The organism is Streptomyces phaeoluteigriseus (assembly GCF_001896135.2).
Taxonomy (GTDB): domain Bacteria; phylum Actinomycetota; class Actinomycetes; order Streptomycetales; family Streptomycetaceae; genus Streptomyces; species Streptomyces phaeoluteigriseus.
The window spans coordinates 63,425-119,180 of sequence record NZ_MPOH02000016.1 but is presented as its reverse complement, the minus strand read 5'-3'; the positions used below and the strand labels follow the sequence as shown (position 1 = coordinate 119,180).

The 55,756-nt window shown below is 73.2% G+C and carries 49 protein-coding genes and 8 pseudogenes (1 of these 57 only partly in view); 38 read left to right on the top strand and 19 right to left on the bottom strand.

The window, feature by feature from the left end:
- On the bottom strand, positions 1-1,661 hold the 5' portion of the coding sequence (locus BM536_RS25270) for a 3-hydroxyacyl-CoA dehydrogenase family protein (RefSeq protein WP_094103549.1). Its footprint begins 145 nt before the window's first position; only the first 1,661 of its 1,806 coding nucleotides appear in the window; it begins with the start codon at positions 1,659-1,661; its stop codon lies off the left edge, out of view.
- A gap of 399 nt (positions 1,662-2,060) precedes the next feature.
- On the opposite strand from BM536_RS25270, the gene BM536_RS25265 reads away from it, so the two are divergent.
- Positions 2,061-2,636 carry an adenylosuccinate lyase gene (locus tag BM536_RS25265; RefSeq protein WP_094103548.1) on the top strand — a complete coding sequence of 192 codons (576 nt, stop codon included), beginning with the start codon at positions 2,061-2,063 and terminating at the stop codon, positions 2,634-2,636.
- Between the two features lie 26 nt (positions 2,637-2,662).
- Here BM536_RS25265 and BM536_RS25260 read toward each other — a convergent pair whose 3' ends face one another.
- From BM536_RS25260 to BM536_RS25245, 4 genes are all read right to left on the bottom strand, one after another.
- A complete protein-coding gene (locus BM536_RS25260; RefSeq protein ID WP_094103637.1) occupies positions 2,663-3,163 on the bottom strand; it encodes a GNAT family N-acetyltransferase in 501 nt (166 codons plus the stop codon).
- 20 nt (positions 3,164-3,183) lie between these two features.
- Positions 3,184-3,582: a RidA family protein gene (locus BM536_RS25255; RefSeq protein ID WP_073496192.1), complete on the bottom strand. Its 399-nt coding sequence runs from the start codon at positions 3,580-3,582 to the stop codon at positions 3,184-3,186.
- 143 nt (positions 3,583-3,725) lie between these two features.
- Positions 3,726-5,303, bottom strand: coding sequence for an alpha/beta hydrolase (locus BM536_RS25250; RefSeq protein WP_073496190.1), 1,578 nt, complete (start codon positions 5,301-5,303; stop codon positions 3,726-3,728).
- 135 nt (positions 5,304-5,438) lie between these two features.
- Positions 5,439-6,494, bottom strand: a complete 1,056-nt coding sequence (locus BM536_RS25245) for an Rv2578c family radical SAM protein (protein WP_073496188.1) — start codon at positions 6,492-6,494, stop codon at positions 5,439-5,441.
- A gap of 179 nt (positions 6,495-6,673) precedes the next feature.
- Between BM536_RS25245 and BM536_RS25240 the strand changes: the two genes are divergently transcribed.
- The 5 genes and pseudogenes from BM536_RS25240 (at position 6,674) to BM536_RS25220 (ending at position 11,915) form a co-directional block, all read left to right on the top strand.
- The gene (locus tag BM536_RS25240; RefSeq protein WP_073496186.1) at positions 6,674-7,117 is read left to right on the top strand and encodes an SRPBCC family protein; all 444 of its coding nucleotides are present in this window, start codon (positions 6,674-6,676) and stop codon (positions 7,115-7,117) included.
- 394 nt (positions 7,118-7,511) lie between these two features.
- Positions 7,512-7,955: pseudogene (locus BM536_RS25235) on the top strand (MSCRAMM family protein); the annotation flags it as partial.
- A 141-nt stretch (positions 7,956-8,096) separates the two neighbouring features.
- Positions 8,097-10,587 (top strand): annotated as a pseudogene (locus tag BM536_RS25230) (ATP-binding SpoIIE family protein phosphatase).
- A 158-nt stretch (positions 10,588-10,745) separates the two neighbouring features.
- The gene (locus BM536_RS25225) at positions 10,746-11,471 is read left to right on the top strand and encodes a class I SAM-dependent methyltransferase (RefSeq protein ID WP_094103547.1); all 726 of its coding nucleotides are present in this window, start codon (positions 10,746-10,748) and stop codon (positions 11,469-11,471) included.
- A 102-nt stretch (positions 11,472-11,573) separates the two neighbouring features.
- Positions 11,574-11,915 (top strand): DoxX family protein, encoded by a 342-nt coding sequence (locus BM536_RS25220; RefSeq protein ID WP_073496184.1) that lies wholly within the window; start codon positions 11,574-11,576, stop codon positions 11,913-11,915.
- A gap of 69 nt (positions 11,916-11,984) precedes the next feature.
- Here the strand turns inward: BM536_RS25220 and BM536_RS25215 are convergent, their stop codons facing one another.
- Complete coding sequence (locus BM536_RS25215) at positions 11,985-12,869, bottom strand: sigma-70 family RNA polymerase sigma factor (protein ID WP_073496182.1); 885 nt, start codon at positions 12,867-12,869, stop codon at positions 11,985-11,987.
- Between the two features lie 362 nt (positions 12,870-13,231).
- Between BM536_RS25215 and BM536_RS25210 the strand changes: the two genes are divergently transcribed.
- From BM536_RS25210 to BM536_RS25180, 7 genes are all read left to right on the top strand, one after another.
- On the top strand, positions 13,232-14,065 hold the full coding sequence (locus tag BM536_RS25210) for a M55 family metallopeptidase (protein ID WP_073495168.1): 834 nt from the start codon (positions 13,232-13,234) through the stop codon (positions 14,063-14,065).
- A complete protein-coding gene (locus tag BM536_RS25205) occupies positions 14,058-15,362 on the top strand; it encodes a M20/M25/M40 family metallo-hydrolase (RefSeq protein WP_073495171.1) in 1,305 nt (434 codons plus the stop codon). Before BM536_RS25210 ends, BM536_RS25205 begins: the two co-directional genes overlap by 8 nt.
- A 15-nt stretch (positions 15,363-15,377) precedes the next feature.
- Positions 15,378-17,330, top strand: a complete 1,953-nt coding sequence (locus BM536_RS25200; protein WP_094103546.1) for a S9 family peptidase — start codon at positions 15,378-15,380, stop codon at positions 17,328-17,330.
- Positions 17,327-18,250 carry a S66 peptidase family protein gene (locus tag BM536_RS25195; RefSeq protein WP_094103545.1) on the top strand — a complete coding sequence of 308 codons (924 nt, stop codon included), beginning with the start codon at positions 17,327-17,329 and terminating at the stop codon, positions 18,248-18,250. The genes BM536_RS25200 and BM536_RS25195 overlap by 4 nt, the downstream gene beginning before the upstream one ends.
- Positions 18,251-18,362: 112 nt before the next feature.
- On the top strand, positions 18,363-18,611 hold the full coding sequence (locus BM536_RS25190; RefSeq protein WP_073495174.1) for a LapA family protein: 249 nt from the start codon (positions 18,363-18,365) through the stop codon (positions 18,609-18,611).
- A gap of 20 nt (positions 18,612-18,631) precedes the next feature.
- On the top strand, positions 18,632-19,213 hold the full coding sequence (locus BM536_RS25185) for a GNAT family N-acetyltransferase (protein ID WP_073495176.1): 582 nt from the start codon (positions 18,632-18,634) through the stop codon (positions 19,211-19,213).
- A gap of 64 nt (positions 19,214-19,277) precedes the next feature.
- Positions 19,278-20,177, top strand: a complete 900-nt coding sequence (locus BM536_RS25180) for an arginase family protein (RefSeq protein ID WP_094103636.1) — start codon at positions 19,278-19,280, stop codon at positions 20,175-20,177.
- Between the two features lie 22 nt (positions 20,178-20,199).
- Here the strand turns inward: BM536_RS25180 and BM536_RS25175 are convergent.
- Positions 20,200-20,541 (bottom strand): annotated as a pseudogene (locus tag BM536_RS25175) (VOC family protein); the annotation flags it as partial.
- Between the two features lie 105 nt (positions 20,542-20,646).
- Between BM536_RS25175 and BM536_RS25170 the strand changes: the two are divergent.
- Entirely contained in the window at positions 20,647-21,135 is a 489-nt protein-coding gene (locus tag BM536_RS25170; RefSeq protein ID WP_094103544.1) for a phage holin family protein, read from the top strand.
- A 529-nt stretch (positions 21,136-21,664) separates the two neighbouring features.
- Here the strand turns inward: BM536_RS25170 and BM536_RS25165 are convergent.
- Entirely contained in the window at positions 21,665-22,618 is a 954-nt protein-coding gene (locus tag BM536_RS25165) for an LLM class F420-dependent oxidoreductase (protein WP_073495180.1), read from the bottom strand.
- Positions 22,619-22,838: 220 nt separating this feature from the next.
- Here BM536_RS25165 and BM536_RS25160 point away from each other — a divergent pair, with 220 nt between their 5' ends.
- The 13 genes and pseudogenes from BM536_RS25160 (at position 22,839) to BM536_RS25100 (ending at position 32,919) form a co-directional block, all read left to right on the top strand.
- Positions 22,839-24,467, top strand: a complete 1,629-nt coding sequence (locus BM536_RS25160) for an NAD(P)/FAD-dependent oxidoreductase (RefSeq protein WP_094103543.1) — start codon at positions 22,839-22,841, stop codon at positions 24,465-24,467.
- Between the two features lie 4 nt (positions 24,468-24,471).
- Positions 24,472-26,328, top strand: a complete 1,857-nt coding sequence (locus tag BM536_RS25155) for a transketolase (RefSeq protein ID WP_073495182.1) — start codon at positions 24,472-24,474, stop codon at positions 26,326-26,328.
- A 101-nt stretch (positions 26,329-26,429) separates the two neighbouring features.
- Positions 26,430-27,334: pseudogene (gene ligD, locus BM536_RS25150) on the top strand (non-homologous end-joining DNA ligase).
- A gap of 140 nt (positions 27,335-27,474) precedes the next feature.
- A pseudogene (locus tag BM536_RS25145) lies at positions 27,475-27,831 on the top strand (gas vesicle protein GvpO); the annotation flags it as partial.
- A 64-nt stretch (positions 27,832-27,895) separates the two neighbouring features.
- Complete coding sequence (locus BM536_RS25140) at positions 27,896-28,324, top strand: gas vesicle structural protein GvpA (protein ID WP_073495187.1); 429 nt, start codon at positions 27,896-27,898, stop codon at positions 28,322-28,324.
- Positions 28,321-29,073: a GvpL/GvpF family gas vesicle protein gene (locus tag BM536_RS25135; protein ID WP_073495189.1), complete on the top strand. Its 753-nt coding sequence runs from the start codon at positions 28,321-28,323 to the stop codon at positions 29,071-29,073. The genes BM536_RS25140 and BM536_RS25135 overlap by 4 nt, the downstream gene beginning before the upstream one ends.
- Positions 29,074-29,101: 28 nt before the next feature.
- Positions 29,102-29,365: a gas vesicle protein GvpG gene (locus BM536_RS25130; protein ID WP_073495191.1), complete on the top strand. Its 264-nt coding sequence runs from the start codon at positions 29,102-29,104 to the stop codon at positions 29,363-29,365.
- Complete coding sequence (locus tag BM536_RS25125) at positions 29,362-30,021, top strand: DNA primase (RefSeq protein WP_073495193.1); 660 nt, start codon at positions 29,362-29,364, stop codon at positions 30,019-30,021. Before BM536_RS25130 ends, BM536_RS25125 begins: the two co-directional genes overlap by 4 nt.
- Positions 30,021-31,262 (top strand): SRPBCC family protein, encoded by a 1,242-nt coding sequence (locus BM536_RS25120; protein WP_094103542.1) that lies wholly within the window; start codon positions 30,021-30,023, stop codon positions 31,260-31,262. The genes BM536_RS25125 and BM536_RS25120 overlap by 1 nt, the downstream gene beginning before the upstream one ends.
- The gene (locus BM536_RS25115) at positions 31,259-31,624 is read left to right on the top strand and encodes a gas vesicle protein (protein ID WP_073495195.1); all 366 of its coding nucleotides are present in this window, start codon (positions 31,259-31,261) and stop codon (positions 31,622-31,624) included. The genes BM536_RS25120 and BM536_RS25115 overlap by 4 nt, the downstream gene beginning before the upstream one ends.
- Positions 31,621-32,451, top strand: a complete 831-nt coding sequence (locus BM536_RS25110; protein WP_073495197.1) for a GvpL/GvpF family gas vesicle protein — start codon at positions 31,621-31,623, stop codon at positions 32,449-32,451. Before BM536_RS25115 ends, BM536_RS25110 begins: the two co-directional genes overlap by 4 nt.
- On the top strand, positions 32,448-32,636 hold the full coding sequence (locus tag BM536_RS25105; protein ID WP_073495199.1) for a gas vesicle protein: 189 nt from the start codon (positions 32,448-32,450) through the stop codon (positions 32,634-32,636). The genes BM536_RS25110 and BM536_RS25105 overlap by 4 nt, the downstream gene beginning before the upstream one ends.
- Positions 32,633-32,919: pseudogene (locus tag BM536_RS25100) on the top strand (gas vesicle protein K). The gene BM536_RS25105 and the pseudogene BM536_RS25100 overlap by 4 nt, the downstream one beginning before the upstream one ends.
- Positions 32,920-32,946: 27 nt before the next feature.
- Here BM536_RS25100 and BM536_RS25095 read toward each other — a convergent pair.
- Together BM536_RS25095 and BM536_RS25090 are read right to left on the bottom strand one after the other, a co-directional pair.
- Entirely contained in the window at positions 32,947-33,117 is a 171-nt protein-coding gene (locus BM536_RS25095; protein ID WP_073495203.1) for a hydrophobic protein, read from the bottom strand.
- A gap of 43 nt (positions 33,118-33,160) precedes the next feature.
- Positions 33,161-33,982 (bottom strand): methyltransferase domain-containing protein, encoded by an 822-nt coding sequence (locus tag BM536_RS25090; protein WP_073495205.1) that lies wholly within the window; start codon positions 33,980-33,982, stop codon positions 33,161-33,163.
- A gap of 423 nt (positions 33,983-34,405) precedes the next feature.
- Between BM536_RS25090 and BM536_RS25085 the strand changes: the two are divergent.
- Positions 34,406-34,909: pseudogene (locus BM536_RS25085) on the top strand (histidine phosphatase family protein); the annotation flags it as partial.
- Here BM536_RS25085 and BM536_RS44955 read toward each other — a convergent pair.
- Complete coding sequence (locus BM536_RS44955; protein WP_425444676.1) at positions 34,792-35,103, bottom strand: hypothetical protein; 312 nt, start codon at positions 35,101-35,103, stop codon at positions 34,792-34,794. The pseudogene BM536_RS25085 and the gene BM536_RS44955 overlap by 118 nt on opposite strands.
- A gap of 29 nt (positions 35,104-35,132) precedes the next feature.
- Here BM536_RS44955 and BM536_RS25080 point away from each other — a divergent pair, with 29 nt between their 5' ends.
- Positions 35,133-36,752, top strand: coding sequence for an ABC-F family ATP-binding cassette domain-containing protein (locus tag BM536_RS25080; protein ID WP_094103541.1), 1,620 nt, complete (start codon positions 35,133-35,135; stop codon positions 36,750-36,752).
- Between the two features lie 217 nt (positions 36,753-36,969).
- Positions 36,970-37,302, top strand: coding sequence for a DUF6158 family protein (locus tag BM536_RS25075; protein WP_245873762.1), 333 nt, complete (start codon positions 36,970-36,972; stop codon positions 37,300-37,302).
- A gap of 98 nt (positions 37,303-37,400) precedes the next feature.
- Here the strand turns inward: BM536_RS25075 and BM536_RS25070 are convergent, their stop codons facing one another.
- From BM536_RS25070 to BM536_RS25060, 3 genes are all read right to left on the bottom strand, one after another.
- Entirely contained in the window at positions 37,401-37,943 is a 543-nt protein-coding gene (locus tag BM536_RS25070) for a type 1 glutamine amidotransferase domain-containing protein (protein ID WP_073495208.1), read from the bottom strand.
- A gap of 96 nt (positions 37,944-38,039) precedes the next feature.
- Complete coding sequence (locus BM536_RS25065) at positions 38,040-38,420, bottom strand: DUF2795 domain-containing protein (protein WP_073495211.1); 381 nt, start codon at positions 38,418-38,420, stop codon at positions 38,040-38,042.
- A gap of 91 nt (positions 38,421-38,511) precedes the next feature.
- Positions 38,512-40,311 (bottom strand): thiamine pyrophosphate-requiring protein, encoded by a 1,800-nt coding sequence (locus BM536_RS25060; RefSeq protein WP_073495214.1) that lies wholly within the window; start codon positions 40,309-40,311, stop codon positions 38,512-38,514.
- A 1,156-nt stretch (positions 40,312-41,467) separates the two neighbouring features.
- On the opposite strand from BM536_RS25060, the pseudogene BM536_RS25055 reads away from it, so the two are divergent.
- Positions 41,468-42,482 (top strand): annotated as a pseudogene (locus BM536_RS25055) (aminotransferase class I/II-fold pyridoxal phosphate-dependent enzyme); the annotation flags it as partial.
- A complete protein-coding gene (locus BM536_RS25050; RefSeq protein WP_073498224.1) occupies positions 42,479-43,531 on the top strand; it encodes an MBL fold metallo-hydrolase in 1,053 nt (350 codons plus the stop codon). The pseudogene BM536_RS25055 and the gene BM536_RS25050, both read left to right, overlap by 4 nt.
- Before the next feature lie 176 nt (positions 43,532-43,707).
- On the opposite strand, the gene BM536_RS25045 is transcribed toward BM536_RS25050, so the two are convergent.
- Entirely contained in the window at positions 43,708-44,334 is a 627-nt protein-coding gene (locus tag BM536_RS25045; RefSeq protein ID WP_073498222.1) for a DedA family protein, read from the bottom strand.
- Positions 44,331-45,104: an MBL fold metallo-hydrolase gene (locus BM536_RS25040; RefSeq protein WP_073498221.1), complete on the bottom strand. Its 774-nt coding sequence runs from the start codon at positions 45,102-45,104 to the stop codon at positions 44,331-44,333. Before BM536_RS25040 ends, BM536_RS25045 begins: the two co-directional genes overlap by 4 nt.
- Before the next feature lie 84 nt (positions 45,105-45,188).
- Here BM536_RS25040 and BM536_RS25035 point away from each other — a divergent pair, with 84 nt between their 5' ends.
- The 6 genes from BM536_RS25035 to BM536_RS25010 all read left to right on the top strand — a co-directional run bounded on the left by BM536_RS25035 (position 45,189) and on the right by BM536_RS25010 (position 52,121).
- Positions 45,189-45,590, top strand: a complete 402-nt coding sequence (locus BM536_RS25035) for a hypothetical protein (RefSeq protein ID WP_073498219.1) — start codon at positions 45,189-45,191, stop codon at positions 45,588-45,590.
- Positions 45,591-45,722: 132 nt separating this feature from the next.
- Positions 45,723-47,807 carry a phage holin family protein gene (locus BM536_RS25030; protein WP_094103540.1) on the top strand — a complete coding sequence of 695 codons (2,085 nt, stop codon included), beginning with the start codon at positions 45,723-45,725 and terminating at the stop codon, positions 47,805-47,807.
- An 87-nt stretch (positions 47,808-47,894) separates the two neighbouring features.
- Positions 47,895-48,956 (top strand): ATP-binding protein, encoded by a 1,062-nt coding sequence (locus BM536_RS25025; protein WP_073498217.1) that lies wholly within the window; start codon positions 47,895-47,897, stop codon positions 48,954-48,956.
- The gene (locus tag BM536_RS25020) at positions 48,953-50,746 is read left to right on the top strand and encodes a vWA domain-containing protein (protein ID WP_094103539.1); all 1,794 of its coding nucleotides are present in this window, start codon (positions 48,953-48,955) and stop codon (positions 50,744-50,746) included. Before BM536_RS25025 ends, BM536_RS25020 begins: the two co-directional genes overlap by 4 nt.
- Positions 50,747-50,811: 65 nt before the next feature.
- Positions 50,812-51,240 (top strand): OsmC family protein, encoded by a 429-nt coding sequence (locus tag BM536_RS25015; RefSeq protein ID WP_073498215.1) that lies wholly within the window; start codon positions 50,812-50,814, stop codon positions 51,238-51,240.
- Between the two features lie 125 nt (positions 51,241-51,365).
- Positions 51,366-52,121 carry a glycerophosphodiester phosphodiesterase family protein gene (locus tag BM536_RS25010; protein WP_094103538.1) on the top strand — a complete coding sequence of 252 codons (756 nt, stop codon included), beginning with the start codon at positions 51,366-51,368 and terminating at the stop codon, positions 52,119-52,121.
- 37 nt (positions 52,122-52,158) lie between these two features.
- Here BM536_RS25010 and BM536_RS25005 read toward each other — a convergent pair whose 3' ends face one another.
- The 3 genes from BM536_RS25005 to BM536_RS24995 all read right to left on the bottom strand — a co-directional run bounded on the left by BM536_RS25005 (position 52,159) and on the right by BM536_RS24995 (position 55,008).
- The gene (locus BM536_RS25005) at positions 52,159-52,638 is read right to left on the bottom strand and encodes a hypothetical protein (RefSeq protein ID WP_245873760.1); all 480 of its coding nucleotides are present in this window, start codon (positions 52,636-52,638) and stop codon (positions 52,159-52,161) included.
- Positions 52,635-54,413 carry a right-handed parallel beta-helix repeat-containing protein gene (locus BM536_RS25000; protein WP_342748839.1) on the bottom strand — a complete coding sequence of 593 codons (1,779 nt, stop codon included), beginning with the start codon at positions 54,411-54,413 and terminating at the stop codon, positions 52,635-52,637. Before BM536_RS25000 ends, BM536_RS25005 begins: the two co-directional genes overlap by 4 nt.
- A 106-nt stretch (positions 54,414-54,519) precedes the next feature.
- Positions 54,520-55,008: a nitrate reductase molybdenum cofactor assembly chaperone gene (locus tag BM536_RS24995; protein ID WP_073498212.1), complete on the bottom strand. Its 489-nt coding sequence runs from the start codon at positions 55,006-55,008 to the stop codon at positions 54,520-54,522.
- Positions 55,009-55,756 lie beyond the last annotated feature (748 nt).

The window sequence follows — 55,756 nt, the reverse complement described above, 5'->3', positions numbered from 1 at the left end:
TCCAGTCCGACGACGTCCAACAGCTCGAAAGGGCCCATCGGATAGCCGCCGCCCAGCTTCATCGCCGCGTCGATGTCGTCGAGGGAGGCGTAGTGCTCCTGCACCATCTTGATCGCGTTGTTGAGGTACGGGAACAGCAGGGCGTTCACGATGAAGCCCGCACGGTCCCCGCAGTCCACCGCATGCTTCCTGATCCTGCCGCAGACCTCGTGGACCGTCGCGTGGACGTCGTCGGCCGTCAGCACCGTGCGCACGACCTCGACGAGCTTCATCGCGGGCGCCGGGTTGAAGAAGTGCATGCCGATCACGTCCTGCGGACGCGAGGTGGCGCGGGCCAGCGCGACGACGGGCAGCGAGGAGGTGGTCGTGGCCAGCACCGCGCCCGGCTTGCACACCTTGTCCAGCGCCGCGAACAACTGCCGCTTCACGTCCAGGTCCTCGGCGACCGCCTCGACGGCCAGATCGACGTCGGCGAAGGCGTCGTAGGAGCCGGCCGGGGTGATCCGCTCCAGGGTCTGCGCGGCGGCTTCGGCGGTGAGCCGGCCCTTGTCGACGGACCGCGCGAGGGACGTGCCGATCCGCGCCTTGGCGGTCCGCGCCTTCTCCTCGCTGCGGGCGGCCAGGACGACGTCGTAGCCCGCCTTGGCGAACACCTCGGCGATGCCGGAGGCCATCGTGCCCGAGCCGGCCACGCCGACGCCGCGCACCGGACGGCCGGGGGTCCCGGAGGCGCCGGTCGCGGGCGTCAGGGCGTCCGGCACGACCGTCGCGCCGCCGGGGGCGTCGTAGGTGTAGAAGCCGCGGCCCGCCTTGCGGCCGGTCAGGCCCGCCTCGCCGAGCTGCTTGAGGATCGGGGCGGGGGCGTGGAGCCGGTCCTGGGACTCGGCGTACATGGCCTCCAGGACCGTCCGGGCGGTGTCGACGCCGATCAGGTCGAGCAGCGCGAGCGGGCCCATCGGCAGGCCGCAGCCGAGCCGCATCGCGGCGTCGATGTCCTCGCGGGAGGCGTACTTCGCCTCGTACATCGCGGCGGCCTGGTTGAGGTAGCCGAACAGCAGCCCGTCCGCGACGAAACCGGGGCGGTCGCCGACCGCGACCGGCTCCTTGCCCAGTTCGAGGGCGAGGTCGGTGACCGCGGCGACGGCGGCCGGGGCGGTCAGAACCGAGGAGACGACCTCGACCAGCTTCATCGCCGGCGCCGGGTTGAAGAAGTGCAGGCCCAGCACCCGCTCGGGGTGCGCCGAGTCGGCGGCGAGCCGGGTGACGGACAGCGCGTTGGTGCCGGTCGCCAGGATCGTCCCGGGCCGCACGATCCGGTCCAGCTCCCGGAAGATCTGCTGCTTGATCTCGTACGACTCCGGCGCCACCTCGATGACCAGGTCGGCGTCGGCCGCCGCTGCGAGGTCGGCGGAGGTGCGGACCCGGGCGAGGGCGTCGGCGCGCTCCCGCTCGGTGAGCCGGCCGCGCTCCACGGCGCGGGCGGTGGAGGCCTCCAGGGCGGCGAGCGACCGCGCGGCCTGGGCCTCGCTGATGTCGATGCCGATCACCTCGCGGCCGGCCTTGGCGAGGACCTCGGTGATGCCGGTGCCCATGGTGCCGAGACCGACCACGGCGATCGTCCGGAGGGCGGAGGAAGGGGCGGGGGACAGGGGAGCGGCCATCGCGGGACTCCAGGAATGAGGGTGACGACTGGAAGCGGCCCCGGGTGCGCCCGAGGGCCCCGAAGGGCGGCCGGGCGCACCGGGGGTGCGTGAAGAGGAGTGCTCGGTGCGGGTGGTGCCGGGCTGCGAGCGCACACGCCCGGGGCCGTCGCTGCGGACGTGCACACGTCCGAGGAACGGTGGGAACCGACCGGCCCTGTCCCGTGGCCGGGTCGTACAAGCGGTACCTGGGATACCGAACCGACTCCGTCGCGGCGGCTGCGTCACCAGGCCGTCACGAACGGGGGTGCGAGTGGGTAACTCGCTCGTATGAGCTTAACCGGTGGGTAACGAGCGCGCCAGCCCTCGGGTTTGTGATGTAGGTCCCGGCGCCGCCACCACCGTTCTAGGCTCGCCTTCATGGACGAGGAGTTGCGATCGCTCACGGAGCGCTTACGGCAGGAATCGGGAGGATGCGCCGACTTCGAGGAACTGGTGGCCACCACGGACCAGGACGCGCTCGCCGAGGTGCTCACCGCCGCCGGGCAGCCCCTGTGGGCCAGGGAACTGGCCGCGTTCCGCCTCGGGCTGGCGGGGGACCGGCGCGCCTTCGAGGCCCTCGTCCTGTTCCTCAACCACCGCGACCCGCCCCGCTGCGCCTCCGCCGCCCACGCCCTGGCCCGCCTCGACGATCCCAGGACCGCGCGGGCGGCGGCCGCCCTGGCCACCAACGAACTGCGCGTCGCCTACGCCCTGCACCCCGTCCGGCTCCTGGTGGAGCTGCGCGCGCCCGAGGCGGTCCCCGCGCTGATCACGACCCTGCGGCGGCGGCTGCGCCCGCACGACCCCTACCGGCGGGTCGCCCTCGCGTGCGTGGACGGCCTCGGCAGCCTCGGCGACGGCCGGGCCCGGCCCGTGCTGAACGACGCCCTCGCCCACCCGGTCCTCGCCGAGGCGGCGGTGCGGGCGCTGGCGCGGATTCCCCGGCAGCGGTGAGCCGGCGTCGAGTGGCGTCGGGGCCGTCAGGGAGCGAGGCGCCTGGTGTACCGCACCTCCGGCACCTTCGTCCCGTCCACCTCGAAGGGCTCCTCCGCGCCGTCCGCGTGGAAGCCCGCGCGCTCGTAGAAACGGCGGGCCGCCGTGTTGCCCGCGACCACCCACAGGTACATGCGGCGGCGACCGGCCGCCGTGCTCTGCCGGACCGACTCGGCGAGCAGGGCCTGTCCGATGCCGCCGCCGAGACGGGCCGGGTCGACGTATATCGCGTACAACTCGGCGTCGGCGGTGCGCACTTCGCCGTCCCGGTAGGCGCCGTGAGCGGCCCAGCCCACCACCTCGCCGTGGCTCTCCGCGACCAGGTTCACCACGCTGCCGTCGCCGCGTGCGAACCAGCCCCGGCGCCGCTCGGCGTCCTCGGACACGCTGAGCGCGTCGAGGTGGGACTGCGGCATCAGACCCCGGTAGGCGCTCTGCCAGCCGCGGACGCGGATCTCCGAGACGCGGTCGCAGTCGGCGAGGGTCATCTCGCGCACCCTGAGCGCCGTCACGCGCCGATCACCGCGAACGCCTCGATCTCCATCAGGAACTCCGGCCGGACCAGCGCGGCGACCTGCACGGCCGAGGCGGCCGGCAGCCGGTCGTCGGGTATGTGCGCGACGCGGGCCGCGCGGATCGCCGGCATGTGCGCCATGTCGGTGACGAAGTAGGTGAGCTTGACGACGTCGTCGAAGGTCGCCCCGGCGGCAGCCAGACAGCGCCGCAGATTCTCGAAGACCTGACGGGCCTGGGCCGCCGGATCGCCCTCGCCGACCAGGCGGCGGTCCTCGTCCAGGGGGAGCTGACCGGATACGGCCACGAGACGGCCCGTGCCCAGTACGACATGCGTGTAGTGAGCGGCGGCGGCGACGCCGTCGGGGGCGGGAATCCTGGTCAGTTCGCTCATGCGTCCATGGTGGACCACGGGTCTGACAACGCCTCCGACGGGTCGCTTTCGACGGATCGTTTTCGACGGATCGCTTTCGACGGGCCGCGGCCGACGGTGCCTCGGTTGCGGTGCGTGGGCCTCGCCGCCTCGGCCGTGGTGCGTCAGCCGCGGAAGCCCAGCAGCCCGTGCAGCGTCGAACCGTGCGCCGTGCCCGTGCCGGCCTTCGCGCTCAGCGGCTTCGGGTCGGGCAGAGCCCTGCACACCGCGTCGACCGCGCCGGACCCGCGCGGCACCGTGCCGTCGGCCAGATACGCCGACAGATGCCCGTCCAGGCAGGTGCTCCCGCTCAGCGTGATGCCGTGGTTGCCGCCGCCCTCCTCGACGACGAGACGGGACCCGGCGAGCAGGGCGTGCATCATCGCGGCGCCCTGGTAAGGGGTGGCCGCGTCGTCCGTCGCCTGGAACAGCAGGGCCGGTGGCAGCTGCCCGTTGGCGACGTTCACCGGATTCCGCGAGTGGGTCGGCCAGAACGCGCACGGCGCGTTGTACCAGGCGTTGTTCCAGGTCATGAACGGCGCCTTGCCGTACGCCGACCAGTTGTCGGAGCGCCACTCGTGCCAGTCGCGCGGCCAGTGCGCGTCACGGCACTGCACCGCCGTGTAGACGCTGTAGCCGTTGCCCCCGGCGGCGTCGACCGCGCCGAAGTTCTCGTACGTCTCCACCAGGGGTTCGGCGTCGCGGTCGTTGACGTAGGCGGCGAACGCCTTGGCCAGGTACGGCCAGTAACCGTTGTAGTAACCGCCCGGCATGAAGGTGTCCTCCAGCTCGGAGGCGCCCACCTTGCCGCCCGCCGGCTTCTTCGCCAGCGCGGCCCGCATCGCGTACCAGCGCGCCTCGACACGCTCCGGGTCGGTGCCCAGCCGGTAGGTCGCGTCGTGCTCGGCGATCCACGCCATCAGGGCGCGGTGGCGGTCGTTGAAGGCCAGGTCCTGCGTGAGGTTGTCGTCGTACCAGACGCCGGTGGGATCGACGATCGAGTCGAGCACCAGGCGCCGCACCCGCTCCGGGTACAGCTTGGCGTAGACCGCGCCGAGGTAGGTGCCGTACGAGTAGCCGAAGTAGCTCAGTTTCGGCGCGCCGACGGCCCGGCGGATCGCGTCCATGTCCCGGGCCGCGCTGAGGGTGTCGATGTGCGGCAGCACGCTCGCGTACTTCTTGCCGCAGTTCTCGGCGAAGGCCTTGACCCGGGCGAGGTTGGCGCGCTCGATCTCGCCGGTGGAGGGGACGGAGTCCGGGCGCACCGGGGCGAAGTGGTCCGGCCGGCAGTTCAGGGCCGGCGTGCTGCGGCCCACCCCGCGCGGGTCGAAGCCGATGACGTCGTACTGCGCGGCCACCTTCTTCGGCAGCGACGACGCGACGAACCCGGCGAGGGTCAGTCCGCTGCCCCCGGGTCCGCCCGGGTTGACCAGCAGCGGCCCCTGGTGGGTCTTCGCGGTGTGCGGGACGCGGGACAGCGCGAGCGTGATCTGCCTCCCGCCCGGGTCCGCGTGGTCGAGCGGCACCTTCAGGGACGCGCACTGGAGCGTCGGGTGGTCGGTGGTGCCGCACTTCTTCCAGGCGGGCTTCGCGGCGGGTACGGCCTCGGCGGCGGGCGACGGGCTCGCGCCGGCGGGCACGGCGGTCAACGCCCCGGCCACGACGACGGCGGCACCGCACAGCACGGCTGCGCGTTTCCTCATGGGGTCCTCCCAGGACGGAGGTCGACGGACCGCGTGGATCACGGTCCTCGGCGCATCGTCCCGGAATCGGGGCCCGGAAGAACCTGTTCTGCTGATACTTGACCCGATTGGGCCGCCGGTTGCCCTCGAACGCGCTCAGAGCAGCGTGAGTTGGGTCGGTCCGGCCTCGGCGGGCTCCGCCGCCGGCTCGGGCGGCCGGATCCGACGGGGCATCCCCGCGCGCGTGGGGCCGATGCCGTACTCCTCGGCGAGGTCGTGGACCTGACGGGTGATCCGGCGCTGGTACCACTTCGGCGCGTAGGAGCCGTCGGCGTACAGGCGCTCGTAGCGGCGCACCAGATGCGGGTGGTGCTGTCCGAGCCAGGCCATGAACCACTCGCGGGCGCCGGGCCGCAGATGCAGCACCAGCGGGGTCACGGAGGTCGCCCCGGAGGCCGCGATCGCCCGCACGGTGGCGCGCAGTTGGGCCGGCTGGTCACCGAGGAAGGGGATCACCGGCGCCATCAGCACTCCGCAGCCGATGCCGTGCTCGGTGAGGGTCCGTACGACGTCCAGGCGCCGCTGCGGAGCCGGTGTGCCCGGCTCGACGGTGCGCCACAGCTCGGTGTCGGTGAAGCCGACCGACACGGAGATGCCGACGTCGGTCACCTCGGCGGACTGCTTCAGCAGGTCGAGGTCGCGCAGGATCAGGGTGCCCTTGGTGAGGATCGAGAAGGGGTTCGCGCGGTCGCGCAGGGCGGTCAGGATGCCCGGCATCAGCCGGTAGCGGCCCTCCGCGCGCTGGTAGCAGTCGACGTTGGTGCCCATCGCGACGTGCTCGCCGTGCCAGCGGGGCGAGGCCAGCTGGCGGCGCAGCAGCTCCGGCGCGTTCACCTTCACGACGATCTGCGTGTCGAAGCCGATGCCGGTGTCGAGGTCGAGATAGCCGTGCGTCTTGCGGGCGAAGCAGTACACGCACGCGTGCGTGCAGCCCCGGTAGGGGTTCACCGTCCACTCGAACGGCATCCGGGAGGCGCCCGGCACCCGGTTCAGGATCGTGCGGGCCCGGATCTCGTGGAAGGTGATGCCGGCGAACTCGGGTGTGTCGAAGGTCCTGGTGGTGACCGCGTCCGCGCCGAACAGCGCGGCGTCGGCCGGCCGGTCGTGACGGGGTTCCGCGGTGGGTTCCGCGGTGAGGTTCTCCCAGCGCATGGCGCCTCCTCGGTAGCACTGGCCCCACAATAGAACACTTGTTCCCATGATCGTGCGGGGATCCTTTCCGACCGGCCCGCGACCGCTTCGGCAACCCCGATTTGGGCGGCCGGGGACCGGGGTGGTTGGCTTGCCCCGATCCGAGGAACCCCCGAGCAACAAGGACCTGGAGGAACCCCATGGCGCAGGTCGAGGCCACCACCGAGCGGGTCGTCGCGGCGGCCCCGGACACGGTGTTCGACGCGATCGCCGACTACAGCGGAACGCGCGCGAAGCTGCTGCCGGAGCAGTTCAGCGAGTACGAGGTGCGCGAGGGCGGCGACGGCGAGGGCACCCTCGTCCACTGGAGGCTCCAGGCCACCAGCAAGCGCGTCCGCGACTGCCTCCTGGAGGTCACCGAGCCCACCGACGGCGAGCTGGTCGAGAAGGACCGCAACTCCTCGATGGTCACCGTCTGGCGGGTCACCCCGGCCGGTGAGGGCAGCTCCCGCGTCGTCGTGACCACCACCTGGACCGGCGCGGGCGGCATCGGCGGCTTCTTCGAGAGGACCTTCGCGCCCAAGGGCCTCGGCCGGATCTACGACGCTATCCTCGCCAACCTCGCCACCGAGGTCGAGAAGTAGCCCGGTAGGGAAGTCGCTCGGTCGAGCGGTGGGCTCACTTCGAGGAGTGGCTCACTTCGAGGAGTGGCTCACGTCGAGGAGTGGCTCACGAACGGTCAAGAGCCGGACGGCTCCTGACCGTTGCTCCACCTCACCGGTTCGAGTGGTTCTCCTTTCGGACCGGGTTGGCGCCGTAACTCGTCGCGCTTGCTCGGAGTTGTCGCTTCGCGCGCGACTTGTGCGGCAGGTGCGACGAGGGAGCGGTAGGTGGGCGGGACCACTCCGGTGCGGAAGGACCTGCGCGACGGATCGCGGAGCGCACCGGCGGCGGCGCCTCCACCGCCCCCCGGGCCCTGGGCGGACCCGAGCGCCGAACTGACCCCGCGCCAGGTGCGGTTGGTCTTCTTCGCCCTCCACCCTCACCAACGTCCACGGCGAGGTCCTCGCCAGTACTCGCAGCGAGCGCGAGGGCGGGTACGTCATCGGTGAGCTGGTGGCCGGCGAGTACCCCCTCGCCGCCAGTGCCCCCGCCTTCCGCCCGGCCGCGCTGCCGGTCTCCGTGCAGGCCTCGCGGGAGACCCGCCAGGACGTCGAACTCGCCGGCGGCGCCGTCCTGCGCGGCATGGTCCGGGCCACCGGCGGGAGGCCCGTCGAGGACGAGCGTGTGACGCTCCTGGACGCCGCGGGCAATGTGGTGGACACCCTCACCACGGGCCCGGACGGCACCTTCCGCTTCATCGACCTGTCCTCCGGCGAGTACACGGTCATCGCCGCGGGTTACCCGCCGGTCGCCACCGTGCTCCGGGTGGCCGACGGCGGGCGCACGGAGCGTGATCCGCAGCTGAGTCACGAGGACTGAGGAGACACCGGGGAAGGCCGTTACCCAGCACTTCCCCGGTGAAACCAATTCCAGAATTGCGCACATCCCGCGCGGCGGGCGCCGTACGGTGGTGGCTGCGGGGCAGATCTTGTGCAGCTCTGGGGAGAGAGGTTCTGGGCCATGGACCGTGGCACCGAGAGGGACACGCCTCCCAGCCGCGGAGCCGGGAGCGGTACGGCACCCGAGCCCGCGGACACCGGGCGCGTTCCGCTCGCCGTGGTCGTCGTCGACCGGCTCGGCCTCGTCTCCCACTGGAGCAGCGGAGCCCGCCGGCTGTTCGGCGTCGCCAAGGACGAGGCGATCGGCCGGCACGCCATCGACCTGCTTCCCGTCTCCGGCGCCCTCCCCGACATCGACGACGGCCTGCCGTACGGGGAGTACGCGCCCGTCGACGGTCTCGGACCCGGGCTCGGGAACTCCCTCGACGGCGGGCTGGGCTACCCGGCCGCCGGGCGGGCCCGGCTCACCGTGCCCGAGCGGAGCGAGAGGGGGATCGCCCCGGCCGAAGGGTCGGGGCGGGACCGTGTCGACGTGCTGTGGTGGGCGTATCCCCTCGTGGGACCCGGCAGCGAGCGGCTGCTCGTGCTGGCCGCCGACGCGGAGGCCCTGCACCGGGACGACGGGTCGCGCGTCGAGCGCATCGCGCCCGGCTTCGCCCTGCACACCGACTTCCCCGGCGCCGAGGACCTGGCCCGCCGGCTCCCCGAGATCCTGCCCAGCATGAGCGTCGGCGAGAGCGCCCGCATCGTCGCGCAGGTCCTCGAACTGGGCTATCCGATCCTGGAGTTCAGCCAGAACGACCGGGTGCCCGTGACCCCCGACTGGGGTGTCGCCCGGCGTGTCGAGCGCACAGCCCGCCGTGAGCGGCGCCCGCGCCGAAGCCGCCGGCCGGCCCCTGCCCCGGGAGCCCGACGACGAGGGCGAGGACCTCGAGTACGTCGCCGTCCGCGAGCGCCTGGAGTTCCTCAACGAGGTCAGCGGGAAGATCGGCACCTCCCTCGACCTGGCCCGCACCATCGGCGAGGTCAGCAGGGCCGTCGTACCGCGCTTCACCGACGTCGCCGGCACCTACCTGCGCGAACAGGTCGTCGCCGGCGAGGGGTTCCCCGACGGGGTGCCGGACACCCGGACCATGTGGCACCGGGTCGCTCTGGAGCACACCGACGAACCCGGGCGCTGGGACGACGTGGTGCCCGTGGGCGAGGCCATGCCCTTTCCGGCGCACACCCCGTTCTTCCAGTGCATGACCAGCGGCGAACCCGTCCTCGTGCCGCGCATCAGCGAGCGGATGGGGCACGCCATCGCCTCGCAGTTCGAGAAGCGCGACATCCGGCCCCTGATCACCGGCCGTTCGATGCTCGTCGTGCCGCTCAAGGCACGCCATGTCGTCCTCGGCTTCATGATCCTGCTGCGCCACCCCGAGCGAGCCGAGTTCAACGACATGGACCGGGTCACCGGCGCCGAACTCGCCGCCCGCGCGGGCCTGGTGCTGGACAACGCCCGCATGTACACCTACCAGGAGAGCGTCGCCGAGACCCTCCAGGACAGCATGCTGCCGCACATACCTCCGCGGATGGCGGGCTGTGACATCGCCACCCGCTATCTGCCGGGCACCCTGCTGGGGCGTATCGGCGGCGACTGGTTCGACTCCGTGAAACTGCCCGGCGCCCGCACCGCGCTCGTCGTCGGCGACGTGATGGGCCACGGCCTCAACTCCGCCGCCATGATGGGGCAGTTGCGCACCGCCGTGCAGACCATGGCGGCCCTCGACCTGCCGCCCGCGCAACTCCTGCGCAACCTCGACGACCTGGCCCAGCGGCTGGGCGAGACCTACCTCGCCACCTGCCTGTACGCCGTCTACGACCCGATCGCGAGCGAGCTGCACCTCGCCAACGCGGGCCACATCCCGCCCGTGCTGGTGCGCGCCGACGACGGCCGCAGCGAACTCCTCGACCTGCCCACCGGGGCGCCCATCGGCGTCGGCGGAGTGCCCTTCGAGGCGGTACGCGTCGGCGTGGCGCCCGGCGACCGGCTCGTGATGTGCACCGACGGACTCGTCGAGATGCGCGGTGAGGACATCGGCGTGGGCCTCGCGACCCTGTGCGAGTCGGCCGCCCACCCGGCGGCCTCCATGGACGACGCCTGCGACACCATCATCCGCGCCCTCAACACGCGAGGCGGCCGCAAGGACGACGTGGCCCTGCTGCTGGCCCGCCTCAACGGCATCGAACCCGACGACGTCGCCGAGTGGACCTTCCCCCTCGCTCCCGCCCAGGTCGGCCGGGCCCGCGCCGTGGTCCGCGAACAGCTCCACGGCTGGGGGCTCGCCAAGCTGGCCGGCCCGGCCGAGCTGATGGTCAGCGAGGTGGTCACCAACGCCGTACGGCACTCGCACGGCCGGCCGGTGACGCTGCGGCTGGTGCGCGGGGACGCGCTGCTGTGCGAGGTGGACGACGACGACCACGAGATGCCGACCCTGCTGAGCGCCGGACCCGACGACGAGGTCGGGCGCGGGCTGCGCGTGGTGAGCACACTGGCCCGGGAGTGGGGCACCAGCCGTACCGCCGCGGGCAAGTCCGTCTGGTTCGAACTGACCCTCCCCAGACGCTGACCGCCGTCTTTCACGGTCCTGAGGGGCGCACAACGGCGTACGCCCGTCGAACCAGGCGTGAAGGAATGCGTACGGCGCTTGTCCGCGCCACCGGGGAGCGATACACCGTACTGCCCCGTCACTTACGGCGGATCGGCGTCACACCTGGGGAGTTGGACATGAGCGTGACGAGTCGGTACCGGGCGGCCTGGGAGGGCTTCTGGCGTGAGGCCCCCGAGGAGACAGGGGCGGTGTTCTGGGACGCGGACCCGGCGGTGACCGCCGCCCGCCACCTCGCCTTCTTCGAGCCGCGGCTGCTCGACCCGGGGCTGCCGCTGGTGGACCTCGGCTGCGGGAACGGCACGCAGACCCGTTTCCTCGCCGACCGCTTCCCGCAGGTGATCGGCGCCGACCTGTCCGTCGCGGCGCTCGACCACGCCCGCCGCGCCGACCCCACGGGGCAGGCCGCGTACCGGCTGCTGGACGCGGCCGAGAGGGACGAGGCGGAGACGCTGCACGCCGAACTCGGCGACACCAACGTCTATATGCGGGGTGTCCTGCACCAGTGCGAGCCCGGCGACCGGCAGTCGCTGGTCGACGGGATCGCCGCGCTGCTGGGGGAGCGCGGCCGGGCCTTCCTCGTCGAGCTGTCGGAGGCCGCCCGGCCCGTCCTGGGTGGCCTGGCGCAGCGCCCCGACGGCCCGCCGCCGAAGCTCGCGCCGGTCTTCCGGCACGGCATCGCACCCGGCGAGGTCGCCGACGCCGCGGTTCCGGTGTATCTGGCGGCAGCCGGGCTCACCGTCCTCGCCTCCGGCGAACTTCCGCTCTCCACGACCGAGTTCGCGTCCGACGGCACCCGGATCGAGCTGCCGTCGAAGTGGATACTGGCCGGCCGGGAGACGTGACCACGGTCACATGGCGGCAGCTCCGCCGTCCGTCACACTCGCGTCGTGCCGCGTGTCGAGGGGGTGAAGGAAGCCGGAACAACCTCATGAGGAGCTGCTGACATGTCTACCGCCTATGTCGTCGTCACCGTGCTGGGAGCCGTCCTGGCGGGCTTCTCGGCCGCCTCGCTCCTCCTCGGCGCGGAGTGGACCGTGAAGCCGCTCACCGACTACGGCGTGCCCCGCTCGTGGTGGCCGTGGCTCGGCGCGGCCAAAGCCGCCGGAGCGGCCGGACTCCTCGTCGGCCTGCTCGTGCCGGTGATCGGCGCGCCGGCCGCGGCGGGGCTGGTGCTGTACTTCCTCGGGGCCGTGGTCACCGTGCTGCGCGCCCGCTGGTTCTCGCACGTGGCGTTCCCGCTGGTCTACGCGGCCCCGTCGGCGGCCTCGCTCGTGCTGTGGTTCTGATGGGGTGAGAACGCCGCCAGGAGGGTGGCCAGGGGTGACCGGAGACATCCCGGTCACCCCTCGCGGGGGTCAGGCGCCGGGGACGGCCACCTCCAGCGCAGCCAGTCGCTCCCGGTCCGCCACGATCTCGATCCCGATGATCCGCTCGTCGGCGACCGTGAACAGGAGCGCCAGCCGCAGCCGGCCCAGCGGGGCCATCACCAGGCCGACGCGGCCGTCGAGCAGTGCCGGACCGGTGTACCGGGCCCGGCCGGCCGCCGTCATCGCGCTCTCGGCGACGGACCGGCCGCCGCTGAGCGACACCGGCCGCGGCGTCGGGACGACGAACCGGTCGGCGGTCAGCACCACGTCCGGGTGCAGCAGCGCCAGCAGTGCGTCGAAGTCCCCGCCACGCGTGGCCGCCAGGAACGCCTCGACGACCTGCCGCTGCCGGGCCGCGTCGGCGACCGGAGGGGTCCCGCCCCTGACCCGGCGCCGGGCGCGGCTCGCGAGCTGACGGGTCGTGGCCGGAGTCCGCTCGATCAGGGGGGCGATGGCGTCGAACGGCACCGCGAACAGGTCGTGCAGCACGAAGGCCAGCCGCTCGTCCGGGCCCAGCGTGTCCAGGACGACCAGCAGCGCCACGCCGACCTCGTCGGCCAGCAGCGCCTCCTCCGCGGGATCGCCGCCCCCGCCCGCGGCCGCCTCCTCGCCGGGCTGGAACTCCAGGGGCTCCTCGCGCCGGGTCCGGCGGGAGCGCAGCATGTTCAGGCTGACCCGGCCCACCACCGTGGTCAGCCAGGCGGTGAGGTTCTCCACCTCCCCGATGTCGGCCCGGGAGGCCCGCAGCCAGGTCTCCTGCACGGCGTCGTCGGCCTCGCCGAGCGAGCCGAGCAGTCGGTGGGCCACGGCCCGCAGCAGGGGGCGGTCGGCCTCGAAGCGGTCCACTGTCAGGGTGCGTGGGTGTGCGGTCATGGTGGCCCCGTTCGCGTCGGTCGGGCGTCGGTCTCGCGCTGCGGGAGATCAGAGCAGACAGGGGTTTCCCGCCGCTCGTCGGGTGGTGGGTCGAGCGGTGACGGCGGCCCCTAGGGATGCTCCGCCCCGGACCCCGTCCTCGTCCACCGGCCAGGCGACCGCCCGACCACGCCGGTCGGGGCGGGGCCGTCCCGCGGCGGCCCGGTCGGTCGGGGCGGACCGTCCCGGGGCGCGCCCCGCCGCCGCGGGTTCCCGCGCCCGTCTTCGTGAGCGGACCGGCGTGGGGTTCCGGGCGGTCCCGCTGCGCCGGCGAGGCGGCCCGTTAAGCTCAGGGGGTTTTCCCGGAGAGGACGGTCGCGGGTATGAAGATCCTGATCAGCGCTGACATGGAGGGCGCCACCGGTGTCACCTGGCCGGCCGACGTGCTGCCGGGGACGCCGCAGTGGGAGCGGTGCCGGGAGTTCTTCACCTCCGATGTCAACGCCGCCGTTCTCGGGTTCTTCGACGGCGGCGCCGACGAGGTGCTGATCAACGAGGCGCACTGGACGATGCGCAACCTGCTTCTGGAGCGGCTGGACGAGCGGGCGCAGATGCTGACCGGGCGGCACAAGTCGCTGTCCATGGTGGAGGGCGTCCAGCACGGTGACGTCGACGGCATCGCGTTCGTCGGCTATCACGCGGGCGCCGGCGCGGAGGGCGTCCTCGCCCACACCTACCTCGCCAACTCCATCACCGGGGTGTGGCTGAACGACGTACGGGCGAGCGAGGGGCTGCTCAACGCGCGGGTCGTCGCGGAGTACGGGGTGCCGGTCGTGCTGGTCACCGGTGACGACGTGGCCTGCGAGGACGCCCTCGGGTACGCGCCCGAGGCGCTGAAGGTCGCCGTCAAGGACCATGTGTCGCGGTACGCGGCGGTGTGCCGGACCCCGGCCAGGACCGCCGCCGACATCCGGGCCGCGGCCAAGGAGGCGGCGCGGCTGGCGGTCCGTCAGGAACCGCTGGATGCGGGGCCGTTCACCGTCGCCGTGGAGTTCGACGCCGAGCATCTGGCGATGGCCGCGACCGTGGTGCCCGGCGTGGCGCGGACCGGGGAGCGCAGGGTCGCCTACACCAGCGGCACCATGTACGAGGGTATTCGCACGTTCAAGGCGGTCACGACGGTCGTCTCGGCCGCGGTGGAGGAGCAGTATGGCTGACGGGCAGGCGAGGGACGAGGTCGTTCGGTTCACCTCGGACCTCATCCGGATCGACACGACCAACCGGGGCGGCGGGGACTGCCGGGAACGGCCCGCCGCCGAGTACGCGGCGGAGCAACTGGCCGGGGCCGGTCTGGAGCCGACACTGCTCGAACGCACGCCGGGCCGCGCCAACGTGGTCGCCCGCATCGAGGGCACCGACCCGTCCGCGGACGCGCTGCTCGTCCACGGTCATCTGGACGTGGTGCCCGCCGAGGCGGCGGACTGGAGTGTGCACCCCTTCTCCGGGGAGGTGCGCGACGGCGTCGTGTGGGGGCGCGGCGCGGTCGACATGAAGAACATGGACGCGATGATCCTCGCCGTGGTCCGGTCCTGGGCCCGCCAGGGCGTCCGGCCCCGGCGCGATCTCGTCATCGCCTTCACCGCGGACGAGGAGGCCAGCGCCGAGGACGGTTCCGGGTTCCTCGCGGACCGCCATCCCCATCTCTTCGAGGGCTGCACGGAGGGCATCAGCGAGTCGGGCGCCTTCACCTTCCACGACGGCGCCGGGCGCGAGATCTACCCGATCGCGGCGGGGGAACGCGGCACGGGCTGGCTGAAGCTGACCGCCCGCGGACGCGCCGGGCACGGCTCCAAGGTCAACCGGGAGAACGCGGTGACCCGGCTGGCCGCCGCGGTCACCCGCATCGGCGAGCACGAGTGGCCCCTGCGGCTGACCCCGACGGTGACGGCCGCGCTCACCGAACTCGCCGCCCTGTACGGCGTCGAGGCCGCCCTGGACGATGTGGACGGCCTGCTGGAGAAGCTCGGCCCGGCCGGCAGGCTGGTGGAGGCGACCGTCCGCAACAGCGCCAACCCGACGATGCTGGACGCCGGCTACAAGATCAACGTGATTCCGGGGGAGGCTGTGGCGTATGTCGACGGTCGGTATCTCGCGGGCTGGGAGGACGAGTTCCGTGCCACCCTCGACGCACTCACCGGTCCGGACGTGAGCTGGGAGTTCGAGCACCGCGAGGTCGCCCTCCAGGCGCCGGTGGACTCGCCGACGTACGCCCGGATGCGGGCCGCCGTCGAGGAGTTCGCGCCGGAGGCGTCCGTGGTGCCGTACTGCATGTCCGGCGGTACGGACGCCAAGCAGTTCTCGCGGCTCGGGATCACCGGCTACGGCTTCGCACCGCTGAAGCTGCCCGAGGGCCTCGACTACCAGGCCCTCTTCCACGGGGTCGACGAACGAGTCCCGGTCGAGGCGCTGCACTTCGGCGTCGACGTGCTCGACCGCTTTCTGCGCACGGCCTAGAGGAGCGGAGGAGACATGCGGATCCTGCCGTACGGTGCCTGGCCCTCGCCCCTCGACGCGCGCCTCGCCGCCGCGCACGACGGGCGCCCCGAGTACGTCGGTTTCGTCGGCGACGAGGTGTGGTGGACGGCGCCCCGCCCGGCCGAGGGCGGCCGGCGCACCCTCGTGCGACGGCGCGAGGACGGCACGGAGGAGTCCGTGCTGCCCGCGCCGTGGAACGTGCGCAGCAGGGTCCACGAGTACGGCGGACAGCCCTGGGCGGGCGGGGTGCGCGACGGCCGGACCCTGGTGGTGTTCGTGCACTTCGCCGACCAGCGGCTGTACGCCTGTGAGCCCGGCGGCGAGCCCCGTCCGCTGACCCCCGTGTCGGCGGTGGGCGGCGGACTGCGCTGGGCGGAGCCGCGGCTGATGCCCGACCGGGGTGAAGTGTGGTGCGTGCTGGAGGAGTTCACCGGCGACGGCCCCACCGACGTGCGCCGGGTCCTGGCCGCCGTGCCGCTGGACGGCTCGGCGGCGGGGGACCGCGGTGCCGTGCGTGAACTCACCGACGGCCGGAGGCGGTTCGTCACCGGGGCGCGGCTGTCGCCGGACGGGCGGCGGGCCGCGTGGCTGGCCTGGGACCATCCCCGGATGCCGTGGGACGGGACGGAGGCGCTGGTCGCCGAGGTCGGGGCGGACGGTGTGTTCGGCGAGCCCCAGGTGGTGGCGGGCGGGCCGGAGGAGTCGATCGCCCAGGTCGAATGGTCGACGGATGGCCGTCTGCTGTACACAAGCGACCGTATGGGCTGGTGGAACCTGTACCGCGACCATCAGCCGGTCTGTCCCCGCGAGGAGGAGTTCGGCGGAGCGCTCTGGAAGCTCGGCCACCGCTGGTTCGCCCCGCTGGCGGACGGACTGGTCGCCGTCGTGCACGGTCGCGGGGCCGCCGTGCTCGGCGTCCTCGACCCGGAGACCGGCGAGGTCGTCGACGTGGCCGGACCCTGGACCGAGTTCGCCTCCACCCTCGCCGTGCACGGGGAGCGAGTCGTCGCCGTCGGCGCCAGCCCCCGCAGCGCCCACGAGGTCGTCGAACTGGACACCCGGACCGGCCGCGCCCGGGTGATCGGCGCCGCGCACGACGACACCGTGGACCCGGCCCACTACCCCGAACCCCAGATCCGCGCCTTCACCGGCCCCGACGGCCGCGAGATCCACGCCCACGTCTACCCGCCGCACAACCCCGGCTGCGTCGCTCCAGGCGCCGAGCTGCCGCCGTACGTCATCTGGGCGCACGGCGGGCCCACGGACCGGTCCCCGCTCGTACTGGACCTGGAGATCGCCTACTTCACCTCCCGCGGCATCGGCGTCGCCGAGGTCGACTACGGGGGGTCGACCGGGTACGGGCGCGAGTACCGGGACCGGCTGCGCGGGCAGTGGGGCGTGGTCGACGTCGAGGACTGCGCCGCCGTCGCCCTCGCCCTCGCCGACGAGGGCACCGCCGACCGCGACCGGCTGGCCATCCGCGGCGGCAGCGCGGGCGGCTGGACCGCGGCCGCCTCGCTGACCGGAACCGACGTCTACGCCTGCGGCACGATCAGCTACCCCGTCCTCGACCTCACGGCCTGGGCCACCGGCGAGACCCACGACTTCGAGTCGCGCTACCTGGACACCCTCGTCGGCCCCCTCGACGAGGTGCCCGCCCGCTACACGGAGCGCTCGCCCGTCGAGCACGCCGACCGGATCGCCGTACCCTTCCTGCTGCTCCAGGGCCTCGACGACGTGATCTGCCCGCCCGCGCAGGCCGAACGGCTCCTCGCCCGCATCGCGGGACGCGGGGTGCCGCACGCCTACCTCGCCTTCGAGGGCGAGGGCCACGGCTTCCGGCGCGCCGAGACGGTGGTGCGCGCCCTGGAGGCCGAACTGTCCCTGTACGCCCAGGTGTTCGGGCTGAGGGTGCCCGGCATTCCCACCCTGGAGCTGGCGAAGTGAAGGATCTGGTGCGGCCGTCCCGGCTCGCCCCCGGCGCCCGGGTGGCGGTCGTCGCGCCCAGCGGACCCGTCGTCGAGGAGCGGCTCCAGGCCGGCCTCGACCTGCTGCGCGGCTGGGACCTCGACCCGTTCGCCGCCCCCCATGTCCTGGACCGGCACGGGAAATTGGGCTACCTGGCCGGTACCGACGCCGACCGGGCCGCCGACCTCCAGCGCGCCTGGTGCGACCCGGGCGTCGACGCGGTGGTCTGCGCGCGCGGCGGCTACGGCGCGCAGCGCGTGGTCGACCTGCTCGACTGGGAGGCCATGCGGGCCGCCGGGCCGAAGGTGTTCCTCGGCTTCAGCGACAGCACCGCCCTGCACGAGGCGTTCGCCGTCCGCCTCGGCCTGGTCACTCTGTACGGACCCGTCGCCGCCGGTATCGACTTCGTCAAGAACGCCCGCGCCCAGGAGCACCTGAAGGCCACCCTCTTCGCGCCGGAGACCGTCCGCACCCTCTCCTCGCACGGCACCGCCCTCGCCCCCGGCCGGGCCCGCGGCGTCACCCTCGGCGGCTGCCTCGCCCTCCTCGCCACCGGGTACGGCACCGCGCACACCCGGTCCGGCGCCCGCGGCGGACTGCTGCTGCTGGAGGACGTGGGGGAGCGGCCGTACGCCGTCGACCGGGCGCTCACCCAACTCCTGCGCACCGGCTGGCTCGACGGCGTCGCCGGGGTCGCGCTGGGCTCGTGGGCGCGGTGCGGGCCCTACGAGGAACTGCGGCCCGTGCTGGCCGACCGGCTCGGCGGGCTCGGCGTCCCCGTCGTCGAGGAACTCGGCTTCGGCCACTGCGACGGGGCGCTGACGGTGCCCTTCGGCGTCACCGCCGAACTCGACGCCGAGACCGGCACACTCACCCTCGACGTGCCCGCGCTGCGCTGACGCGCATCCCCAGGCCCCCGAGGGCGCCCCGAGCGCCGGCCCGGGGCCGGCCCGTCACCCGTCGGCAGCCCTCGGCGCGCGGGCGGGTGGCCGCGGGCCCACCCTGGTCGGTATGAGCCCGAAGACCTCCGAGAGCGACGGCAGGACCAGCGGAACGGGCGGCGCGCCGGCGCCCGCCCGGATCACCGTACTGGCCCTCGCCGTCCTCGTCCTGATCTTCATCTTCGAGAACACCGGCGCCACGCGGATCAGGCTGCTGGTCCCCGAGGTGACGGTGACGGTGCCGCTGTGGACCGCGCTCCTCGCCACCGGGGCCATCGGCGCGCTGAGCGGCGCGTACGCCGTCAAACGGCGCGGCTGACACCGTCGTACGCTGGCCCGATGCCGCACACCGCATCCCGCCACCTCGCCGAAGGGCCCCGCGTGGGCATACGCCACTTCACCTACGCGGACGGGGACGAGTTCACCGCCCGGGCCCGGGAGAGCAAGGACCTGCACCGTCCGTGGCTGTTCCCGCCCGCCACCACCGAGGCGTACCGGGCCTACGCGGGACGGCTGATCGAGGACCCCACGAAGGCCGGGTTCCTCGTGTGCACCCTCGACGACGGGGCCGTCGCCGGGTTCATCAACATCAACAACATCGTCGAAGGCGGTTTCCAGTGCGGCGCGCTGGGCTACGGCGCCTTCGCGCACGCCGCCGGGCGCGGGCTGATGCGCGAGGGCCTCGACCTCGTGGTGGCGCACGCCTTCGGGCCGATGCGGCTGCACCGGCTGGAGATCAACGTGCAGCCGGGCAACGCGGCCTCGATCGCGCTGGCGCGGTCCTGCGGGTTCCGCCTCGAGGGCTTCTCCCCGAAGATGATCTACATCGACGGGGACTGGCGCGACCACGAGCGGTGGGCGCTCACCGTCGAGATGCGCTCCGAACGCTTCCCGCGCCCGGCGGCGAGCACTCCCCGGTGAGCCGCCTGACCGCTCCCGGTGAAAGCCGTTGAACGCCCGACCGACGTCGGCGAGGATGCCGGGCATGCGGAACTTCGTCGTGATCGACGCCCCCTCCAACCTGGGGCTGCGCCCGCCCGCCCCCGGCACGGTGCCCGGCTGCCACAAGCTCGCCGGCGCCCTGCGCGAGCAGCGGATCGTGCAGCGTCTCGGCGCGCTGGAGGGCGGGGTCGTCGTGCCGCCGCGCTACGACCGGGGGGACTGGAAGGAAGGCGACGGCGTCTTCAACGCGTCCGCCCTCGCCTCCTACACCCGCCGGCTCGCCGACCGCGTCGAGCGCCATGTGCGCGACGGTGACTTCCCCGTCGTCCTCGGCGGCGACTGCTCGATCCAGCTCGGCGCCTCCCTCGCACTGCGCCGCATCGGCCGGTACGGGCTGGCCGCCGTGGACGCCTCGCACGACTTCCGGCATCCCGGCAACTCGACCGCGGTCGGCGCGGCGGGCGGCGAGGAGGTGGCCCTGGCCACCGGCCGCGGCCAGGACGACCTCACCGACCTGGAGGGACTCAAGCCCTATCTGCGCGACGAGGACGTGCGGTTCTTCGGCATCCGCGACGCGTTCGCCGACGACACCGCCGAACTCGTCGCCCTGAAGATGCCCGTCGTCACCGTGGGCGAACTGCGCGAGTGGGGCCACGAGGCGCTCGGCGCCGCCACCGCACGCGCCTTCGAGATCCCCGAACTCGACGGATTCTGGGTCCACCTGGACGCCGACGTGCTCGATCCGACGGTGATGCCCGCCGTCGACAGCCCCGACCCCGACGGCCTCTTCCCCGACGAACTGGTCGCGCTGCTGCGCCCGTTGCTGGCCTCGCCGCGCTGCGCAGGCCTCAACGTCACGATCTACGACCCCGACCTGGACCCCGACGGCACCGCGGGCGCGCTCCTCGCCGACCTCGTCGTGGCCGCCCTCGGCCGCTCCTGAGCCGACGGCCCGCCTCACGCCGACGGCGGTCCACGTACTCGTAGACGGCGCCGTCCGGATGCCGCACGATCAGGTTGCGGCCGGCCGGGGTGGCCACCGGGCCCGCGATGATGTCCGCGCCCAGCTCGCCGAGCGTCTTGAGCGCCTCGTCGACGTCCGTCACGGCGATGGTCGCCGCGACCTTGCGCAGCACCTCCAGCTCCATCGCGGGCCCGCTCATCAGCAGGAAGCAGCCCACCGCCGCGACCTGCACGCCGCCGCGCTCGAAGCGCAGCGCCGGAGTGCCCGCGAGGCGCTCGTAGAAGGGGACGGCGGCTTCCAGATCATCGACGCAGACACGCAGGGTGGCTCCCAGAATGTTCATGTGCGGGAGCCTAGTTGGGCGGGCGGGGCCGTGGAGATCCCTTCACCCGATCCGCTCGGCGGCCCGGCCGCGTTACCGCCCGCAGGGCCCGGGTACCCACCGTGCATGGAGCGCATCGATCACCTGGAGCATCTGGACAAGCACCTCGTCGACGAGTTGGCGCAGGTGGCGCGCGAGACCATCCGCGAGGAACTGCGCGAACAGACCCGTAAGCAGCGTCGTACGGCGCTGCTGTACGCCGCGTCCGGCGCGCTCGCCCTGTACGCGGGAGCCGCCGTCGCACTGGCCGTGGGCCTCGCCCTCGGCATCGGGCTGCCCGACTGGGCCGCCGCACTGATCACCGCGGCGATACTCGGCGTGCTGGCGTACGTCCTGCGCGGCGCCGCCCGCCCGCACCCGCGCCCGGCCCACCACGGCGGCGCGGACGTGACCGCACAGCCGGGGCCCGCCGTACCGCCCGCCGGCGCGGCCACCGGCCGCGGCACGCCCTACCCGCCGATGCCGCGGACCGCGCCCGACGTGGGCGCGCCCATGCCGGGCGAGGCGCCGCGGACCGGCGACGTCGACCCCGGGACGCCGCACCGCCGGGCCTGACCCGCGAGGCGGGCGCGGGGCCGGACCGTCGTGGTGACCTGACTGACCTGACCTGCCTGACCGGACCTGCCTGACCCTGACCTGCCTGGCCTGAACGGTCCCGGCGGCCGTGGCCTTCGTCGCCCCGGCGACCGGGTGCCGCGGACGGGGTGCGGCGGGTCGGCGGGGAGGCGCTCGTGGTGAGCGTCGACATGGCCGACCCCGGAGCGGTCGAGGGCCTGGAGAGCAAGTTGCCGGCGCCTTCGGCCGCATCGGCGTACTGCAGATGGTGGATGCCTTCGGCCGCGTCCACGTGTGGGCGGCAACGCCTTGGCCGGAGTCTTCGCCTCCCGCACCCGGTTCACGCCCGCCGAGTTCCACCACCAGTCCCAGGAGCGCCCCGCGGAGCCGGGCCGGGTCGGGTGGGGGCGTGACTGCCCGCCGCGGGCGTCGCCGCGGGCCTCGGCGCGGCGGTGACGGCGGCCGGGGTGCGCGGGCGCACCCGGGGCCGGTCACCACCGTGCCCCGCCCCGGATGCCACCCGAATGCCTCAGGGCAGCTGCGGCAGCACCTTCGTGCGGTAGAAGTCGAAGAAGCCGCGCTGGTCGGGGCCGATCTGGTTGACGTAGATCCGGTCGAAGCCCGCGTCGGCGAACGCCTTCAGCGTGCTGACGTGATCGTCCACGTCGTCGCCGCAGACCGTGTTCTCGCCGACCATCTCCTCCGTGATCAGCGGCTCCAACTGCTCGAAATGACTCGGCGTGGGCAGGATCTGGCCCATCTCGCCGGGCAGCAGCTGGTTCGACCACAGCTTGTGGACCGTGCGGACCGCCTCCTCGCGGTCGGGGCCGTAGCAGACCTTCGTGCCGCCACTGACGAGCTTGGCGCCGCCGCCGCCCTTGCGGAACTGCTCCACCATGGCCTCCTCCGGCATCATCGTGATGTAGCCGTCGCCGACCCGGGACGCGAGGGAGGTGGCCTTCGGGCCGAAGCCGGAGATGTCGATCGGGACCGGCTCCTCCGGGACGGTGTAGAGGCGGGCGTTCTCCACCGTGTAGTGGGTGCCGACGTGGTTGACCTCCTCGCCGGTGAACAGCCGCCGCATGATCTGGATCGCCTCCTCCAGCATCTCCAGACGTACGTGCGCGGGCGGCCAGGCGTCGCCCAGGATGTGCTCGTTGAGGGCCTCGCCCGAGCCGACGCCGAGCCGGAAGCGGCCCCCGGTCATCACCGCGCTCGTCGCCGCGGCCTGCGCCACCACGGCCGGGTGCATCCGTACGGTCGGGCAGGTGACGGCCGTCTCGATGGGCAGCGACACCGCCTCCGACAGTGCGCCGATCACCGACCAGACGAAGGGACTCTGGCCCTGCGCGTCGTTCCACGGGTGATAGTGGTCGGAGATCCAGAGCGCCGTGAATCCGGCCTGCTCGGCCATCCGGGCCTGCTCGACCAGCTCCGCGGGGCCGAACTCCTCGCAGGACAGGAAATAACCGTACTCGGGCATGGGGGGTACCTCCGCTGTGGTGCGGCGGGTGGGCGGTCGCGGTCCGGGTTACCCCGCGCGCGAGGCGGAAACCGGGGCCGTGCCCGCCCACCCGGCGGACCGGCGGAACCGACCGGTGGGCCCGGCGGAACGTTTGGCGGACCCGGCCAGGGGGACGCGGAAACCACCGCACGACACACTTCCCCGCGGCCCGGACGGCGTGGGGCCACCGGAGGCGAACGTGAGTCGACCCCGCATCGTGATCGTCGGAGCCGGCTTCGCCGGGTACCGCACCGCCCGCACCCTCGCGAGGGCGGCCCGCGGCCGGGCCGAGATCACCCTGCTGAACCCGACCGACTACTTCCTGTACCTGCCCCTGCTGCCGCAGGTGGCCGCCGGCATCCTCGAACCGCGCCGGGTCACCGTCTCCCTCGCCGGCACCCTGCCGGACGTACGGCTGGTGCTCGGCGAGGCCGGCCGCATCGACCTCGACGGGCGCACCGTGCACTACACCGGCCCCGAGGGTGAGCCGGGGAGCCTCGACTACGACCGGCTGGTGCTGGCCGCCGGCAGCGTGAACAAGCTGCTGCCCGTTCCCGGCGTCGCCGAGCACGCGCACGGCTTCCGAGGCCTGCCCGAAGCGCTCTATCTGCGCGACCACGTGACCCGCCAGATCGAACTGGCCGCCTCCGACGGCGAGGACCCCCGCTGCTCCGCGCGCTGTACGTTCGTGGTCGTCGGCGCCGGCTACACGGGCACCGAAGTCGCGGCGCAGGGGCAGCTGTTCACCGACGCGCTGGTGCGTGCCCACCCCCTGCGCAAGGGCATGCGGCCCCGTTGGCTGCTCCTCGATGTCGCCGAGCGTGTCCTGCCCGAACTGGACGAACGGCTCTCCGGCACCGCCGACCGGGTGCTGCGCGAGCGAGGCGTCGACGTGCGGACGGGGACCTCCGTGAAGGAGGCCACCCCGGACGGAGTCCTGCTCACCGACGGCGAGTTCGTCGGCACCCGCACCCTCGTGTGGTGCGTCGGCGTACGACCCGACCCCCTCGCGGAGTCCCTCGGGCTGCCCATGGAGCGGGGCCGGCTCCTCGTCGAACCGACCCTCCGAGTGCCGGGCAGGCCCGAGGTGTTCGCCTGCGGTGACGCCGCCGCCGTGCCCGATCTGGAGAAGCCGGGGGCGTACACGCCGATGACGGCGCAGCACGCCTGGCGGCAGGGAAAGGTCGCCGGGCACAACATCGCCGCCTCGCTGACCGGGCGCGAACTGCGGCCCTACCGGCACAAGGACATGGGATTCGTCGTCGACCTCGGCGGCGTCAAGGCCGCCGCGAACCCGCTGGGCATCCCGCTGTCGGGGCTGCCCGCCGGCGCGGTCACCCGCGGCTACCACCTGGCCGCCATGCCCGGCAACCGGGTGCGCGTCGCGGCCGACTGGCTGCTGGACGCCGTACTACCGCGCCAGGCAGTCCAGTTGGGCCTCGTACGGTCCTGGTCGGTACCGCTGGACACGGCGTCGCCCGAGCTGGCGCGGGTGCCGGACGGGCGGGCACGCACGCGGGAGCCGGACACGGCGTCCGGCGGGGCCGGCGCCCCCTCGACCGGAGGCCGGAAGACCGTGGGCGGAGGCGGCGGTGACGACACCTCCCGGACCATCACCTCACCGACACCCGAACCGGTGAAGAGCGAGCCCGCGAGGAAGAACCGCCCGGGCGCCGGACCCGCGAATCACCGGCCGGGCGCCGAGCCGGCCAGGAATCAGCCGGGCCCCGAGCCCGCGAGGAACAAGCCGGGCCCCGAGCCTGCCAGAAACCAGCCGTGGTCTCAGCCCGCCCCGACGCGCTCCGCCCCTCAGGAAGGAGATCGGTAACCCGATGGACACCGCCGAACTGAACGAACTCGGACAGCAGTTGCGGGTGGACAGTGTCCGCGCCTCCGCCGCAGCCGGGTCCGGGCATCCGACGTCCTCGATGTCCGCCGCGGACCTCATGGCCGTCCTGCTGGCGCACCACCTCCGCTACGACTTCGACCGCCCCGCCCACCCGGCCAACGACCGTCTCGTCCTCTCGAAGGGCCACGCCTCCCCCCTGCTGTACGCGGCGTACAAGGCGGCCGGAGCCATCGACGACGACGAGCTCCTCACCTTCCGCAAGCTCGGCAGCCGTCTCGAGGGGCACCCCACCCCGCAACGCCTGCCCTGGGTCGAGACGGCCACCGGCTCGCTCGGCCAGGGGCTGCCGGTGGGCGTGGGCATCGCCCTCGCGGGCAAGCGTCTGGACCACTCCGAGCACCGCGTGTGGGTGTTGTGCGGGGACAGCGAGATGGCCGAGGGCTCGGTGTGGGAGGCCGCCGAACACGCGGGCCACGAGGAACTCGACAACCTCACCGTGATCGTCGACGTCAACCGGCTCGGCCAGCGCGGCCCCACCCGGCACGGCCATGCCCTCGACGCCTACGCCCGCCGCTTCCAGGCCTTCGGGTGGCACACCGTCGAAGTCGACGGGCACGACGTGGACGCCGTGGACCGCGCGTACGGCGAGGCGCTCTCCACCCGGGGCCAGCCCACCGCGATCCTCGCCCGCACCCTGAAGGGCAAGGGCGTCGAGGCCGTCCAGGACCGCGAGGGCCTGCACGGCAAGCCGCTGCCGGACGCCGACGAGGCGATCGGGGAACTCGGCGGGATCCGCGACCTGCGCGTGCGGGTGCACGAGCCGCCCGCCACCCGCATGCTGCACTCCGTCCCCACCGGCCGCCTCGACCTGCCCCGCTGGGAGAAGGGCGACCCCGAGGAGGGCGTCGCCACCCGCAACGCCTTCGGGCAGGCCCTCGCCGCCCTCGGCACGGCCCGCGGCGACGTGGTGGCTCTCGACGGCGAGGTCGGCGACTCCACCCGCACCGAGTTCTTCGCCAAGGAACACCCCGACCGCTTCTTCGAGTGCTACATCGCCGAGCAGCAGCTCGTGGCGACCGCGGTCGGCATGGCCACCCGCGGCTGGGTGCCGTACGCCTCCACCTTCGCGGCCTTCCTGACCCGGGCCCACGACTTCGTGCGGATGGCCGCCGTCAGCGGTGCCGGGATCAACCTGGTCGGCTCGCACGCCGGGGTGGCCATCGGGCAGGACGGGCCCTCGCAGATGGGCCTGGAGGACCTGGCGATGTTCCGGGCCGTGCACGGCTCGACCGTCCTGTACCCCTGCGACGCCAACCAGACCGCCCGGCTGGTCGCCGCCATGGCCGGGCTCGACGGCATCCGCTATCTGCGCACCTCGCGCGGCGAGAGCCCGGTGATCTACGGGCCCGACGAGGAGTTCCCGGTCGGCGGCAGCAAGGTACTGCGCTCCTCCGGCGGCGACCGGCTGACCCTCGTCGCGGCCGGTGTGACCGTGCACGAGGCGCTGAAGGCCGCGGACGCCCTGGCCGCCGACGGCATCCCGGTCCGGGTGATCGACCTGTACTCGGTCAAGCCCGTCGACCGGGACACCCTGCGGCGGGCCGCCGAGGAGACCGGTTGTCTCGTGACCGTCGAGGACCACCACGAGGAGGGCGGACTCGGTGACGCCGTCCTCGACGCCTTCACCGACGGGCGTCCCGTGCCCCGTCTGGTGCGGCTGGCCGTGCGCATGATGCCCGGCTCGGCGACGCCGGACGAGCAGTTGCGCGCGGCGGGCATCGACGCCGACGCGATCGCCGCCTCCGCCCGGCTGCTGGTGGAGACGGCGGTCGTGCCGTGAGCGATGGCGGGCGTTCGGCGGGTGGCGGCGGTGGTGCCGTGAGCGATGGCGGGCGTTCGGCGCGTGACGGTGGCGGTGCCGTGGACGACGCCGTCCGCACGGTGCGTGCCGGACGCCGCACGGTCGAGGTGCACCGGCCGGACAAGGTGCTCTTCCCGGCCGGTGCCGACGGCGAGGAGGAGTACACCAAGGGCGACCTGGTGGCGTACTACCGGTCGGTGGCCGCGTTCATGCTGCCGCAGCTGCGCGGCGGCCGCTGATGCTGGAACGGTATCCGGACGGCCTCGACGGCCCCCGGTTCATGCAGAAGAACACCCCCGGGCACTACCCGGAGTGGATCACCCGGGTGGAGGTCGCCAAGGAGGACGGCACCGTCGTGCACACCGTGTGCGACGACTCCGCCACCCTGGTCCACCTCGCCGACCAGGCCTGCCTCACCCTGCACCGCTGGCCGGCACGGGTCGGCCAGGTCGACCGCCCGGACCTGATGATCTTCGATCTGGATCCGTCCGGCGACGACTTCGAGGCCGTGCGGAAGGCGGCCCGACGGCTGGGCGAACTCCTCGACGAGGTGCGGCTGCCCTCCGCGCTGATGACGACCGGTTCACGCGGACTGCACGTCGTCGTCCCCCTGAACGGACGGCACGGCTTCGACGAGGTGCGCGCCTTCGCCCGGGACGCCGCCGACCTGCTCGCCGCCGAGCACCCGGACGAGCTGACCACCGCCGCCCGCAAGAAGGACCGCGGCGATCGGCTCTACCTCGACGTGCAGCGCAACGGCTACGCACAGACCGCCGTCGCCCCCTTCACGGTGCGCGCCCGCCCCGGCGCGCCCGTCGCCACGCCCATCGCCCGGGAGCAGCTCGACGACCCCGGCCTCGGACCCCGCCGCTGGACCATCGCCGACGTCGTCGAGCAGGCCCGCACCAACCCGTGGGCGGGGATGAGCACGCGGGGCCGCGCCCTGGGACCCGCCCGGCGCCGCCTCGACGCGCTGCGTGTCTGATACACGCACCGTCCGTGCCCAGGCCGTCCGGCCTGCGCGGCGGACGCGTGCGCCTGTGAAGGTTTGGCCATGTTCCTTCCGGCCACACGGAAGAAAGAGGTGGCCATGACGAACACCAAGGACACGAAGAGCACAGCGAGAACACAAAGTTCACCGAACGCCCCGAAGGACGGGGCCCGAACGACGACGACTCCGAGGGCGAGGACGACACCGTGACGGACGACCGGCCGAGTCCCATGGAGGTGCTGCGTGAGGCGCGCGCCCAGCTGGCCGAGCTGACCGGCATGACCGCGGAGAGCGTGTCGTCCTTCGCCCAGACCGAGAACGGGTGGTCGCTGGAGGTCGAGGTCCTCGAACTCGAGCGGGTCCCCGACACCATGAGTCTCATGGCGAGCTACGAGGTCGAACTCGACCCGGAGGGCATGCTCACCGGCTACCGCCGCGTCCGCAGATACGAACGCGGGCGGTCCGACGCGCACCGGACCGGCGGTCGGTAGGCCGCTCGCCCCACTCGGCGCAGGTGCGAACACCATTCATCACACACAAGGAGGTGCGGTCGGCATGACCGTGGTCCCGGCACAACAGTCCGGTGGCGGAGGCGGCTCCAGCGGCCTCTACGACGTCCTGGAGCTCGTCCTCGACAGGGGGCTCGTCATCGACGCCTTCATACGGGTCTCTCTGGTCGGCATCGAGATTCTGAAGATCGACGTGCGGGTCGTCGTGGCCAGCGTCGACACCTATCTGCGGTTCGCCGAGGCGTGCAACCGCCTCGACCTGGAGGCGGGCCCGCGCAAGAGCCCCGGCCTGCCCGAGATCGTCGGCGAGGTCACCGAGTCCGGCGCGCGCGGCAAGTCCAAGGGGGCGCTGTCCGGCGCCGCCGAGACCATCTCCGGCGCCTTCAAGCAGGCCCGTGAGGAGAGCGGCGAGCCCGAGTCGAGGCCGCGTGCGCGCAAGGCGACCTCCGCGCGCCGGAAGGAGGAGCAGGAGTGAGCACCTACGTCTACGGCATCACCGCCGCCTCGCACCCCGCCCTTCCGGAGTCCCTGAGCGGTGTGGGAGAGCCCCCGCTGCCGGTACGGGTGCTGCACGCGGGTGATCTCGCGGCCGTCGTCAGCGACGCCCCGGAGAACCTGCGGCCCAAGCGCCGTGACCTCCTCGCCCACCAGACCGTCCTCGGCGAGGCGGGAGCCGAGGGCTGCGTGCTGCCCATGAGGTTCGGCAGCGTAGCCCCCGACGACGACGCGGTCACCGGCGTCCTCACCGAGCGCGCCGAGCACTACCTGGAACGGCTGCGGGCCCTCGAGAACAAGGTCGAGTACAACGTCAAGGCCTCCCACGTGGAGGACGCCGTACTGCACCAGGTGATGGCGGACAGCCCCGAGCTGCGTGCCATGGCCGAGGCGAACCGGCAGGCCGGCGGCGGCTCGTACGAGCAGAAGATCCAGCTCGGCGAGATGGTGGCAGCCGCGGTCAAGGCCCGTGAGGCCGAGGACGCGGCGGAGGTCCACCGGGTCCTGGAGCCCCTCGCGGCGAGCGTCGAGCCGGGCCCCGAGTCGACCGGCTGGCTCGCCAACGTCTCGTTCCTGGTGGACCGCGACGAGGCCGCGCGCTTCCTGGAGGCGGCGGAGGAGCTGCGCCAGAGCCGCCCCCACCTGGAGGTGCGGGTCAACGGCCCGCTGCCGCCGTACAGCTTCGTCGAGCCGGGCCCCGCGAAGCCCGCCGTGCCGGCGGCCGAGTAGCGGGCCAAGAAGCGGAAGGAGCCGGGAGATGGGCCTGATCTCAGAGGTGCTGCTGTTGCCGTTCGCACCGGTACGCGGCAGCTCCTGGGTGATCCAGCAGGTCGTGCATGAGGCCGAGCGGATCTACTACGACCCCGCCACGGTCCGGGCCGAACTCTCCCGGCTCGAGGAGCGGTTGGAGGCTGGAGAGATCACGGAGGAGGAGTTCGACCGGATGGAGGACGAACTTCTCGACCGGCTGGACATCGCCATGGGCAGGAGCACGGGAACCGACGACGGGACGGCACGATGAACAGAGTGGGACTGGGCCTCGCGCTAGGGGCCGGATACGTCCTGGGACGTACCAAGAAGATGAAACTGGCCCTCGCCGTGGGCTCGATGGTCGCGGGCAAGCGGCTGAACCTGACCCCGCGCGGGGTGGCCGACCTGGTGTCCCAGCAACTGAAGGACAACCCCCAGTTCAAGCAGATCGGCGACGAGCTGCGCCAGGATCTGCGCGGGGTCGGCAAGGCGGCCTCCGGCGCGATGGTCGAGCGCCAGATCAACGCCCTCGCCGACCGGCTGCACAGCCGCACCGGCCAGGTCCGTGACCAGCTCGAGGGCGTCGTCCCCGGTGGGGGCGGCGACAAGGACGAGGAGGAAGACGACAGGGAAGCGTCCGAGGAGTACGACGAGCCGGAGTCGGGGCAGGACGACGGCGTCGACGAGGACGAGGACCAGGACCAGGACGAGGACCAGGACGAGGACCAGGACGCCACGGAGGAGCAGGAGGACCAGGAGGAGCAGGAAGAGCAGGAGGAGCGTCCGCGCAAGAAGGCCCCGGCGAAGAAGGCCGCGAAGAAGGCCCCCGCCAAGACGGCCCCCGCGAAGAAGACCGCCGCGCCGGCCCGCAAGACGGCCGCGAAGACCGCGTCGCGGGCCCCGCGGCCGAAGGGAGGCGGTGAGTGATGACCGAGACCCTCGGATCTGCCACGTCCGCGGCAGGCAAGTCGGCAGGCAAGGCGGCCGGCGGCAACCCGCTGGCCGGTGTCGCACAGAGCGAGGCCGCCGACCGGCTGAAGGCGGAGGTGCAGGAATACCTCGCCGCGCAGACCGAGCGCGTGCTGGCCGGTGTCGGCCGCAAGCTCGGCGAGACCACGGTGAAGCTGAACGACATCGCCGAGGGCAAGAGCCCCGGCTTCGCCAAGCTCGCCCTGGACGGCGGCCGCAAGGTCGCCGAGGGCAAGGGTCCGGTGCGCACCGCGCTGGAACTCGGCGCCTCGCGCGCCAAGGACAAGGTGACCGGTGCCCTGAAGAACCTGGGCGGCGGAAAGGGCAAACGCAAGGGCGGGTCGGGCTCCAAGCCCACCGTCATCATGGAGCAGATCGACGTGGGAGTGCCGCTGCGCACCGCCTACGACCAGTGGACCAAGTACCAGGACTTCAGCACCTTCGCCAAGGGCGTCAAGAGTGCGAGCCGCGCCGACGACACCACCAGCGACTGGCAGCTCAAGGTCTTCTGGTCCAATCGGAGCTGGAAGGCGAAGACCACCGAGCAGGTCCCGGACGACCGGATCTCCTGGACGTCCGAGGGCGCCAAGGGCACCACCAAGGGCGTCGTCTCGTTCCACCGGATCGCCGACAACCTCACCCGTGTCGTGCTGGTCATCGAGTACTACCCGACGGGCTTGTTCGAGAAGACCGGCAACATCTGGCGCGCCCAGGGCCGCCGGGCCCGCCTCGACCTGAAGAACTTCGCCCGGTTCGTGACACTCAAGGGTGAGGCGGAGGACGGCTGGCGCGGCGAGATCCGCGACGGCGAGGTCGTCCGTTCCCATGAGGACGCCCTCGCCGAGGAGGAGAGCGAGTCCGAGGACAACGAGTCCGAGGACAACGAGTCCGAGGACAACGAGTCCGACGAGAACGCGCCCGACGGGGACGCGTCCGACGAGGACGAGCCGGAGGCCGGGTACGACGAGGAGGACGAAGCCGAGGACGAGTACGAGGAGGACGAGGAACCCGAAGAGGCCGGGGAGCCCGAGGCGACCGATGAGCCCGAGGCGACCGATGAGACCGAGGCGACCGATGAGACCGATGAGGTCGCGGAGGACGGTGAGGAGGACGAGCCGGAGGCCGAGTACGAGGAGGACGAGGAGGCCGACGAGGACGAGGACGAGCCCGCGTACGACGAGGACAGGAGCCGTCGATGAGCATGCCGAGCCGGATGCCGGAACCGTACGGCCAGAGCGGCGGCGCCAACCTCGCGGACATCCTCGAACGGGTCCTCGACAAGGGCATCGTCATCGCCGGTGACATCCGGATCAATCTGCTCGACATCGAACTGCTCACCATCAAGCTCCGCCTGATCGTCGCTTCGGTCGACAAGGCAAAGGAGATGGGCATCGACTGGTGGGAGGACGACCCGGCGCTGTCCACCCGGGCCAGACGTGACCAACTCGCCAAGGAGAACGCCGAGTTGCGTGAGCGGCTGGCTCGACTGGAGGAACTGGAGCCGGGCCGTACCTCTACTCGTGCCCCTGCCCCCGAACCCGCCCGTGAGGAGTCACCGTGACCGGACTGCGGTACGTGTACGCCGTCTGCCGGCCCCTCGCCGCGCCGCTCCAGGCGGAGTTGACGGGTGTGGCGGGGGCACCGGCCAAGCTGCTGCACCACCACGGCCTGATCGCCGTCGTCAGCGATGTGCCCGAGCGGGACTTCGCCGAGGAGCCGCTCCGCGCCCACCTGGAGGACATCGACTGGCTCGCCGCGACCGCGCGCGGGCACCAGCAGGTGATCGACGCTCTGACGGCGGTCACCACGCCGCTGCCGCTGCGGCTCGCCACCGTGTTCCGGGACGACAGCGGCGTCCGCGTGATGATCGAGGAGCGCGAGGAGGTCTTCCTGCGTACCCTGGACCGGCTCCAGGGGCGCGTGGAATGGGGCGTGAAGGTGTACGTCGAGCCCACCGGCCAGGAGGGCACGGCCGGCCCGGAGGCGAAACCCGCCTCCGGCCGCGACTACCTCCGGCAGCGGCGCATGAAGGCGCGGGCGCACGAGGACACCTGGCAGCGGGCGGAACAGTTCGCCGGCCGGCTGCACTCCCTGCTGTCGGAGCACGCCGACGCGGCGCGTCTCCACGCACCGCAGAACTCCGCCCTCTCGCGGGCCTCGGGACAGAACGTGTTGAACGCCGCCTATCTGGTGCCGCGCGCGAAATCCGAGGAATTCGTGGAAATGGTGGACCGCACGAAGGGCGAGGAACCCGGAATCCGCGTCGAACTCACGGGACCGTGGGCGGCCTATTCCTTCGTGGAGCCCGCGGCGTCCGAGGGTACGGAGGGCACGGGGGACGCCGGAGGTGCCGGGAACACCGGTGGGACCGGGGAGGGAGACGCATGACCGTCGTGGAGCGTCGTGAGGTCGCCCTCGTCGACCTGCTCGACCGGTTGCTGGCGGGCGGCGTCGTCATCACCGGCGACATCACCCTGCGGATCGCGGACGTCGACCTGGTCCGTATCGATCTGAACGCCCTGATCAGCTCCGTGAACGAGAACGTTCCGTCGCCCTGGGAGGACCTTTCGTGAGCACGCCGCGCGAGCGTCATCTCGACCTCGAACCCGACACGGTCGAGCGTGACCTCATCAAGCTCGTCCTCACCGTCGTCGAACTGTTGCGCCAGCTGATGGAACGGCAGGCGCTGCGGCGCTTCGACCAGGGTGATCTGTCCGAGGAGCAGGAGGAGCGGATCGGACTCACGCTGATGCTGCTCGACGACCGGATGACGGAACTGCGCGAGCGGTACGGCCTGCGGCCCGAGGACCTGAACCTGGACCTCGGGCGCTCGGACCGCTGCTGCCCCGGGAGTGAGGCGTTCTTCGCGGCCCCGGGGCCAATTCACCACCTGTACCAACGGCCTCGGCCTCCCGCCGCGGTGGTTCCGCGCATCAGGAATCCCAGGAGCCAGAGAACGAGGACCGCGATCGCGATCCACCAAAGCACCTCGACTGCGAATCCGGCACCGAAGAGAATCAGCACCAGAAGCAGTACCAGCAGGATGGGAACCATAGTTTCGAACCTCCTGCTGCCCGAGTTTCCAAGAATTCACGTTTCAGGCGTGCTTTCTGCACAGAATTTCTCCATGCAGAACGGCGAACCACCCGTCCTCCTGCCGTCCCCATTCCCGCCAGGCGTCGGACACGGCCCGCAGCCGTCCGGCGTCGGCGTGGCCGCCCTCGGTGGCGCGTTCCGCGTAGGCGGAGGTCAGGGTGCGGTCGGCCCACAGGCCGCTCCACCAGGCCCGCTCCTCGGCGGTGCTGAAGGTCCACGTGGCGGAGGTGGTCGTGACGTCCGTGAAACCCGCCTCCCGCGCCCACGACTTCAGTCGGCGTCCGGCGTCGGGCTCCCCGCCGTTGGCGCGGGCCACCCTGCGGTACAGCTCCAGCCAGTCGTCCATCCCTGCGGAGGCGGGGTACCAGGTCATGGCCGCGTAGTCCGAGTCGCGGACGGCGACGTACCCGCCGGGCCTGGTGACGCGCCGCATCTCGCGCAGCGCCTGCACGGGGTCGCCGACGTGCTGGAGCACCTGGTGGGCGTGGACCACGCAGAACGTGTCGTCCGGGTACTCCAGGGCGTGTACGTCGGCGACCGCGAAGTCGATGTTGGCCAGTCCGCGGCCGGCGGCGGTGGCCCGGGCCTGCTCCAGGATGCCGGGCGCGTGGTCCACGCCGGTGACGTGCCCGTCCGGGACCAGGGTGGCCAGGTCGGCGGTGATGGTGCCCGGACCGCAGCCGATGTCCAGGACCTTCATGTGCGGCTGCAGTGAACCGAGCAGGTAGGCCGCCGAGTTGGCGGCGGTCCGCCAGGTGTGCGACCGCAGTACCGACTCGTGGTGTCCGTGCGTGTAGACGGCGCTCTCCCGCGCTCCCGGCATGGCTCAGCCCTTTCTCTACGGCCCCGTCCCCGGGCTCGGTGAAGACCGGGGGCTGACGTGTGTCAGCGTACGCACGCAACCGCATGCTGAGACAGTTTGTTCTGAAATGTGGACTGACGATGTGTCAGGGTGCGGTCCGGCACGTGTCGTCGGGCAGCAGACCTTCGACCGGCGGACATTCGACCGGCGCAGCGAGCGCCTGCCGGCGGTGCGGACCGTAGGGGAGGGCGTGCTCAGTGGGGCGAGCCCGCGGGCGGCGGCCCGACGGCGAACGCGACCGGACGCAGGTTGAGAGAGGGGCCGGTCGCAGCGGGTGGCGGCCGGGTGCGAGGGCGGTCGGGCCGACGTCTGGGCTCGCGGGCCCGTGGGTACCCTTCGGGGGCCGGATCCCGCGCGGGGGGCACGACACCAAAGGGTGAGCGCATGCGTCTGCTCCTGGTCCGCCACGGCGAGACTCCCTCCAACGTGGACCGCCTGCTGGACACAGCCGTCCCAGGACCCGGCCTGACGACGCTCGGCGAGCGGCAGGCCGCCGCCCTGCCCGAGGCCCTCGCGGGCGAGGACATCGAGGCCGTCTACGCCTCCACCCTGGTGCGCACCCGGCTCACCGCCGCGCCGCTCGCCGCCGCCCACGGCCTGGACGTCCTCGTCCGCGACGGCATCCGGGAGATCTCGGCCGGGGACCTCGAATCCCTGCCGGGCGAGTCCGAGCCGGGCGAGCGGTACATGCGCACGGTGTTCGCCTGGGCGGCCGGCCACGTACGGCTGCGCATGCCGGGCGGTGAGAGCGGTACCGAGTTCCTGGAGCGCTACGACGCCGTGGTCGCCGAGGCCGCGGCGAGCGGGGCCCGCACCGTCGCCCTGGTCAGCCACGGCGCCGCGATCCGCAGCTGGACGGCCGCCCGCGCCCTCAACGTCGACGTGCCGTTCGCCGCCGCCCACCCGCTCGCCAACACCGGCGTGGTCGTCCTCGACGGTTCCCCGTCCGACGGGTTCACGGCCCTGACGTGGGCGGGCGCGACCGTGACACCCGCGGGCGAGGCGGGCCGGCCGGCGAGCCGGTCGACCCGGCCGGATGATCCGCGACCTGCGGGGACCGCGCCCATAAAGGTTTGCCGCATCGGGTGGGCGGACCGCAGAATGCACCCTCATGGGACATCTGGAAGCCGCACACCTCGAGTACTACCTCCCCGACGGGAGGACGCTGCTCGGCGACGTGTCCTTCCGGGTGGGGGAGGGGGCCGTCGTGGCCCTGGTCGGACCCAACGGCGCAGGCAAGACGACCCTGCTGCGGCTGATCTCCGGCGAGCTGAAACCGCACGGCGGCACGGTCACCGTCAGCGGCGGGCTCGGCGTGATGCGCCAGTTCGTGGGCTCCGTACGGGACGAGACGACCGTACGCGACCTGCTCGTGTCGGTGTCCTCGCCGCGCATCCAGGAGGCCGCGAAGGCCGTCGACAGGGCCGAGCACGCGATCATGACCGTGGACGACGAGGCCGCGCAGATGAGTTACGCGCAGGCGCTCTCCGACTGGGCCGAGGCGCACGGTTACGAGGCCGAGACGCTGTGGGACATGTGCACGACGGCCGCCCTCGGCGTGCCCTACGACAAGGCGCAGTTCCGCCAGGTGCGCACCCTGTCCGGCGGCGAGCAGAAGCGCCTGGTGCTGGAGGCGCTGCTGCGCGGTACCGACGAGGTGCTCCTGCTCGACGAGCCGGACAACTACCTCGACGTGCCCGGGAAACGGTGGCTGGAGGAGCGGCTGAAGGAGACCCGCAAGACGGTCCTCTTCGTCTCCCACGACCGCGAACTCCTCTCCCGCGCCGCCGAGAAGATCGTCTCCGTGGAGCCGGGACCGGCCGGCGCCGACGCCTGGGTGCACGGCGGCGGCTTCGCCACCTACCACGAGGCCCGGCGGGAACGCTTCGCCCGTTTCGAGGAGTTGCGCCGCCGCTGGGACGAGAAGCACGCCCAGCTGAAGAAACTGGTCCTGAACCTCCGTCAGGCGGCCTCCATCAGCCATGAGCTGGCGTCCCGCTATCAGGCGGCGCAGACCCGCCTGCGCAAGTTCGAGGAGGCGGGCCCGCCGCCCGAGCCGCCGCGCGAGCAGGACATCACCATGCGCCTCAAGGGCGGCCGGACCGGCGTGCGGGCCGTCACCTGCAAGGGCCTCGAGCTGACCGGCCTGATGAAGCCGTTCGACCTGGAGGTCTTCTACGGCGAACGCGTCGCGGTCCTCGGCTCCAACGGCTCCGGCAAGTCGCACTTCCTGCGTCTGCTGGCCGGCGACACCGTGGCGCACACGGGGGAGTGGAAGCTGGGCGCGCGGGTCGTGCCCGGTCACTTCGCGCAGACCCACGCGCACCCCGAGCTGCTGGGCCGCAAGCTGCTGGACATCCTGTGGCAGGAGCACTCCCAGGACCGGGGCGCGGCCATGTCCCGGCTGCGTCGCTACGAGCTGACCCAGCAGGCCGAACAGGCGTTCGACCGACTCTCCGGTGGCCAGCAGGCCCGCTTCCAGATCCTGCTGCTGGAGCTGGAGGGCGTCACCGCCCTGCTGCTTGACGAGCCCACCGACAACCTCGACCTGGAGTCCGCCGAAGCCCTCCAGGAAGGGCTGGAGGCGTTCGACGGCACGGTCCTCGCCGTCACCCACGACCGCTGGTTCGCCCGCTCCTTCGACCGCTACCTGGTCTTCGGCAGCGACGGGCGGGTCCGCGAGACCCCGGAGCCGGTGTGGGACGAGCGCCGCGTGGAGCGCGCCCGCTAGGGCCCGTCGGCGTGAGCGCCGGGGCTCCCGGCGGTCACGCCCGGCACGGCAGCGCTTCCGGGCGGCCACCGGAGCCCCCTCGTCGCGGCCGGACGCCGCCGTCGGCCCGGGCCGCCCAGGAGTTCTGCTCGTACAGTGGAGGCAGAAACGCGAGATCCATGGCTCTTCCCGGACACCGGCCGGATGTCTGTGCTCCCCCGGCGGGTACTCGGGCCCCATGGACGAACACGACGAGTGGGGCACCACGATGACCGGAGTCGACCCCGACCGGCTGGACGACCAGCAGCTCATGAAGGAGCTGGAGACGATCCACCGCACCCGCCACGACACCCTCCTGCACGGCTCGAACGACGCCCTGCGCGCCCACAACGACCGGATGGCGAAGCTGGAAGGCGAGTACCTGCGCCGCAACCCGCGCCGCTTCGTCTCGCCGGGCCGCACCCGCGACGGAGCCCGGGAACGCACCGGGCACGCCGACGGCACGGACCGCCCGGGCACCCCGGTCGGCAAGTGGGGCCCCGGCACGCCGAACGGCCCCGGCAGGGCCTGAAGCACCTGCCGGAGCCTGCCGGAACCGCTTCCTGTGGGCGTGTTTCCCGGCCATCCGGCCCCGGGGCGCCGCTCATGCCATCCGGCCCGGGGCGCCGCTCAGGCGGCTTCCTGGGCGAACACGTCCAGATACGTTTCGCAGAACGCCTTCAGATCGTCCGGCTTGCGGCTGGTCACGAGCTTGTTCGGCCCGTGGTCGCAGACCTTGACCTGTTCGTCCACCCAGGTGCCGCCGGCGTTGCGGATGTCCGTCCGGAGGCTGGGCCACGAGGTGAGCACCCGGCCGCGCAGGACGTCCGCCTCGACCAGCGTCCACGGGGCGTGGCAGATCGCGGCGACCGGCCGGCCCTGCTCGAAGAAGGCCCTGACGAACGCGACCGCCTTCTCGTCCGTGCGCAGGAAGTCGGGGTTCGCGACCCCGCCCGGCAGGACGAGTCCGCCGAAGGAGTCCGCCGACGCCTGCCCGACGACCTCGTCGACCGGGAAGGTGTCCGCCTTGTCGAGGTGGTCGAAGGCCTGGATCTCACCCGGCTCGGTCGACACCAGCACGGGCTCGTGTCCCGCCTCCTTCGCCGCCTGCCAGGGGTCGGTCAGCTCCACCTGCTCGACGCCCTCGGGGGCCGTCAGAAACGCGATGCGCATGATCGTTCAACGTCCTTTCCTGGTGTGCCTGTGCCTGTGCCTGTGCCTGTACCCGCTGGTGCCCGTGGCCGGGACCGCGCCCGTGCCCGTGGCCGCTCACGCCCCGCCTCTGGTCAGGTTCCGGGCCAGCTCCTGCACGGTGGCGTAGCGCTGCTTGTCCGGGAGCCGGCGTACCGCGTCGACGAGGGCATCCGGCGCGTTCTTGCGGCGCAGGGTCCGGGCCAGCTCCTGAGGACCGGCCGGGAAGGCGCTGCGGCCCAGGATCCGGGCCAGCTCCAGACGCACCGTCGCCAGTGACGCCCGCGCGTCCCCCGGCACCACCGGTCCGCCCCAGACCGCCGGGTCGTCCTCGGCGGACGGTTCGGGGTCGTGCCACTCCTCGGACCGCGTGGGGTGCCCGGACCTCAGCAGACCCTGCAGTTCGTGCTTCATCTCTTCGTCCCGGTGGACACTCAGCCGGTCGCTGCCTCGCTGCATGTCTCCCTCCAGATCCTCGAGTGCCGGCCCACCGCGTACCCGGCGGACGGGAACCGACACGAGGTCTCTCCCGCCGGACCCGCGGACGCGGTCACCTCCGCTCGCGCCCCGGCAGGAACTCCTGCACCTTCGCCTTGAACCCCTGCTTCAGCACCGCACCCCCGTCCGGGTCGCCCCGCAGGATCGACGCTGCCGTCGCCTCCATCTGCTCCCAGGTGGCGTGCGGCGGGACCGGCGGCACCGCCGGGTCGGTGACGAACTCCACGACCGCCGGCCCGTCGGCCTCCAGCGCCGCGCGCCAGCCGGCCGCCACGTCCTGCGGCTTCTCCACCCGCACCCCGGTCAGCCCGAGGGACCGGGCGAACGCCGCGTACTGCACGTCCGGCAGCTGCTGCGACGGCAGGAAGGAGGGGGCGCCCCCCATGGCCCGCAGCTCCCACGTCACCTGGTTGAGGTCCTGGTTGTTCCAGACGGCGACGACCAGGCGCCGGTCCGTCCAGCGATCCTGGTACTTCGCCGCCGTGATCAGCTCCGCCAGCCCGTTCATCTGCATCGCCCCGTCCCCGACCAGCGCGATCACCGGCCGGTCCGGATGGGCGAACTTCGCCCCGATCGCGTACGGCACCGCGGAACCCATCGTCGCCAGCGTGCCCGACAGCGAACCGCGCATGTCGCCGCGCATGGTCAGATGCCGCGCGTACCAGTTCGCCACCGAACCGGAGTCGGAGGTGATGATCGCGTCGTCCGGCAGCAGCGGGTCCAGGGCCCGCGCCACGTACTCCGGGTTGATCGGATCGGCCGACACCTGCGCCCGCCGGTCCAGCACGTCATTCCAGTGACGGACGTTGTCGCACACCGTGTCGAACCACTCGCGGCCCCGCGTGTCCTCGGACGTCAGCATCGGGATCAGCCGCCGCAGCGTGTCCCGCGCGTCGCCGACCAGGTTCACCTCGTACGGGTACCGCATCCCGACCATGTGCGGATCGAGGTCGATCTGCACGCCCCGCGCCTTGCCGAACTCCGGCAGGAACTGCGTGTACGGGAAGGAGGAGCCGATCGTCAGCAGGGTGTCGCAGTCACGCATCAGCTCGTACGACGGCCGGGTGCCGAGCAGGCCGATCGAGCCGGTGACGTACGGGAGTTCGTCGCTGAGGACGTCCTTGCCGAGCAGTGCCTTGGCCACGCCCGCGCCGAGCAGAGTGGCGATCCGCTCCACCTCCGCGCGGGCCCCCGCCGCACCCTGGCCGACCAGGATCGCCACCTTGTCGCCGGAGTCGAGGATCTCCGCCGCCCGCCGCAGCGACTCCTCCGACGGCACCGTCGTCCACTCGCTGAGGTCCAGGCTCGACGGCACCATCTTGAACTCGTGCGTGGGCGGCGAGTAGTCCAGCTCCTGCACGTCCCCGGGGATGATGACCGCGGTCGGGCAGCGGCGGGCGTACGCGGTACGGATCGCCCGGTCCAGGACGTTCGGCAACTGCTCGGGGACCGTCACCGTCTCCACGAACTCCGAGGCGACGTCCTTGAACAGCGTGTGCAGGTCGACCTCCTGCTGGTACGAGCCGCCCATCGCGGTGCGGTGCGTCTGGCCCACGATCGCCAGGACCGGCACATGGTCCAGCTTCGCGTCGTACAGGCCGTTGAGGAGGTGGATGGCGCCCGGTCCCGAGGTCGCCGCGCACACGCCGAGACGGCCGCTGAACTTCGCATAGCCGACCGCCTGGAGCGCCGACATCTCCTCGTGCCGGGACTGCACGAAACGCGGCTGGTCCTCGGCCCGGCCCCAGGCGGCGAGGAGTCCGTTGATGCCGTCGCCGGGATAGCCGAAGACCTGCTCCACACCCCACTCGCGCAGCCGTCGCAGGACGTGATCGGAGACCTTGGTGCTCATGGAATGGCCCTCCCTGGGCGTCGAGGCACGGGAACAGGGGCGTGCGTCTGCGTGCCCCCTTGCGAGTGACCCCGCGGGACCGCCGGAAAACCTGGGCGGACGTCTGCCCGCGCGGGCCGGGGCGGACGCGGCACGTTGCTTCGGACGGTGGGCACGCCCGTGGGGCACCGTCTCGCCGCGCTGCCGGCCCGCGAACGGGCGATTGCCTCCCCGCGCTTGTCCGGGGACGTGACGCGCGGTCAGATCGCGGAGGGGGCCGGGGGACTCGCGGACGCACGTCTCCCGGCTGATCGGCCGTTGCTGTATCCGGTCGGCGGAACAGGTCCTCGAAGGGGTGGCGTAGGAGCTGCTCCTCGCTGATCTCGTGGTTCGTTCCCTCCCGGTGGGCGGGTCACCCGAACGGGTGCGGCCGTCCCGCCAATGGACCGTGGCCACGGGCGCCGACGGGCGGGGCGGGCTGTGATGGCCATGGGGCACGGACATGTGCCCCGCAGTCGTCGGCCGAAGGAGCCGTCCCATGCGCCGCACCGCCCGTGTCCTGTCCGTCGCCGCCCTGGCCGGTGCCGTGCTGTCCGGCGTCGCCCCGGCCGCGTCCGCGGACCCGGCGGCGGAGATCAGCCCGGCCACGGCCGCTCCGGGAGGCAGCGTCACCGTCACCGTCACCTGCGACCCGCTCGGCGCGCCCGCCCCCCGGACCATCGAAGCCGTCTCGGACGCCTTCGAGGACGGCACCGTCGAACTCACCCTGGAGCCCGGGGGCGACGAGCTGACCGGCCCCGCCTACCGGGGCACCGCCCGCATCGCCCCGGCCGCGGACCTCGACGTACCGGCCGACGCGGTCGGCACGGACTCCGCCTGGACCGTCGACGGCACCTGCCCGGCACCGCCCGGCGGCGAGGGCGGCCCATGGAGCGCCACCTACGACGTCCCTCGGGCGGGCGGCGCGGGACCGAGCGCACCGAGCGCCTCCAGCGCCCCGGATGTCCCCAGCGCCCCGGACTGCGCCCCGGCGCACGCCGCGGCCTGCGCCACACCCCAGCCGTGCCCGCCCGCCCACACCTACAACCGCATGATGTACGCGACCACCCGCGACTTCCACACGTTCAGCGAGCCCGAGGTGTGGATCGACCGCGGGTGCGTCGGCCGCGCCCGGCGCCCCGCCCTGCTGCTCGCGCTGACCGCCGCCCTCGGCGGCGCGTCCTGGTGCCGCGGCCCTGCGCCGCCTGGTGGGCGCCCTACGCGCGGCTGCTGGGCAGGCCCGTCTTCCATGTGCCCACGCCCGCCGAGTGCGGCGCGTCCCCGACCCGTACGCCCTCCTGGAGACGGTGCGCCGGGTCCGCGCCGAGGGCGGCGACCCGCGGCTGCTGGTGCTGTCCGTCGCCGACGACCCCACCGCCACCGTCGCCCCGCCCGAGGTGCTGCACGAGGCTGTGGAGGCCGCCGCGGGCGAGGGCCTGCACCTGATCAGCGACGAGACCTGGCGCGACACCCTGCACGCCCCGCAGGACGCGGTCCTGGTCAGTCCCGCCGAGATGCTCCCCGACCGGGTCACCGTCGTCAGCGACCTCGCGGGCGCCCTGCTCCCGTCGGGCTGGCCCGCCGCCGTCGCCCGGCTCCCCGACACCGCCACCGGGGACGACCTCCACGCGCGCGTGCTCGACGTCCTCACCGCGCTCGACGCGCGCGTGGCCGCCCCCGTCGCCGCTGCCGCCGCCTTCGCCCTGACCGAACCCGAGCCCGTCACCGCGCGCCTGGAGGCCGCCGTACGGCTGCACGCGGGCGTGGCCGCCGCCGCGCACACCGCCGTCGTCGCCGCGGGCGGCCTCGCGCTGCCGCCGCGCGCCGGCCGGCACCTGTACGCCGACCTCGGGCCGCTGCGCGAGGCGCTGGCCGTGCGGGGTGTCGGCGACGCACAGGACCTGGAGGACCTCCTCACCGCCCGGCTCGGCATGCCCGCGCCGGGCGGCCACCGCTTCGGCGACGACCTGGGGGAACTGCGCGTACGGCTCTCCACGGGCATGCTGCTGGGCGGGACGGACGCGCAGCGCACGCAATGCCTGACGTCGCCCACCCCGTGGGAACTGCCACACGTGCGACGCGCGTTGAACCGTCTGAGGTCGGTCCTCGACGATCTCCGTGACGACGCTCAGCGACGGGAGCCTCCTCGATGACGCAGCAGTCCGAGTCGACCACCCCCACGCCCGTGCGGGACACCGGCACCCCGCCGGTCGTCTCCCCCGTGACCTCCCCCGTCCCGCCACTGGCCGAGCCCCGCCCGCTGGGTGAACACCGAGTGTGGCCGCGCACCTTCCACGACCGGCTGACCGCCCCGCTGCCCGGCCTCAGGGCCCTCGCCCGCTTCGCCCGCGAAGGCGCCGTACGGCCCGGGAGGGAAGGCCTCGCCGACGTCCCGCGGCTGCCCTTCGCGCCCGGCCCGCTGCCCCGCGTCGACACCCGCACGGTCGCCGTCACCTGGGCGGGGCACGCCAGTTGGGTGGTGCGTGTCGGCGGCCTCACCGTCCTGACCGACCCGGTCTGGTCCCGTCGCATCATCGGCACCCCGGCCCGCGTCACCCCCGTCGGCGTGCCGTGGGAGACACTGCCGGCCGTCGACGCCGTCGTCATCAGCCACAACCACTACGACCACCTCGACGCCCCGACCCTGCGCCGACTCCCGCGCGACACACCGGTGTTCGTGCCGGCCGGGCTCGGCCGCTGGTTCCGGCGCCGCCGGTTCGACAGGGTCACCGAGCTGGACTGGTGGGAGGCGGCCGAACTGTCCGGCGTCCGCTTCGACTTCGTACCGGCCCACCACTGGTCCAAGCGCAGCCTCACCGACACCTGCCGCTCCCTGTGGGGCGGCTGGATCCTCACCGACCCCGACGGACAGCGCGTCTACTTCGCGGGCGACACGGGGTACGGCCACTGGTTCTCCCGCATCGGACAGCGCTACCCCGGAATCGACCTGGCGCTGCTGCCGATCGGCGCCTACGACCCCCGCTGGTGGCTCAGCGACGTCCACTGCGATCCGGAGGAGGCGGTACGGGCGGCCCGCGAGGTGGGGGCGCGCCGGATGGCCCCCATGCACTGGGGCACGTTCGTCCTCTCCGCCGAGCCCGTCCTCGAACCCCTCACGCGCGTGCGGGCCGCCTGGCAGAGGGCGGGCCTCGCCCGCGAGGACCTGTGGGACATGCCGGTGGGGGGTTCGCGGGTGTTGTAGGAGTTCACACGGTTCAGGTGGGCGGGCGGCGGTGCCTCAAGGGGCGCGTCACCCGCGGCTCGCGCTACCGCGGCGCGCCGTGCCCCCCGCGGCCCGCCGCGCTACCCGCGACCCGCGCCATCCGCGATCCACGCCACCCACGACCCAGGCCACCCGCGACCCGCGGTGGGCGGTTCTCAGCCGGCCGGCCGCTCACGCAGCCGGCGCCACAGTCCCGGCACCACGCTGACGGCCAGCGTGAGCGCGACCGCCGCCACGACGCCCTGCCACGGCTCCGGGAACAGCGAGCCGCCGAGGATCCCGATCAGCTGGTAGGTCACCGCCCACGCCAGACAGGCCGGCAGGTTCCCCCGCGCGAACCGGCGCAGCGGCCAGTCGGCCATCAGGCACGCCAGCATGACCGGTATGCGGCCCGCGGGCACCAGCCGGGACAGCACCAGCACCGCCGTACCGTGGTCGGCGAGCTTCTCCTGGGCCCCGGCGAGCCGCTCCTCCGGAGCCCGCGACCGGATCGCCGCCAGCCAGCGCGAGCCGTTCCTCGACCGCATCCCGCGCCGGCCCAGCCAGTACAGCGCCGCGTCCCCGCAGAACGCGGCCAGCGACGCCGTCACGAACACCAGCGCCAGCGCGAAGGGCGCCGTCTGGTGGAAGGCGACCACGGCCGCCGAACTCACCAACGCCCCCGTCGGCACCACCGGCACCAGCGCGCCGATCAGCACCAACAGGAACAACGAGGGGTAACCGAGCGCCTGTTGTGTGGACTCCGCCGGTCCGAGCGTCGTGACGGCGGCCAGCGTCATCATCGGGGGACCTCGGGGCGCACGCTCTCCCCGTGTGCGAGCCGGTGCACCACCACGCCCGGCGCGCGCTCCGCCGCCAGGCGCACGAACTCCTCGCCCGGCGCATGGAATTCATGGGGGCGCACGGCGTCCATCCCGATCGGCCAGTACGTGCCGTAGTGCACCGGCACCGCGCTGCGCGGCGCCAGCCGGGCCAGCGCCTCCGCGGCCCGCCCCGCGTCCAGGTGCCCCTCACCGAGGTACGGCCCCCAGCCGCCCACCGGCAGCAGAGCCACGTCGACCTGCCCCACCTCCTCGGCCATCGACTCGAACAGGCCGGTGTCCCCGGCGAAGTACGTCCGCGCCTCGCCCTCCACGACGTACCCGAGCGCGGGGGAGTGGTGCCGCCCGACCGGCAGCCGTCGACCGTCGTGCTGCGCGGGTACGGCCCGTACGCGCAGGCCGCCGACGGTCGTCTCGTCGCCCGGCGCCATCTCGGTCAGCCGCAGGTGCGCGAGGCGCCGCAGGCCCGGGACGGCGCGCGGCGCACCGCGGGGCACCAGCAGGCGCGTGCCCGGCGCGAGGCGCGCCAGCGAGGGAATGTGCAGATGATCGGAGTGCAGATGCGACACCAGCGCCACGTCCGCGCGCCAGGCGTCCGGCGTGGGCAACGCCCCCCGGCGCCGCCGCAGATGCGCCAGCCGACGGGCGAACAGGGGATCGGTCAGCACACGGACGTCCGCATCCGTGATCGTGCAGGTGGCGTGACCCCACCAGGTGATCTCCACCGGCACCTCTCTGCCCCCTTCGCGCGACTCCCCCGAAGCCTACGGGCAGGAGTAGGGTCGGCGGCGAAACCCGGAGGTGAGGGGGACGCCATGGGACCGGTGCGGGTCACGGCGATCGCGAGTCTGACGCCGCTGGAGGAGCTGGACGCCGATCCCTTCCTGGTGGACTCCCGCAGCCAGCACGCGATGTGCGCGCGGTGGGCCGCCGAACGGGGCTACGTCGTCAGCCGGGAGCTGCTGGTCCGCGGACTGCGGTCGGACCACTGCGTGCTGTGGGACGGCGTCAGACCCGGCGTCGACCTCTTCGTCGCGCCCAGCCGGCGGGTCCTGGAGAGCGCCCTGTCGTCCGTGGAGGAGTTCGCCGAGGAGTGCGCGCGGCGGGGCGTGCGGGTGGAGACGGTGGGCGTCGCCGAACCCGCCTACGACGCGCAGATGAAGGCGCGGGTGCACCGCAGGCTGTCCATGCCGACGGCCGGCTACGACGGGCGTTGACCGCGTCGCCTCGCGACTCCCGCGCGAGCTGTCGTGGCTCTCCGTGTCCGGCCGGCTCCGTCCCCGCGTATGACAGGGTGGACGGGCAGAGGGCCGCATCGACGACGGGCCGGAACGTGAGGTGTACGGGGCGTGGGTGAGGGGCGTTGGCGGCGGGCCGTCAGTCAGGCCGGGCGGAGCGTCGCGGTGTGGGGCGTGTCCACGGTCACGATGCTGGTGCTCGCGGGGATCCTGCCGGACTTCCGGCTCCAGTCGCCGGACGGGGACAGCGCCACCACGATCGCCGTCACCGCGGCTGCCGGGGCCGGTGTCTTCGGTGTGCTGTCGGCGCTGGCCTGGCCGCTGCTGGTCCGGCTGCTGCTGCTCGTGCCGGCGCTCGTCCTCGGCCTGCTGGTGTTCTTCCTCAACGGCTCGCTGCTGCTGCTCGCCCTGCGGCTGAATCCGTCCGGGCAGAGCGAGGCCGCCCCCGAGACCGCCGTCATCGTCGCCGCCGTGATGTCCGCCGTCGCCTCCGCGACCGGCGGCGCCCTGGCCGTCCGTGACGACGACGCCTACCGGCGCCGTCTGTACCGCCTGGCCGACCGCCGCCGCAGAGGCGGCCCGGCCTGCCCCGCCACCCACGGCACCGTCTTCATCCAGCTCGACGGGGTCGGCCACGACGTACTGGCCGCGGCCGTCGGCAAGGGGCTGATGCCGACCGTCGCCAGGTGGCTGGGCGCCCGCCCGGACACGGCGGCCCGCCGCCCCACCCACCGCCTCACCCCCTGGCGCACCGACTGGTCCAGCCAGACCGGCGCCAGCCAGCTCGGCATCCTGCACGGCAGCAACTTCGACGTGCCCGCGTTCCGCTGGTACGAGAAGGAGAGCCGGGAGGTGATGGTCTGCAACCGTCCGACCAGCGCCGCCGAACTCCAGCGCCGGGCCGTGGAACGCGCCGGCGACAGCGGGCTGCTCGCCGCCGACGGCGCCAGCCGCGGCAACCTCTTCGGCGGCGGCGCCGGCGAACAGGCCCTCGTCCTCTCCATCGCCGTGGGCCGCCGTAGCAGCGCGACCCGTTCCCGGGCCGGATACTTCGCGTACTTCTCCGATCCGGCCAACGCCGTGCGCACCGCACTGTCCTTCGTGGCGGAGGCGGGCCGGGAGATCGGGCAGTCCACCCGCGCCCGGCTGCGCAAGCAGCGCCCGCGGGTGGCCCGCGGCGGCCTGTACCCGTTCATCCGCGCGTTCGCGACCGTCGTCGAGCGGGACGTCGTCGTCGCCGCGGTGACGGGCGACATGCTCGCCGGCCGCAGCGCCGTCTACGCCGACCTGGTCGCCTACGACGAGGTGGCGCACCACTCCGGGCCGCTCGGCCGCGACACCGAGCAGGTCCTCGCCCGCCTCGACCGCTCCCTGGCGCTCATCGAGAACGTCGCCGAGCACGCCCCGCGGCCGTACCGCGTCGTCGTCCTGTCCGACCACGGGCAGAGCCCCGGCGAGACCTTCCGTGCCCGCTACGGCCTGACCCTCGGCGACCTGGTCCGGGCCGGCTGCGGGCTGCCCGTACCGCGCCGGGCGCGCCGTACCCACAGCGGCGCCGAGGCCCGCGCGGCCGTCCGGGCCGCGCTGCGCAGGCCCGTCGAGGAGGGCGGCGAACAGTACCGCCCGTCGCGCCGCTCGGAGCCGATCGTGCTCGCCTCCGGCAACCTCGGCCTGGTCTCCTTCCCCGACGTGCCGCACCGGATGAGCAAGGAGGAGATCGACGCCCGCCACCCCGCGCTGCTCACCACGCTCGCCAACCACCCCGGCATCGGCTTTCTCCTGGTGCGCAGTGAGGAGCACGGCGGGGTCGTCCTCGGCGCGTACGGCGCGGAGATCCCCGTCGACCGGCTCGACGAGGAGCCCGGTCCGCTGGCCGGCTTCGGTCCGGGGGCCGCCGAGGCCGTGCGCCGCACGCACTCCTTCCCGCACACCGCCGACATCATGGTCAACTCCTTCCACGACCCCGCCGACGGCGAGGTCCTCGCCTTCGAGGAGCAGATCGGCTCCCACGGCGGCCTCGGTGGCGCCCAGTCGAAGCCGTTCCTGCTGTCCCCCCTCGCGCTGTCCGCGCCGGCCGAGGACGGCGCGGACCTGGTCGGCGCGGAGCAGGTCCACCGCGTACTGCGCCGCTGGCTGCGCGAGTCGGCCGGGCCCCAGGTGCCGTCGGAGAGGGCGCCGAAGGAGCGGGCCGCCTGAAATTCGGCTGCGACGACAGAGCCGTACGCACACACTGTTCGTGAATCGCGCACTCGCGCGCCCGCTCGGACACCCAGGAGTCGCTGCGTGCAGGCAGCCGTCACCGTCACGCCCTCCCGCATCCCCGAACTGCTTCTCGGTCTGGCCACCGTGCGCCCGGTCTTCCTCTGGGGTGCCCCCGGCATCGGAAAGTCCTCCCTGGTGCGGGACTTCGCCGCGTCCCTCGGGCTGGAGTGCGTGAGCCTGCTCGGCACCCAGCTGGCGCCCGAGGACCTGATCGGCGTGCCGCAGATCCGCGACGGGCGCTCGGTGTTCTGCCCGCCGGAGGCGATCGCCCGCGACGAGCCGTACTGCCTGTTCCTGGACGAACTGAACGCGGCCGGCCCCGACGTGCAGAAGGCGTTCTACTCGCTGATCCTGGACCGCCGCATCGGGAACTACGAACTGCCGAAGGGCTCCATCGTCATCGGCGCCGGCAACCGGGCCACCGACAACGCCCTCGCCCGCCCCATCGCCTCCGCACTCGTCAACCGCCTCACCCACGTCCACCTGGAGGCCTCCGCCAAGGACTGGCTGATCTGGGCGGCGGACAACGGCATCCACCCGTGGGTCCTGGACCACCTCACCGACCGGCCCGACCACCTGTGGTCCAAGCCGCCGAAGACCGAGGAGCCCTTCTCCACGCCCCGCTCCTGGCACATGCTCTCCGACGCGCTCCACTCCTTCGGCCAAGGCCTCGACGAGGACACCCTGAAGGTCCTCGCGCACGGCACGCTGACCCCCGCGCACGCCACCGCCTTCTGCGGCTACGTCAAGATCGTCCGCAGCCGGTACGGCATCGAGGCCGTCATCAAGGGCGACGCCCCCTGGCCGCACCGCATCGAGGACCGCGACCTGCTCTACTACCTCGCCGAGTCGTTCCGCGGCCGGCTGGTGAAGGAACTGCCCGCCGTCAAGGAGCACATGCCGGCGAGCGGCCGGCAGACCGCCCACCGCGCCAAGTCCCTGCTCGTGCAGCTCGCCGAGATATCCGTGGAGGTCGCCCAGACCGTCATCGCCTCGGACGCCGACGGCAACCCCGTGCTGCCCGCCTGGTTCCTGGTCGAGGCGGCCCGGGACATGCCCCGGCTGGTGGAGGCGCGGCGATGAGCCGCGGTGGTCGCGGCAGGAAGAAGCGCGACCTGGCGGGGGAGGCGTTCGCGGAGGGGATGCGGCTGGTGCGTGCCAACCCGGCGCTGGCCGCCGTCGACTTCTCCGTCTGCCGCCACCCGGACTGCACCCTCGCGCCCCGGGACGGGCTCCTCGCCGTCCACTCCAGCGGCCAGGTCCACGCGCACCCCGACCGGCTCGCCGAGCCCGCCCTGTGGGCCTGGTCGCTCGCCCACGCCGCCCTGCACCTCGGCTTCGGGCACCTGCCGATCGCGCGGGGCGAGCGCGTCCAGCCCGACCGCCACGACCTCGCCGCACGCTGCGCGGTCGTCAACCGCTTCCTGCTCACGTTCCCCATCGGCCGAGCTCCCGACCACCTGCCGTCGGCCTACCCGGACGGCGACGAGGAACAGCTCGCCGAGCGCTGGCGCCGCACCGGGCTCCCACCCGCCTACGCCCACTGCGGGACGGCGGGCGGGGAGCCCGACCAGGTGCTGCTGGCGTGGGACGGCCTGGGCAGCCCCCACGACTGGCAGCTGGCCTTCGCCACCGCCCTGACCCGGACCGTGTCCGCCGCGATGGACATGGCCGGCGGCCGCCGTGACTCCCTCGACGGCGAGGCGCCCGGCCGGCAACCCTGGGAACGGGCCCTGGCCTGGTTCATCACCTCCTACCCGCTGCTGGGCGGCATCGCGGCCGGCATCAAGCTCGTCGCCGACGCCGAACTGGCCCGCGCCCACGGCATCTCCGTCGCCGCCGTGAACGCCGAGGCGGGCGAGATCTACGTCAACCCGCTGCGCACGTTCGAGGACGAGGAATGGCGGTTCGTCCTCGCCCACGAGATGCTGCACGCCGCCCTGCGCCACGGCGACCGCTGCGGCACCCGCGACCCGTACCTCTTCAACGTCGCCTGCGACTACGTCATCAACGCCTGGCTGCGCGAGATGCAGGTCGGCACCATGCCCGAAGGCCTGCTGTACGACCGGGCCCTGGAAGGCCTGTCCGCGGAGGAGGTCTACGACCGGATCGCGGGCGACCTGCGCCGCATGCGCCGCCTGTCCACCCTGCGCGGCAAGGGAGTCGGCGACATCCTCGGTGCCCCGCTCGGCCCGCCCGGCCACTACGTCGACCTCGACGGCTTCTACCGGCGCGGCCTGGCCCAGGGCCTGGACCTGCACGAACGCCAGGAACGCGGTTACCTGCCCGGTGGTCTGGTCGAGGACATCCGCGCCCTCAGCCACCCGCCCCTGCCCTGGGACGCCCGACTCGCCCGCTGGTTCGACGAGTTCGTGCCCCGCCCCCAGCCGGTGCGCTCCTACGCCCGGCCCTCCCGCCGGCAGTCCTCCACCCCCGACATCGCGCGCGCGGGCCGGTACTTCCCGCCCGAGGAGATCGCCCGCTGCACCTTCGGCGCCGTCCTGGACACCTCCGGCTCGATGGACCGCACCCTCCTCGGCAAGGCGCTCGGCGCCATCGCCTCCTACGCCGAGGCCCGCGACGTACCCGCCGCCCGGGTCGTGTTCTGCGACGCGGCCCCGCACGACGCCGGCTACCTGCCGGTCACCGAGATCGCCGGCCGGGTCCGCGTGCACGGCCGCGGCGGCACGGTCCTCCAGCCCGGCATCGACCTCCTGCACCGGGCGGACGACTTCCCCCGCGGCGCGCCCGTCCTCGTCATCACCGACGGCTGGTGCGACGTCCTGCGCGTCCGGCGCGAGCACGCCTACCTCATCCCGCAGGGCCGTCACCTGCCGTTCACCCCTGGCGGGCCGGTCTTCCGAGTGCGGTGACGGCGAGTGTGATCGGATGGGCCCGGAAACCCGTCCTACGGGAAAACCATGCGAAAGGAAGAACCGTGGCCACCACGCGCTCCGCACACACCGTCTGGGAAGGCAGCCTGATCGAGGGGAACGGGGTCGTCACCTTCGACTCCTCCGGTGCCATCGACGAGCAGCCCGTGACGTGGGCCGCCCGCACCCAGGAGGCGAACGGGAAGACCAGCCCGGAGGAGCTGATCGCCGCCGCCCACTCCAGCTGCTTCTCCATGGCGTTCTCGCACGCCTTGGCCGGTGCCGGCACCCCGCCCACCAAGCTGGTCACCTCGGCGGACGTCACCTTCCAGCCGGGCGAGGGCATCACGGGCGTCCACCTCACGGTGGAGGGCACCGTGCCGGGCCTCGACAACGACGCGTTCGTCGCCGCCGCCGAGGAGGCCAAGGTCAACTGCCCGGTCTCGCAGGCGCTGAAGGCCGTGCCGATCACCCTGTCCGCCAAGCTGGCCTGAGCCGCCGGACACCCGGCCGGTCGCGCGCCCCGCACGACCGGCCGGGTGCCGGGGTCTCCCCGTGCGGGTTTCCCCGATCCAGGCTTTCCCCCGTCCAGGTTCCGGCGCGTCCACCAGGAGGACGCATGACCCGACCCGCCGTCTCCGCCCACCGCGGCGGCAGCGAACACCGCACGGCCGCCACCCTCGAGGCCTACGAGGACGCGCTCTCCTCGGGCGCCGAGTACGCCGAGTTCGACATCCGGCGCACCGCCGACGGCGTGTTCGTCGTCCACCACGACCCGCGCGCCGGGCGGACCGGACCGCCGCTGTCCCGGATCACGTACGCCGAACTGCGCGCGCGCTCCGCATCCGCCGTGCCCCTCGTCGAGGAGGTCATGGCGCTGCTCGCGGGCAAGCTGATCGGGCACCTGGACCTGAAGGAGACCGGTCACGAGCGGGAGTTGACCGACCTCGCGGTGGCTCTGCTGGGCCGGGACGGCTTCGTCGCCACGACGCTGGAGGACCGCTCCGTCGCCGCGATCACCCGCGCCTTCCCCGGTGTGCGCACCGCGCTGTCGCTGGGACGCGACCGCCGGGAGGTCGCGACGGCCCGGCTGGCCGGGACCCGCGCGAGCGAGCTGTTCCCGCTGCGGCGCCTGCGGGCCTGCGGCGCGCACGGCGTCGCCGTCCATCACCGGCTCGCGCGCGCCACCGTACTGCGCGGGGCGGCCCGGCACGGCCTGTTCACGCTGGTGTGGACGGTCAACGACGACGCCGGACTGCGGACCTTCCTGGCCGATCCCCGGGTGGACGTGCTGGTCACGGACCGGCCGTGGCACGCGGTGCGGCTGCGCGGCGAACCGCGCCGGGACCTGCCGGTGGGCGGCCCGCCCCGGTGAACCCGCGGGTGCCGCCACCGCCGCCCACCGTCGGCCCTCAGACCAGCCCGGCCAGGCTCCCGATCACCGACTGAGCCCACTCCTGGGCCCCGATCGCCGTGCCGGCCGCGACGCCGGTGGCGACGGGGGCCAGGGCTCCCTTGAGGCCGTTCACCGCGCGGCGGAGCCTGCGCTCCTCGGGCGGCTGCGGGCCGGTGATCTCCGCCAGGACCTCCTGGGCCGCGGCCTCGGCGTCCTCGCGGTCCCGGTCCGTGAGACCGGCCTCGGGCAACTGCCGCAGCAGATCGCTCACCAGCGCCGCGAGGGCCTCGAAGCCGGGGGCGACCGCGGTGTTGTTCTGCTGGTTCTGGGTGACGGACCGGTTGTTCCACGCCAACTGGGCTCCGGAGACGGGGTCGTTGAAGACCGGGCCGTGGTAGTTGTGCACCTGCCGCCCGTCGCCGCTGGGGTTGCCGCTGGGGTTGCCGCTGTGGTTGCCGGTGGGGTTGCCGGTGGGATCGGTCGTGGGGTCGCTCATGGGGTGGCTCCGTTCTGGTCGTCGTGTTCCTGGATGACCTGCTGGACGACCTGTGGGGTGGCTCGCGGAGTGACCTGCGCAGTGGACTGCGAGGCGTCCTGCTGGATGATCTGCTGCGTGATCCGGTCGTTGTTCCACGCCAGGTGCACCCCGTGCACGGCCGCGTTGAAGACCGGGCCGTGGTAGTGGTTGTTGACGACCTGCACCGGAGCCGGGGCCGGTTCGGGGACCCGTTCGACGACCGGGCGTGACGTGTGCAGCGACACCAGGTCGACGCGGCCGTTGTGCTGCACGCCCACCCCTCGGGTGCCGGTCACGGAGCAGTTCACCAGCCGGCCGCCGCCCGACTCGTCGAAGGTGACCCCGGCTGCCGCGCAGTCGTCGAACCGGCTGTCGGCGACATCGACGTACGCGGACTCGGTGCCGCACAGGCCGAACGCCTCCGAGCCGGTGACGGTGAGGTTGCGGGCGACGAGCCTCGCCCTGCCGAACGCGACGGCCCCGCCGGCCCGCGTCGCCGAGACCTCGCAGTCCTGGATCTGCAGAAACGCTTCCTCGCCGACGCCGAAGCCCAGCAGTCCGCGCTCCGCCGAGACGCGGGTGAGAGTGACCCGGGCCTCGCCCGTGACCGCCACGGCGGCCATGTCGAAGCCGGCGATCCGCACGTCGGTGAGCTGGGCCGTCGTAGCGCCGTTGCCCCGGACCTCCAGGCCCGCCGGGCAGCGCTCCACACGGGTCCGCTCGAACACCGCCCTGGATTCGTCGAACACACGCAGGGCGGCACCCGCCAGGTCCTCGACGACGACGTCCGTGAAGTGTCCCCGGGCCTTGTCGACGACGGCGACCCCGACGTTGCCGCCCGCGACGCGGCAGCCGTTCACCCGGGGAGCGCCGCCGTTGGTGGAGAACAAGGACACACTGCCCGCGTTCAGGACCTCGCAGCTCTCGAAGGTGCCCCGGCCCGTGGTCTGCACGTTGATGCCGGTGTCGCGGCAGTCGGCGAACACGCAGTCGCGCACCACCGGGTCGGCGCCGCTCGCGACCCCGATCCCGTGTTCGGCGTCGGAGACGCGCACGTCCCGCACGAGGCCGCGGGACTGCTCGATGAACATCACCGCCTCCGCGTGCACGGAGTCCACCCGGCAGCCCGCCATGGTCAGTTCGGCCCGGGTGTCGGCCATGACGGCCGCCTTCTCGGTGCCGGTCAGCGCGCATCCGACGAGTTCCGCCCACGCGTCACTGACCCGGACCCCGTGGATCCGGCTGCCCTCGAACCGGCTGTCCCGGACCGAGACGCGGGCTCCCTCGATCACCGCGAGCGCGTTGTCGGCGGCGTCGTGGAAACCGCACCGCTCGATGGTTCCGGCGGCTCCGGCGAACAGGGTGCGGCCGTAACGGAACACACAGTCCGTCAGCGCCACGCGGGTTCCCCGCCGGGCGTGCACACAGACCCCGCCGTGCGCCCGCACCTCCGTGTGCTCCAGCGCCAGGGTTCCCCCGAGGCAGTCGACGACATCCGCCTCGCGGCCGACCAGGAGGAGACCGCGGACCCGGACCGTGCCGAAGGCGTCGAGCACGGTTCCCTGCGGGGGGCTCACCAGGACCGAGCCGGGTCCGCCCATGCCGGTCAGCTCCACCTCGCCGCGTACGGTGAGGGATTCCTCGTAGTGGCCGGGCGCGATCTCGATCAGGGCCGGGCCGTGCCGCTCGGCGGCGGCCCGCAGCGCGGACGAGATGTCGGGGTGCGCACGACGACCGCCGTGCGGTGCGACCACGTACCTCCTGACCATGCCCGCCTTCCCCCGCAGCGCCCCGGAAGTCTCCCTGATCCGCAGCGGCCGATGCTACCGGAGGGGTCGGTGTCCCGGCGGGGTCATGGGTTCACGGCTCGGTGTACACGGTCGGCAGTGCGGCGCATACGGCATTCAGGACGGACGCGTACGGTGTGCCGTGGTCGGCGAGCTGCGAGCGAAGCCGTTCCAGGCCCGCGCGGTGCCCGGTGAGCAGGCCGGTGTCGCCGGTGCGGGCGGTGAACTCCAGGACCGAGGGCAGGAAGTCGGGCAGTTCGTCGCCGGTGAACTCCAGCCCGTGCCGCCGGTAGAGGCCGGTGAGGCGGGCCGGTGACATGCGGTCCCGCCGGGCGCCCTCCTCGTACCACCGGCTCAGATGCAGGCCGCTCCGGTCCTCGGAGTGGAAGACCCGCACGTAGTGCTCCGCCAGCTCCGGCCGCGGTGTCACGGCCGCGTGGTCGGTGAACTCCCGCAGGGGCGGCGCCGCTTCACGCAACAGGGGCAGCCGTGCGTACAGATCGTCATCGGGGTACGTCAGGCAGAGCGCGGCCGCCTGGTACAGCACGGCATCCGAGGGCATCACGCCTCCTTCGGGGGGCACCCGCGCGACGGAGCCGGGGCCGGCGCCGGGGCCGGGGCGGAGGCCAGGGGCGAAGCCGCGCCCGGCGGTTCGGTGGGCTGCGGCTCGGTGGGCTGCGGTTCGCTGCGCGGCGCTCCGGTGTGCGGCGGTCCGGCGGGCGGTGTCCGGGTCTCGGTCATGGGGGGCTCCCTTGCTCGGCCCTGTCCCCGAACCTAGGGGCGGGCGAGGGAGCGCACCCGCCCACGGCGCCCGTACGGGTCAACGCGGACCAGCACCCCGGGGCCTCGGGCCACGCCCACCCGGAGCCTGGTACGGGGTGCCGGGCACGTGGAGCCGGACACGCGGAGCCCACACCTGGCGCCCGGTACGTGGCACTGGCACCCGGCACTCGGAGCCCGGCGCGGGGCGTCGCCACCTGGAGCCCCCGCCCGTACGGGTCACCCCGGGCCGGCACCCCGGGGCCTCGGGCCTCGCCGCCCGCAGCCTGGCACGTGGCGCCCGGCACGTGGGCTCGGGCACCCGGAGCCGGGTACGGGGCCCATACCTGGAGCCGGTACGTGGCACCGGCCCCCGGCCCCCGGAGCCCGGCGCGGGGCGCCCACACCTGGAGCCCCCGCCCGTACGGGGCATCCGGGGCCGGCGCCGACGGAGCCCCCGTGGCTCCTCGGCGCCGGCTTTGCCGGACGGGAGGTCAGTCCGTCGCGATGGCGTTCAGGACGTTCATCCGGCCCGCCCGGAACGCCGGGAT

Excerpts from the sequence above, each read along its gene's own strand:
- BM536_RS25050 (WP_073498224.1), top strand. The coding sequence starts at position 42,479 with ATGACGCAGCAGTCCGAGTCGACCACCCCCACGCCCGTGCGGGACACC.
- BM536_RS25005 (WP_245873760.1), bottom strand. The coding sequence starts at position 52,638 with ATGAGCGACCCCACGACCGATCCCACCGGCAACCCCACCGGCAACCAC.
- BM536_RS25120 (WP_094103542.1), top strand. The coding sequence starts at position 30,021 with ATGACCGAGACCCTCGGATCTGCCACGTCCGCGGCAGGCAAGTCGGCA.
- BM536_RS25095 (WP_073495203.1), bottom strand. The coding sequence starts at position 33,117 with ATGGTTCCCATCCTGCTGGTACTGCTTCTGGTGCTGATTCTCTTCGGT.
- BM536_RS25250 (WP_073496190.1), bottom strand. The coding sequence starts at position 5,303 with ATGAGGAAACGCGCAGCCGTGCTGTGCGGTGCCGCCGTCGTCGTGGCC.
- BM536_RS25255 (WP_073496192.1), bottom strand. The coding sequence starts at position 3,582 with ATGAGCGAACTGACCAGGATTCCCGCCCCCGACGGCGTCGCCGCCGCC.
- BM536_RS25155 (WP_073495182.1), top strand. The coding sequence starts at position 24,472 with ATGGACACCGCCGAACTGAACGAACTCGGACAGCAGTTGCGGGTGGAC.
- BM536_RS25240 (WP_073496186.1), top strand. The coding sequence starts at position 6,674 with ATGGCGCAGGTCGAGGCCACCACCGAGCGGGTCGTCGCGGCGGCCCCG.
- BM536_RS25130 (WP_073495191.1), top strand. The coding sequence starts at position 29,102 with ATGGGCCTGATCTCAGAGGTGCTGCTGTTGCCGTTCGCACCGGTACGC.
- BM536_RS25225 (WP_094103547.1), top strand. The coding sequence starts at position 10,746 with ATGAGCGTGACGAGTCGGTACCGGGCGGCCTGGGAGGGCTTCTGGCGT.
- BM536_RS25060 (WP_073495214.1), bottom strand. The coding sequence starts at position 40,311 with ATGAGCACCAAGGTCTCCGATCACGTCCTGCGACGGCTGCGCGAGTGG.
- BM536_RS25215 (WP_073496182.1), bottom strand. The coding sequence starts at position 12,869 with ATGACCGCACACCCACGCACCCTGACAGTGGACCGCTTCGAGGCCGAC.
- BM536_RS25080 (WP_094103541.1), top strand. The coding sequence starts at position 35,133 with ATGGGACATCTGGAAGCCGCACACCTCGAGTACTACCTCCCCGACGGG.
- BM536_RS25220 (WP_073496184.1), top strand. The coding sequence starts at position 11,574 with ATGTCTACCGCCTATGTCGTCGTCACCGTGCTGGGAGCCGTCCTGGCG.
- BM536_RS25180 (WP_094103636.1), top strand. The coding sequence starts at position 19,278 with ATGCGGAACTTCGTCGTGATCGACGCCCCCTCCAACCTGGGGCTGCGC.
- BM536_RS25165 (WP_073495180.1), bottom strand. The coding sequence starts at position 22,618 with ATGCCCGAGTACGGTTATTTCCTGTCCTGCGAGGAGTTCGGCCCCGCG.
- BM536_RS25090 (WP_073495205.1), bottom strand. The coding sequence starts at position 33,982 with ATGCCGGGAGCGCGGGAGAGCGCCGTCTACACGCACGGACACCACGAG.
- BM536_RS25010 (WP_094103538.1), top strand. The coding sequence starts at position 51,366 with ATGACCCGACCCGCCGTCTCCGCCCACCGCGGCGGCAGCGAACACCGC.
- BM536_RS25205 (WP_073495171.1), top strand. The coding sequence starts at position 14,058 with ATGGCTGACGGGCAGGCGAGGGACGAGGTCGTTCGGTTCACCTCGGAC.
- BM536_RS25140 (WP_073495187.1), top strand. The coding sequence starts at position 27,896 with ATGACCGTGGTCCCGGCACAACAGTCCGGTGGCGGAGGCGGCTCCAGC.
- BM536_RS25190 (WP_073495174.1), top strand. The coding sequence starts at position 18,363 with ATGAGCCCGAAGACCTCCGAGAGCGACGGCAGGACCAGCGGAACGGGC.
- BM536_RS25035 (WP_073498219.1), top strand. The coding sequence starts at position 45,189 with ATGGGACCGGTGCGGGTCACGGCGATCGCGAGTCTGACGCCGCTGGAG.
- BM536_RS24995 (WP_073498212.1), bottom strand. The coding sequence starts at position 55,008 with ATGCCCTCGGATGCCGTGCTGTACCAGGCGGCCGCGCTCTGCCTGACG.
- BM536_RS25185 (WP_073495176.1), top strand. The coding sequence starts at position 18,632 with ATGCCGCACACCGCATCCCGCCACCTCGCCGAAGGGCCCCGCGTGGGC.
- BM536_RS25265 (WP_094103548.1), top strand. The coding sequence starts at position 2,061 with ATGGACGAGGAGTTGCGATCGCTCACGGAGCGCTTACGGCAGGAATCG.
- BM536_RS25105 (WP_073495199.1), top strand. The coding sequence starts at position 32,448 with ATGACCGTCGTGGAGCGTCGTGAGGTCGCCCTCGTCGACCTGCTCGAC.
- BM536_RS25070 (WP_073495208.1), bottom strand. The coding sequence starts at position 37,943 with ATGCGCATCGCGTTTCTGACGGCCCCCGAGGGCGTCGAGCAGGTGGAG.
- BM536_RS25125 (WP_073495193.1), top strand. The coding sequence starts at position 29,362 with ATGAACAGAGTGGGACTGGGCCTCGCGCTAGGGGCCGGATACGTCCTG.
- BM536_RS25075 (WP_245873762.1), top strand. The coding sequence starts at position 36,970 with ATGGACGAACACGACGAGTGGGGCACCACGATGACCGGAGTCGACCCC.
- BM536_RS25245 (WP_073496188.1), bottom strand. The coding sequence starts at position 6,494 with ATGCGCTGGGAGAACCTCACCGCGGAACCCACCGCGGAACCCCGTCAC.
- BM536_RS25210 (WP_073495168.1), top strand. The coding sequence starts at position 13,232 with ATGAAGATCCTGATCAGCGCTGACATGGAGGGCGCCACCGGTGTCACC.
- BM536_RS25115 (WP_073495195.1), top strand. The coding sequence starts at position 31,259 with ATGAGCATGCCGAGCCGGATGCCGGAACCGTACGGCCAGAGCGGCGGC.
- BM536_RS25170 (WP_094103544.1), top strand. The coding sequence starts at position 20,647 with ATGGAGCGCATCGATCACCTGGAGCATCTGGACAAGCACCTCGTCGAC.
- BM536_RS44955 (WP_425444676.1), bottom strand. The coding sequence starts at position 35,103 with ATGCGGCAAACCTTTATGGGCGCGGTCCCCGCAGGTCGCGGATCATCC.
- BM536_RS25065 (WP_073495211.1), bottom strand. The coding sequence starts at position 38,420 with ATGCAGCGAGGCAGCGACCGGCTGAGTGTCCACCGGGACGAAGAGATG.
- BM536_RS25200 (WP_094103546.1), top strand. The coding sequence starts at position 15,378 with ATGCGGATCCTGCCGTACGGTGCCTGGCCCTCGCCCCTCGACGCGCGC.
- BM536_RS25045 (WP_073498222.1), bottom strand. The coding sequence starts at position 44,334 with ATGATGACGCTGGCCGCCGTCACGACGCTCGGACCGGCGGAGTCCACA.
- BM536_RS25260 (WP_094103637.1), bottom strand. The coding sequence starts at position 3,163 with ATGACCCTCGCCGACTGCGACCGCGTCTCGGAGATCCGCGTCCGCGGC.
- BM536_RS25020 (WP_094103539.1), top strand. The coding sequence starts at position 48,953 with ATGAGCCGCGGTGGTCGCGGCAGGAAGAAGCGCGACCTGGCGGGGGAG.